We start from the raw sequence: 56532 nt of genomic DNA on the forward strand, positions 1-56532 counted from the left end.
GGAGAACCTGTACGTCGGGGCGCCCACCGGCATCCTGGACCAGTCGGCGTCGATCCGCTGCGAGGCCGGGCGGGCGCTGTTCCTGGACTGCCGGTCGTACGCGATCGAGCAGATCCCGTTCGATCTGGCCGCCGAGGGCCTGGCCATCCTGGTGATCAACAGCAACGCGCCGCACCAGCACGTCGACGGCGAGTACGGCGAGCGCCGCAAGAGCTGCGAGGAGTCCGCCGCCGCCCTGGGCGTGCCGGCCCTGCGCGACGTGGGCGTCACCGACCTGCCGGCGGCCCTGGACCGGCTCGGCGACGAGGTGCTGCGCAAGCGGACCCGGCACATCGTCACCGAGAACCAGCGGGTGCTCGACACCGTGACGCTGCTGCGCGCGGGCCGCGTCCGCGAGATCGGCCCGCTGCTGACCGCCTCGCACGCCTCGATGCGCGACGACTTCGAGATCACCGTGGCGCAGGTGGACGTGGCGGTGCAGGCCGCCCTGGCCGCCGGGGCGTACGGCGCCCGGATGACCGGCGGCGGCTTCGGCGGCTGCGTGCTGGCCCTGATCGACGCCGACCGGGCGGAGCCGACCGCGGAGGCGGTCGCCGCCGTCTACCGCGAGCACGGCTTCACCGCACCGACCAGCTGGGTCGCGGTGGCCGGACCGGGCGCGACGAGGCTGTGACGGCCGAACAGGTCGCCGTCGGGTAGCGTGCCGGGCCGGACCGGGCGCGACGAGGCTGTGACGGCCGAACAGGTCGCCGTCGGGTAGCGTGCCGGGCCCGACCGGGCGCGACGAGGCTGTGACGGCCGAACAGGTCGCCGTCGGGTAGCGTGCCGGGCCCGACCGGGCGCGACGAGGCTGTGACGGCCGAACAGGTCGCCGTCGGGTAGCGTGCCGGGCCCGACCGGGCGCGACGAGGCTGTGACGCTTTGATCGGTTCCGCGGCGGGTATGGCTGCGACATGACGACTGTGCCGAACCCGCCGCAGGAACACGACCAGCCCAACGAATTCGGCTTCGCCGGCGACCCGACCGGTCCGGAGCCCGCCGCGCACCTCACGGAGGGCGAGGGCGAGCGGATCGCGGTGCCGTCCGACGATCTCACCGGCGCCATCACCGGAGCGATCGAGGACGCCACCGACAACGACCGGGACTGACCCGCCGGTCGTTGCGGGCCTGCCTTTCGGCCGATCACCCGCAGGAGCGAGACCAGGTTCCGCCGGGCGGCGCCGAGGCTATGGTGTGCGCATGGGGGTCAGCCCACCGTATCCTCACGATGACACCGGGCAAGGTGTCTCCATCCGCGCGGACATCGCCGCCGACGCTGCCGCCGTCTCGCTGCTCACGGTGCACGGGCCCTGGGATCACCGGCTCCGCCGGGACACCTCGGTCTCGCTGCGCCGCTGCTTCACCGAGCATCCGGACGCGCTCATCGTCGATCTCAGCGGGCTGCGCGACCCGCACAGCGAGAGCGTGCCGACCTGGGTGACCGCCCGGGCGTTCGCCGCCGCCCTGCAACCGCCGGTGCACCTGGCCCTCTGCGTCCCGCCGGATCTGCCGCTGGCCGACCGGATGCAGGGCCTCGGCGCCGGCGGCCGCTGCCTGCCGGTCTACGCGAAGGTGGGGCAGGCCCGGGTGGCCGTGGCCGGCCGGATCCCGGGCGGCGACCGCCTGGCCACCACGCTGCGGCCGGACCCGGACGCGCCGGGCGCGGCCCGCCACCTGGTCAGCGACGCCTGTCTGGCGTGGGGACTGGCCCATCTGGCGCACCCCGGCCGGCTGGTGATCTCCGAGCTGGTGACGAACGCGGTGCGGCACGCCGGGACACCGATCCGCGTGGTGGTCACCCGGCGCGGTCCCGGCCTGCACCTGTCGGTCGGTGACGGCTCGCCGCGGATGCCGCGGGTGCTGCCCCAGGCTCGGCGCCGGGGTGAGCCGCTGGACGAGCACGGGCGCGGGCTGCACACCGTGCGGGAGACCGCCGAGCTGTGGGGCGCCGTGCCGACCGCGGAGGGCAAGGTGGTGTGGGCGACGGTCCGGGAGGCCCGGACCGTCGCGTCGCCTGAGGCGGGTTAGGACGCTTCCAGGATCATCCCGGCGGCCACCGTACGGTTGGTCGCCTCGTCGATCAGGATGAAGCCCCCGGTGGTGCGGTTGCGCCGGTACTCGTCGGCGAGCAGCGGCACCGTGGTGCGCAGCCGGACCCGGCCGATCTCGTTGAGCGCGAGCCCGTCCGCGGCCTCGTCGCGGTGCAGCGTGTTCACGTCGAGGCGGTACTGCAGGCCGCGCACCACGGTCCGGGCGGTCCGGGTGGTGTGCTTGATCGTGTACTTGCCGCCGACGCGCAGCGGGGCGCTCTCGTCCATCCAGCAGATCATCGCCTCGATGTCCTGGGCGACGGCCGGGGCGTTGTGCGGCCGGCAGATCATGTCGCCGCGCGAGATGTCGATCTCGTCGGTCAGCCGGACCGTCACCGACATCGGCGGGAACGCCTCGTCGACCGGCCCGTCCGCGGTGTCGATCGAGGCGATCGTGCTGGTCAGCCCGGACGGCAGAACCATCACCTCGTCGCCGGGCTTGAGCACGCCGGAGGCGACCTGGCCGGCGTAGCCGCGGTAGTCGGTGACCGTGGTGGACTGCGGGCGGATCACGTACTGCACCGGGAAGCGCACGTCGACCAGGTTGCGGTCGCTGGCGATGTGCACGTGCTCCAGGTGGTGCAGCAGGGAGGGACCCTCGTACCACGGGCTGGCGTCCGAGCGGGACGCGATGTTGTCGCCGTTGAGCGCCGAGATCGGGATGATCGTCAGGTCCGGGGCGTCCAGCTTCGCGGCGAACGAGGTGAACTCGTCGGCGATCTTGTCGTAGACCGCCTTGTCCCAGTCCACCAGGTCCATCTTGTTGATGCACAGCACCAGGTGCGGCACCCGCAGCAGCGAGGTGAGGAACGCGTGCCGGCGGGACTGCTCGACCAGGCCCTTGCGGGCGTCGACCAGGATCAGCGCCAGGTCGGCGGTGGAGGCGCCGGTGACCATGTTCCGGGTGTACTGGATGTGGCCCGGGGTGTCGGCGATGATGAACTTGCGCCGGGGGGTGGCGAAGTAGCGGTACGCCACGTCGATGGTGATGCCCTGCTCCCGCTCGGCCCGCAGGCCGTCGGTGAGCAGCGCCAGGTTGGTGTACTCGTCGCCCCGGGAGGCGCTGGCCGCCTCGACCGCCTCGAGCTGGTCGGCGAAGATCGTCTTGGTGTCGTACAGCAGCCGCCCGATGAGCGTCGACTTGCCGTCGTCGACGCTGCCCGCGGTGGCGAACCGCAGCAGGTCCATGCCGCGCGCGGAAGCGGCCTCCGGCTCCAGAGCTGCCTGGCTCATCAGAAGTAACCCTCTCGCTTGCGGTCTTCCATCGCGGCCTCGCTGACCTTGTCGTCGCCGCGGGTCGCGCCCCGCTCGGTGATCCGGGTCGCGGCGACCTCGTCGATCACCTTGTCCACCGTGTCGGCGTCGGAGAGCACCGCGGCGGTCTGCGACGCGTCGCCGACGGTGCGGTACCGCACCCGGCGGACCTGGGACGTCTCGCCGTCACGTAGCCGGATGAACTCGTTGACCGCGTAGAACATCCCGTCCCGTTCGACCACCTCGCGGTCGTGGGCGTAGTAGATGCTCGGCAGCGGGATCTGCTCCTTGGCGATGTAGTGCCAGACGTCCAGCTCGGTCCAGTTGGACAGCGGGAACACCCGGATCGACTCGCCCGGGTGGTGCCGGCCGTTGTACAGCGCCCAGAGCTCGGGCCGCTGGTTCTTCGGGTCCCACTGGCCGAACTCGTCGCGGAAGCTGAACATCCGCTCCTTGGCGCGGGCCTTCTCCTCGTCGCGCCGGGCCCCGCCGAAGAGCGCGTCGAAGCGGTACTTCTCGACCGCGTTGAGCAGCACCGGGGTCTGGATCCGGTTGCGGGTGCCGTCGGGCAGCTCGCGCACCAGACCGGTGTCGATCGCCTCCTGCACGCTGGCGATCACCAGGTTGAGGCCGAGCGCGGCCACCCGGCGGTCCCGGTACTCCAGCACCTCGGCGAAGTTGTGCCCGGTGTCGACGTGCATGACCGGGAACGGGATGCGTCCCGGCGCGAACGCCTTCTCCGCGAGGCGGAGCATGACGATCGAGTCCTTGCCGCCGGAGAAGAGCAGCACGGGGCGCTCGAACTCGGCCATGACCTCTCGCATGACGAAGATGCTCTCCGCTTCGAGTGCATCCAGATGCGAGACGCGATAGTCCTTCGTCTGGCTCATGGGTTCAGTCCCCAGACCTTTCGGGTGTCGGCGGCCGAGCTGAGCTCATCCTGCGATTTTCCACGGCCGTAGCCGGGTAGTCATTGTGTCCGAAGTTGCTTGCCGATCGCAGCAAGCAACCGAGGAGCGAGATCTTTACGACAAACAACCAGGTCAGGCAACTTCGGGTCGGCCCGGTTGTAGACCAGCGGGGAGCCGTCGACACGCGACGCGTGCAGTCCCGTGGCCAACGCCACAGCGACCGGGGCGGCCGAGTCCCACTCGTACTGCCCACCGGCGTGCACGTAGGCGTCCGCCTCGCCGCTGATCACCGCGGCGATCTTCACCCCGGCCGACCCCATCGGCACCAGCTCGGCGCCCAGGTCCTCGGCGAGCGCGGTGACGAACGCGGGCGGACGGGTCCGGCTGGCGGCGATCCGGATCGCGCCGCCGGTGGCCGACTCCAGCGGCATCGGCGGGTACGCCGGCGGATTGTCGGTGGCGATGGTGCGGTGCTGGGCCGGCATCGCGACCGCCCCCGCGCTCAGGCAGGCGGGGCTGGACGAGTCGGCGGTCCAGAGCGCCACGTGCACCGCCCAGTCGCTGCGCCCCTCCTCGGAGAACTCCCGGGTGCCGTCCAGCGGGTCGACGATCCACACCCGGGACGCGCCGAGCCGGTCCGGGCGTACCGTGTCCGGCTCGCCCTCACGCCAGGCCACCCGGGCGTGCTCGTCCTCCTCGGAGAGCACCGCGTCGGCCGGGCGCCAGCGGGCCAGCTCGGCACGCAGCAGGTCGTGCGCGGCCTTGTCACCGGCCGCCTTGAGCGCCTTGCCGTCGGCGTGCCCCATCTGCGCGCGCACCCGCAGCAGCTCCTGCCCGGCCCGATCGGCGAGCCAACGGGCGAAGGCGGCGTCGATGACCGGTGGCGCGCCGCTGTCGGCGCCGTCCCGCTGCCCGGTCACGCGTGCGGACACCTTCGTCTGCTCGCCCATCGTCTCGCTCCTCCATCCCACCGCGCACCGGCCGCTCGCGGAGCGAGCCGGAGGCTCCTCAATACGCTCCCGACGAGCGCACCACTGCAGTCATGGTCCTCAGCAGGATCACCAGATCCAAACTCAGAGACCAATTCTCGACATATCGCAAGTCGAGCCGCACCGCCTCTTCCCAGGAAAGATCCGATCTCCCGGACACCTGCCACAAGCCGGTCATTCCCGGCTTGACGGCCAGCCGGCGCCGCACATCGTCGGCGTAGGCGGCCACCTCCGTCGGCAGCGGCGGACGCGGCCCGACCAGCGACATCTGCCCGGCGACGACGTTGAGCAGCTGCGGGAGCTCGTCGAGCGAGAACCGGCGCAACCACCGCCCGACCGGGGTGACCCGGGGATCGTCACGGATCTTGAAGAGCACACCGTCGTGCTCGTTGAGATGCCTCAGCTCGCTGAGCCGAGCCTCGGCATCCACGTACATGCTGCGGAATTTGAAGATCCGGAACATCTGCCCGTCCCGCCCCACCCGCACCTGGCGAAAGAGTACCGGGCCACGGGACGTGACGCGCACGCAGAGCGCCACACCCAGCAGCACCGGAGCGAACAGGATCAGCAGCACGAGCGCGCCCACCCGATCGACGAGCTCCTTCACCAGGCGCGACCCGCCGTACAGCCGGGGATGCTCGACGTGCAGCATGGGCAGCCCGTCGAACGGCCGGATCGTGGTCCGCGCCCCGGCGACGTCCACCAGCGCGCTGGCCACCACCAGATCCACCTCGTCACGCTCCAGCCGCCAGGCCAGCCGGCGCACCGCCTCGCCGTCCAGCTCCGGGCAGCTGAGCACCACCACGGTGTCCGCGTCGGCCTGCTCCACCGCGGCCGCCACGTCGTCGAACGTGCCGTAGACCGGCAGGCCCACCTCGGCGCCGTCGGCGTTCGGCGGCAGGCAGGCGCCGACCACCTCCAGGCCGTGATACCGCTCGCGGCGCAGCTGCCGGGTGATCCCGATGACCGACAGCTCGTGCCCGACCACGATCACCCGGCGCAGCGCCTCGCCCCGGGCGCGGGCCAGATGCAGCCGCTTGCGCAGCGCGTACCGCAACACCAGCACCGCGACGACCGCGGACGGCAGGGCGGCCAACACGTAGGACCGGGCCAGGTCCAGGTCCAGCGCGTACGACGTCAGGGCCACCCCGGCGATCAACCCCACGCCGCCCCGGATCACCCGCTGGTACTCGTCGGCGCCGACGAACAGGTAGCGCCGCTCGTACGCCCGCGCCACCGCCAGCACCGCCAGCAGGACGACCGGCAGCAGCGCGGAGAGCATGATGTAGGCACGGTTGTACGTGGTGACCTGGTCGCCGAACCGGAGCCCGAACCCGGCCGCCCCGGCCGCGATCCCGGCCGCGAGATCGGCCAGCACCAGGGTGCGTACGTACCGGCCCTCCCACCGCTGACGCCGCGACATCGCCGCATGCCGGCCCCGCGCCCGGACGAACGGCCGGCTCACCGGCCGGGCCGCCACGGACCGGTTCAGCCGCCGCGACCAGTGCCGCTCGACGGCGCGGTTGCGCGCCGGATCGGCCACACCGCGCACCACGCACGGCGGCCCGTTCTCGGCCCGCCGCACCTCGGACCCGGCCGGCGCGGGGCTCGACGGCGCCACCGGCCCCGGGATCCGGGCGTTGCGGCCGGCGTGCCGTGTCGGCGGGCGCTGCGGGCCGTGGTTGGCGGACGGATGGTGGGCCGGGATCGTGCCGGGCGGCGGCTCGGCCGCGGCATTGGCTCGGACAGCCGGCGGGCCGATGTCGGGTTCGGTCAACGCGCCCGTCCGACCCTCGGACACGTCCTGCGACATCCCCCGAACCCCCCGTCACGTCGGCGGCGCACCGGAAGCGTGCGCCTGTGGTAACCAACGGTCGGACGGCTGACCCGTCACGGTATGACTAGGCGGACAAAACTACCCAAAAGGTCACGCCATTCGGTCCGGACCATCAACTTCCGTGGTACTTGTTCTGCGCCCACTCGACACCTTCGAGCACGATCGCCTCCACCACGTCGGCCGCCCGGTCCACGAGGAAGTCCAGCTCCTTGCGCTCCGCCGCGGAGAAATCGGAGAGCACGAAGTCAGCCGGATCCTGCCGCCCCGGAGGCCGCCCGATGCCGAAGCGCACTCGCGCGTAGTCCTTGCTCCCCAGCGACTTCGACATCGAGCGCAGCCCGTTGTGGCCACCCTCGCCGCCGCCGCGTTTCGCCCGAACCTGGCCGAACGGCACATCGAGCTCATCATGCACCGCGATCACATGGGCCACCGGCACTTTGAAAAACTGCGCCAACGACACCACCGGCGCGCCGGACAGGTTCATGTACGTCAGCGGCTTCACCAGCACCAGCTTCGGGCCGCTGTACTGTCCGGTCCGCAGCAGCCGGCCCTCCCCGGCCTCCGCCTGCGCCCGCTTCGCCCGGCCCAGCTTCGCCCCCACCCGGGACGCCAGCAGATCGGCCACCATGAAGCCCACGTTGTGCCGGTTGCCGGCGTACTCCCGGCCCGGATTGCCCAGGCCCACCACCAGCCACGGCGCCTCGTCGCTCACCCTCTCCGCCTCCCCGGATACACATCAGGGAAAGTGCCGACCGACACTTTCCCTGATGACTTGCTTACCGCGTTGCCTCGACGCGCTCCAGCGTCAGAACTACTCCGCCGCGCCCTCGGCGGAGTTGCCCTCAGCGGCGCCTTCCTCGGCCGCCGTGGTGTTCTGCTGCGCGGCGTTGACGACCGCCAGCACCACGTCCGCCTCGACCGCCAGCTCCACGCCCTGCGGGAGCTTCACGTCGCCGGCGGTGACGTGCGAACCGGCCTCCAGGCCGTCGATCGACACCTCGAGCTCCGACGGCAGGTGCAGCGCGTCGGCCACCACGGAGACCGTGTTGGACTCGTGCACGATCAGGGTGTTCTTCGCGGCCTCACCGGTGAAGGTCACCGGGATGTCCACCTGAACCTTCTCGCCCCGCTTCACGATCAGCAGGTCGACGTGCTCGTAGGTGTCCTTGATCGGGTCACGCTGGATCGCCTTCGGCAGCGCCAGGGTGGCGGCCGGGTTACCGGCGATGTCGATGGTGAAAATCTGGTTCAGACCGCCATGCCGGATGGCGGCCGCGAACTCACGGGCCGGCAGGGCGATGTGCTGCGGCGCCTCGCCGTGGCCGTACAGCACGGCAGGCACCAAACCGGCCCGGCGCGTGCGACGGGCACCACCCTTGCCGAACTCGGTACGGGGCTCGGCGCTGATCTTTACCTCGGACACGGGGAAACTCCTGAAACTCTTCGATGCGGGCTGCGTCTAAGTCTGCGGCTGCGGTATTCCGGCAGTGCTTCGGTGGTGATCGCCGACGGCGCGGAAGCCGTCGCCGGCGCTGCCGGGCAAGGGGGCGCGCTGGGCACAGGCCCGGAGCACCGCGTCGATCACGGCGCCTCGAGCGGACTGCGAACCTCAGCAGACCGCGGGGCACCCTCGCCGTGGCAACCGCACTAGCTTACCTTCTGCGATCGGGTGGAAATCAGCGGGTCCGGCGTCCGCGTGGCAACCACGCGAAAATGCACCCAAAAGAACGTCACAGCCGCACCGGCCACCACACGCGAGAGCGCCCGCCACCGGCCACAGCCGGCGGCGGACGCCCTCACCCCTCGTGAATCAGCTGAGTCCACCGAACAGGGTGGTCACCGACCCGTCGTCGAACACCTCACGGATCGCCCGCGCCAGCAGCGGCGCGATGGAAAGCACAGTGATCTTGTCCAGCCGCTTCTCCGGCGCCAGCGGCAACGTGTTCGTCACCACCAGCTCGGAGATCCGGCTGTTCTTCAACCGCTCGGTCGCCGGATCCGACAGCAGCGCGTGCGTCGACGCCACGATCACGTCCGCCGCGCCCTCGTCGAACAGGATGTCCGCGGCCTTCGTGATCGTCCCACCGGTGTCGATCATGTCGTCCACGATCAGGCAGACCCGGCCCTCGACCTCGCCCACCACCCGGTTCGCCACCACCTGGTTCGGCTTCAGCGGATCCCGGGTCTTGTGGATGAACGCCAGCGGGCACCCGCCCAGCCGGTCCGTCCAGCGCTCCGCCACCCGCACCCGGCCGGAGTCCGGCGCCACCACGGTCATCGGCCGGCCCGCGAACTTGCGCTCGACATATTCGGCCAGGATGTCCATCGCGAACAGGTGATCGACCGGGCCGTCGAAGAAGCCCTGGATCTGCGCCGTGTGCAGGTCCACCGTCAGGATCCGGTTCGCCCCCGCGGTCTTCAGCAGATCGGCCACCAGCCGGGCCGAGATCGGCTCCCGGCCCCGGTGCTTCTTGTCCTGCCGCGAGTACGGGTAGAACGGCAGCACCACGGTGATCCGCTTCGCCGAGCCACGCTTCAACGCGTCCACCATGATCAGCGTCTCCATGACCCAGCGGTTCACCCCCTCGGTGACCGACTGCACCACGAACGCGTCGGAACCGCGCACGGACTCCTTGAACCGGACGAAGATCTCACCGTTGGCAAACTCGTACGAGTCCGACGGGGTCGGCGCCACACCGAGCACCTGACCGATCTCCTCAGCCAGTTCCGGGAAGCCCCGGCCGGTGAAAAGCATCAAACTCTTACGGTTCTCCGCGACGATGCTGCCCATCGGCTCGCTGCTCCCGTTGACCTAGGGGGTGGGTTCGGAGTGAAGTATCCCTGGCGGACACGTAACCGCCATGTTTCCGAGGCATGACGTGGGATGCCTCACCCCCGCTGGATCACTCCTGCTCAGGAGTGATAACCCGGGCCTGCTCAGCCGCCTCCGCCGACACCGTGCCCGGCCGCTTCACCGCCACCCAGCCCTCGATGTTGCGCTGCTGCGGCCGGGTCACCCCCAGGCTGCCCGCCGGCACATCCTTGACCACCGCGGAGCCCGCCGCCACGTACGCGCCCGGCCCGATCTCCACCGGCGCGATGAGCACCGAATCCGAGCCGACGAACGCCGCGTCACCGACCACGGTCCGGCTCTTGCGTACCCCGTCGTAGTTGGCGAAGATCGTGCCGGCGCCGATGTTCGCCTTCGCCCCGATCCGGGCATCACCCACGTAGGACAGGTGCGGCACCTTCGCGCCCTCGCCGAGCTCCGCGTTCTTCGTCTCGACGAACCCGCCGACCTTCGCCTTGCGGGCCAGCCGCGTCCCCGGGCGCAGGTAGGAGAACGGACCCACGGACGCCTCCGGGCCGATCACCGCGCCCACCGCGTGGGTACGCAGAACCGTCGCGCCCTCGGCCACCACCGTGTCCACCAGGGTGGAATCCGGGCCCACCACCGCGCCCCGGGCCACCGACGACGTACCGGAGATCTGACAGTTCTGATCCACCACCGCATCCGGCTCCAGCGTCGCCGTCACGTCGATCCACGTCGTCGCCGGGTCCAGCAACAGCACGCCCGAGCGCATCCACGCGTCGTTGACCCGGTCACGCATCAGCACCCGCAGGCGCGCCAGCTCCGCCCGGTCGTTGCAGCCCAGCGTCTCGTACGCGAACTCGGCCACCTCGATCGCCACCGGCTGACCCTGACCGGCCAGAATCCCGAAGACGTCGGTCAGGTACTCCTCGCCCTGCGCGTTGTCGGTCGACAGCTTGCCCAGCGCCTCCCGCAGCAGCACCGCGTCGAACGCGTAGATCCCCGAGTTGATCTCCCGGATCGCCAGCTGCTCCGGCGACGCGTCCTTCGCCTCGACGATCCGCTCCAGGTTCCCGGCCCCGTCCCGCACGATCCGGCCCAGCCCGGCCGGCTCCGCCACCTCGGCGCTCAGCACGGTCGCCGCCGCGCCGGTGCGCTCGTGCGTGGCCAGCAGCGCCTCCACCGTCTCCGGGCGCAGCAGCGGCACGTCCCCGCTGAGCACCACCACGGTCCCGGTCAGCTCGGGCGCGGCCTCCAGCGCGATGCGCACCGCGTGCCCGGTCCCGTTCTGCTGCGCCTGCAGCACCGGCGTCGCCTCCGGCGCGGTCTCGGCCAGGAACGCGCCGACCTGGTCGGCCTTGTGCCCGACCACGACCAGGGTGCGATCGGTCTTGATCGCCGCGGAGACGGCCAGCACGTGGCCGAGCAGGGTGCGCCCCAGCAGGGGCTGCAGCACCTTGGGGGTCGCGGACTTCATCCGCTTGCCCTCACCGGCGGCGAGGACGACAACGGTACGGCTGGGGGCCTGACTCACACGCAACTCCATCGTTTGCAGTGGCATCTCGTCGGCGACCGCGCGAGTCTCGGCGGGGCTCACCACATGAACCCACGAAGCCGCGGCTTATACCACATAAGTTGCTCGGCCGCCAGGATTCGAACCCGGAAAACTAGGACCAAAACCTAGGGTGTTGCCAATTACACCACGGCCGATTGTTGCTGAGGACAGACTAGCGAACCTCACCGCCTCGCGAGAAAGCGGACGATGCCTGTCGGGTGACGGCTCGCACCACGCCCTCCATCCGCCAATACAGGTGCCGGGATCGCGGAGCCACCACGGTCAGGCAGCCATGGTAGTCATCGCCCACGTTCCCCCGCCTAGTCAGCGGCACGTGCCTCTTGATGGTCGGCTTCCGGAAACAGTCCCGGGGAACCACCAGACGCTGCGCCCACCAATCGGCGGCCGCCTCCGCGTCGGCCGTCTCGTGGATGCTGACCCGATAGCTGAGTTCGTCGATGCGGTAGCCGCCAAGTTCGAGGAAGCGGAGGTAGGTCTCCAAAAGCCCTGGATCGCTGTTGATGAAGACCAAGAGGTCCTTCCTCGCCCACGGCTTCGACTTCGTGCCCTCACACCAGTACGCGACCGCGCCGATCAGGAGGACCTCACGGTCGGTGAGCGCCCCGATCTCGTCCGCCGTCTGCCTCCACACCGCCTCCTGCTCCTGGTCGCGCTCTTGCCGGAAGCTGTCCCAGCGCCCGGCGACCCGTTTCCTGGCCAGTTCGCGCTTCTCCCGGGCCCGCTCGCTGTCCTGATCCAGGGGAATGTGACCCACCCAGGCGAAGGCGGTGGACTTCGCCACCTCGAGCCGCTGCGCGATGTCCTTCAGCGACCACCCGGCCTTCCGCAGCTCGACCGCCTCCGCGCGCTTGTCGTCCTTGGCGCGTGGCCGGCGCGTCCACTCCGGTGGCTCGATGCCGCGCAGCCAGTCGGTCAGCGTCCCGTTGCCGACCCCGAACATCTTCATCAACTGCGCCCGGGACAGCCCCGGGTCCACCCGCAACCGCCGCGCCTCGGCCCGCCGCCCGTCCTCAGGATCATGCTGGGTCATCACCATGTCGCGACGCTAGGACGAAAAAACGAAGCGCTGTAAGAGCGTCGATGTGCCATTCCCTGCCCCCTGGCAGGATGGCCGGGTGACCGAGGAGACAGAGGCGCCGCGTCCCCGGCGCGCCCGCCCGGAGCCGAAGACCCGGGTCCGGATGTCCGCCGCCCAGCGCCGCGAGCAGCTGATCACGATCGGCCGCCAACTGTTCGCCGAGCGCGGTTTCGACGGTACGAGCGTCGAGGAGGTGGCGGCCCGCGCGAAGGTGTCGAAGCCGGTGGTCTACGAGCACTTCGGCGGCAAGGAGGGGCTGTACGCGGTGGTCGTGGACCGGGAGGTGCGCGCGCTGCTGGACCGGATCACGGCCGCGCTGACCGCCGGGCATCCGCGGGAGCTGCTGGAGCAGGCGGCGCTGGCGCTGCTGGACTACATCGAGGAGGAGCCGCACGGCTTCCGGGTGCTGGCCCGGCAGGCCCCGGTGCTGGCCCCGGCGGGCACGTTCTCCAGCGTGATGAACGACGTGGCGCACCAGGTGGAGCACATCCTGGCTGCGGAGTTCCGCACCCGGGACCTGGAGCCCAAGCTGGCCGAGCTGTACTCGCAGGCGCTGGTGGGGATGGTGGCGCTGGTGGGCCAGTGGTGGCGGGAGGCGCGGAAGCCGAAGAAGGAGGTGGTGGCCGCGCACCTGGTGAACCTGGCGTGGAACGGCCTGTCGAACCTGGAGGCCCGGCCGGGCCTGACGACCCGGCGGCCGCGATGACCGCCGGCCGGGTGTCGCGGGGCCGGCGGTCGTCGGTGCCGGGTCAGGCGGTGCGGCCCTCGCGGACCTGGCGCGGCGCGCCGGCCTCGCCGGGGGCGGCGACCTTGCTGTACAGCCCGATGGTGATCAGCAGCAGCCCGATCAGGTAGGTGACGACGACGGTGGACATGCTGAAGCCGAGGAAGTTGGCGTCGGTCCGGATGGTCGCCATCGAGTAGCTGCCGAGGACCAGCAGCGCCCAGCCGAGGTACTTGTCGATCTCGGCGTCGATGTTGCGGCCGACCGCGGCGCCGAGCAGGACCAGGGCGCCGATCACCAGCGTGACGATCGACCAGAGCATGTTGCTGCCCTGTCCGAGCACGCGGTCGCCGGTGTGCCCGGTGAAGCTGTCGCCGGCCGTCTCGGCGAAGCCGATGATGCCGAAGACCACGAGGTAGGCACCGGCGACGAAACCGGCCAAGCGGTACATCGGCCGGAGGGGGTGGTTGACCGGAAAATGCGCCATGGTTCCGTCTCCAAGGTCAGGTGTTGTCGCTCCGATTCTCGCGTACCCGCGACAAGCGGCGCAGGTACACCCCCCGGATCAGTTTCCGGGCACCTGTTCGGCCAGTTCCAGCCAGGCCTGTTCGACCTGCTCGCGCTCCTGCTGGACGGCTTTGAGCTGGGCCTCCAGCTCGACCAGCTTGTCGTAGTCGCTGCCGTGCTCGGCCAGGCTCTCGTTGATCCGGGCCTCCTTCTCGGCGAGCTTGTCCATCTGCCGTTCCATCCGGGCCAGGTCCTTGCGGGCCTGGCGCAGCTCACCGGCGGAGAGTCCGGGCGCGGCCTGCGACGGCTGCTTGCCGGCTGCGGCCGTGCCCTCGGCGCCCAGGACCGGGCTCTGCACCCGGGCGAGGTATTCGTCGATGCCGCCGGGCAGGTGCACGAGCCGGCCGTCACCGAACATCCCGTACGCCTGGTCGGTCACGCGCTCGACCAGGTAGCGGTCGTGGCTGGCGACGACCATGGTGCCCGGCCAGGAGTCGAGCAGGTCCTCCAGCGCGGCCAGGGTGTCGGTGTCCAGGTCGTTGGTGGGCTCGTCGAGCAGCAGCACGTTGGGCTCGGTGGCGAGCAGCCGCAGCAGTTGCAGGCGGCGCCGCTCGCCTCCGGAGAGGTCGCTGACCGGGGTCCAGATGCGCTTGTCGGTGAAGCCGAACACCTCGGCGAGCTGGCCGGCGGAGAGCTCCCGGTCGCCGAGCTTGACCCGCTTGGCGACCTCCTCCACGGCTTCCAGCAGGCGCAGGTGCCCGGGCAGTTCCCTGAGCTCCTGGGAGAGGAACGCGGCGCGCACGGTGGAGCCGGTGACCAGGCGGCCGCCGTCCGCCTCGGTGACGCCGGCGAGCATCCGCAGCAGGGTGGTCTTGCCGGCCCCGTTGGCACCCAGGATGGCGATCCGGTCGCCGGGGCCGACCTGCCAGGTGAGGTCCTGGAAGATCGGCTTGGGTCCGGCGTTGAGGGTGACGTGCTCCAGGTCGTAGACCTGTTTGCCGAGCCGGGTGGTGGCCAGCCGTTGCAGGCTGACGGTGTCGCGGACCGGGGGCACGTCGGCGATCAGCTCGTTGGCCGCGTCGATCCGGAACTTGGGCTTGGAGGTGCGGGCCGGCGGGCCGCGGCGCAGCCAGGCGATCTCCTTGCGGAGCAGGTTCTGCCGGCGGGCCTCGATGGCGGCGGCGACGCGCTGCCGTTCGGCGCGGGCGAGGATCCAGGCGGCGTAGCCGCCCTCGTACGTGTGCACCTGCTCGTCCACGACCTCCCAGGTCATGGTGCAGACCGCGTCGAGGAACCAGCGGTCGTGGGTGACCACGGCGAGGGCGCCCTTGCGGGTGAGCAGGTGCCGGGCGAGCCAGTCGACGCCGGCCACGTCGAGGTGGTTGGTGGGCTCGTCGAGGATGAGCAGGTCGCTGTCGCGCACGAGCAGGGCGGCGAGCGCGACGCGGCGGCGCTCGCCACCGGACATCGGGCCGACCGGCGTGTCCAGGCCGAGGTAGCCCATGCCGAGGCCGTCGAGGATGGTGCGCACGCCGGCGTCGCCGGCCCACTCGTGCTCGGCGCCCATGCTCTGGGGCAGCCAGGCGGTGCCGAGCACGACGTCGCGCACGGTCGCCTCGGCGGCGAGCGCGAGGGTCTGCGGGAGGCTGGCGACGCGCAGGTCACGGCGGTGCGTCACGCGTCCCGAGTCCGGCTCCTCGGTTTTGGCGAGCATCCGCAGCAGGGTGGACTTGCCGGCCCCGTTGAGGCCGACGATGCCGACGCGGGCGTCGTCGTCCAGGCCGAGCGAGACGTCGGTGAGCAGCTGACCGGCGGCGCCGTAGCCCTTGTTGACCCGGTCCAGGTTGATGATGTTGGCCACGATGCGTCTAGATTACCCGCGCGCCGGGCTGGGGTCCGCGCGCGGGGACCGCGGCCCGGCAGACGCCGGCGGCGGTGAGCCCGTCGGCGATCTGCTGGGCGTGCGTGGCGCCGCGGGCGAGGAAGACGCAGGTGGGCCCGGAACCGGAGACCAGGCCGGCGATCGCGCCGGCCGCATGGCCGGCTTTGAGCACGTCGGCGAGCTGCGGGCGAAGTGCCAGGGCGGCCGGTTGCAGGTCGTTGCCGAGGGCGGCGCCGAGCACTTCCGGGTCGCGCTGGCGCAGGGCGGCCATCAGCCGGTCGGCGCTGTCGAGCGGGGCGGGTGGCCGGGCGCCGGCGCGCAGGCTGTCGAGCTCGCGGTAGACGGCCGGGGTGGACAGGCCACCGTCGGCGGCGGCGACCACCCAGTGCCAGGTGGTCGGGCGGGCCAGGATGGGGCTGACCGTCTCGCCGTGGCCGGTGCCCAGGGCGGTGCCGCCGTAGAGCAGGAACGGCACGTCGGAGCCGAGCTGGGCGCCGACCTCGGCGAGGTCGTCGCGGGACAGGCCGAGGCCCCAGAGCAGGTCGCAGGCGATCAGGGTGGCGGCGGCGTCGGCGCTGCCGCCGGCGAGGCCGCCGGCGAGCGGGATGCTCTTGCGCAGGTGCAGTCGTGCGTACGCCGGCACGCGCGCCCGCGCGGCCAGCGCGCGTGCCGCCCGGATGATCAGGTTGCTCTCGTCCAGTTCCAGCTCGCCGGCGCCCTCGCCCTCCATGGTGAGCGTGAGGGTGTCGCCGTGCCGGGCGGTGATCTCGTCGAACAGGCTGATCGCGTGGTAGACGGTGGTGAGCTCGTGGTAGCCGTCGGGGCGGAGCGGGCCGACCCCGAGGTGCAGGTTGATCTTGGCGGGTACGCGGACGCGGACCGGGCCGCTGTGCGGACGGGGCCGATCGTCGTCCGGCCCCCAGGCCTCGGTCACGGAGCTGTTTCCCGGGTCGGCGGCTGATGGCGCGACTGCTTCACTTCGAGCTCCGTCCCCGGGTCCGTGACCGGCGCCGGTTGCCACGGGCCGGCCGACCGCACGAGGTGGCCGACGGGGTCGGCGGTCATGAGTCCACCTCCTCGGGGTGCGCGCCGGACGCGCTGAGCTTACCGCCGGACCGCGATCCGGTGGCCGCCGCGGCGATCGCGGCGAACTGCCCCACGGTCAGCGACTCCCCGCGGGCCTGGGGGTCGATCCCGGCCGCGACGAGCACCTGCTCGGCCTTGCCGGGGCCACCGGCCCACCCGGCGAGAGCGGCCCGCAGCGTCTTGCGCCGCTGCGCGAAGGCCGCGTCGATGACCGCGAAGACGTCGCGGCGGGCGGCGCCGGACGGCGGTTCGCGGCGGGTGAAGGCGACCAGGCCGGAATCCACGTTGGGCACCGGCCAGAACACCGCGGGCGGGACCTTCCCGGCGGGCCGGGCCTCGGCGTACCAGGCGAGTTTGACCGACGGGACGCCGTACACCTTGGAGCCGGGCCCGGCGGTGAGCCGGTCGGCGACCTCCTTCTGCACCATCACCAGCCCGCCGCGCAGCGTGGGCAGCTCGGCGAGCAGGTGCAGCACCACCGGGACGGCGACGTTGTAGGGCAGGTTGGCGACCAGCACGGTGGGCGCCGGGTCGAACCGGTCGCCGGTGACCCGCAGCGCGTCGGCCGGGTGGACGGTCAGGTGGGCGGCGGTGACGGTGTCCGGCAGGGCGGCGGCCAGGACCGGGTCGATCTCCACCGCGTGCACGTGCCGGACCGCGCCGGCCAGGCCCAGGGTGAGCGAGCCGAGCCCGGGACCGACCTCCAGCGCGACGTCGTCCGGGCGCAGCGCGGCGGCGGCCACGATGCGCCGGATGGTGTTCGGGTCGTGCAGGAAGTTCTGGCCGAGCTTCTTGGTCGGCGCGACGCCGAGGCGCGCGGCGAGTTCCCGGATCTCCGCCGGGCCGAGAAGTCCATCAGCCATGGGAGCAGCCTAGGAGGCCGGCCGTCCGGTCACCCAGCCGGGCACGCCGCGGCGCCGCCACGGCCCCGCACGGCACGGGGACGCCCGCGCGCGGCGCCGGCGCGCCCGCACACGACCCGGGGGCGCCCGCGGGCGGCACGGGCGCGTCCGCGGGGCCCCGGTCCGGCCGGCTCAGCGCCACGGGCCGAAGACCCGCTCGCCGTTCGCCGAGATGGTGGCGCACAGCCGGTCGACGTCCACCCCGCGGGCCGCGGCCAGGGCCCGTACGGTGATCGGGATCAGGTACGACGCGTTGGGCCGCCCCCGGTGCGGGGCCGGGGTCAGGTACGGCGCGTCGGTCTCCACCATCATCAGCTCGGGCGGCGTGACCGCGGCCGCCTCGCGCAGGTTGCCGGCGCTGGCGAAGGTGATCGTCCCGGCGAAGCTCAGGTGGTACCCGCGGCGCACGCACTCGGCGGCGAACTCGGCGTCGCCGGAGAAGCAGTGCATGACCACGGTGTCCGGCGCGCCCTCCGAGTCCAGGATGCGCAGCACGTCGGCGTGGGCGTCCCGGTCGTGGATGACCAGCGCCTTGCCGTGTCGTTTGGCGATCGCGATGTGCGCCCGGAAACTGGCCTCCTGCGCGGCCCGCCCGTCGTCACCGGTACGGAAGGTGTCCATGCCGGTCTCGCCGACGCCGCGCACGCGGGGCCGGGCGGCGAGCGCCTCGATCTCGCGCAGCGCCTCGTCCAGATCGGAGAGCCGGGGCGCCTCGTTCGGGTGCAGGGCGACCGTGGCCAGCACCGGCTCGTGCCGGTCGGCCAGGTCCGCGCCCCACCGCGACGAGGCCACGTCGACGCCGACCTGGACCAGCCGGTCGACGCCGTTCTTGGCGGCCGCGCCGAGCAGCGCCTGGACCGGGTCGCCGGCGTCGGCGCCGCCGGGGACGCCGGCCTCCTGGACGGTCAGGTCGAGGTGGGTGTGGCTGTCGAAGACCGGGACGGCCAGGGGCTCCGGCGCCGGGGGGAACTCGCCGGCCCGGCGGGCCGCCTTGGCGCGGCGTTTCTCCGAAGGGCTCGGCGACGCGGGGGGAGTCGAAGGCATGTGAGACATTGTGCACGGCGCGTTTCCCGGTAACCGCACGTTCACGTGATATCCACCGCGGTCACTTAGGTTGCGCCCCGTGACCGTTACCGGTGAGGACAGTGAGCTGGGCGCCGACCCGCTCGACCCACCCCTGATGGCACCGCTGCGCCGCGACCTGACCTGGCAGCAGGTGCAGTCGATGAGTCAGTCCGCGGCCTACCGCGACGACCCCACGCTGCGCCGGATCCGGCAGACCGCGGCGGTCCGGCGCGGCACCCGGATGGTCAAGATCCTCTCGCCGGCCCAGGTGGCCGGGCATCTCGGCGGCTGGCTGCCGTACGGGTTCTGCTACCGCGCCTGTGACCTCGCCCACCTGTCCGACCCGGCGCGGCTCACCCTGCTGCGCACCGACGGGGCGGCGGGCGAGCGGGTGGCGTTCGCGCTGCGCTGGCGGGCCACCGACGCGATGGACTACGAGTTGCCGGGCGGCCCGGCCCAGCCCGGGTTGGCGGCGCTGCCGGGCCACTCCCGGGTCGGCGCGATGGTGCTGGGCACCGGTTTCACGCCGAGCACCGACGAGCTGATCCCGGAGTACGTCACGGCCGGCTTCGCCGACCTGCCGCTGCCGGCCAACGCGCAGCTGCTCGCGTACGTCCCGGGCGGCGACGAGGTGGTGCTCTACACGTACCAGCCCGAGCAGCACGGGTGGCTGCGGCTGGCCGGGCCCCGCTGGCGTGGCGTGCTCGACGAGCTGCCCGGGGTGAGCCCGGACCGCGAGTACGTGCCGTGCACCACGCCCGGCAGCGCCCGGCTGGTCGGCACGATCGACGGCCAGGAGTACGAGGCGGTCGCCGACCCGCCCGGCGAGTTCCGGGTCCGCGCGCTGACCCGCGCCGCCCGCTATCCGGTGCAGACCCTGAGCCGGCGGGCCGAGCAGGCGCTGTGGCGCGGGGTGCCGTGCTGGGTGCTGCAGCGTGACGAGACGTGGGCGCGGCTGCGGCTGCTGCGCCCGGACGTGGAGGCGCTCGGCGCGACCGGGGCGCGCTGTTACGAGCGCGGGGTGTACGAGGCCTGGGCGCCCGTGGACGAGCTGGTCGATCACCACATCGCGGAGCTGGCGTACCGGCTCTGACCGCACGACAGCGGGGCCGGACGGATCCGGCCCCGCTGTGCTTACGACCTACCGCGGATCAGCTGCGGGTGATCTTGACTTCCAGGGTCTTCCAGGGGCTGAGCTGGCCGCCCCAGTCCTCGGACCGGGCGCTGGCCCAGAAGTAGCCCTTCTTCAGCCCGGCCGGGACCTTGAACTTGAACTTGCCGTTGGACGACAGGGTCGCGCGCCAGCCGTAGCAGACGTCGTCCCAGGTGGCCTCGGTGACCCGCTGCCACTTCTTGTTCTTGTTCATGCAGTAGTCCTTGCCACCGCTGTAGTTCTCCAGGAACACCCAGACGGCGCGCACGCCGGAGCCCTTGGTGTCCTTGGCGGTGCCGGTCACGTACTTCCACGACTTCAGCCGGTTGGAGCTGGACGGCTTGGTGACCGTGACCTTCGGCTTCCAGCTGTCCTTCTTCACGGTGACGGCCGGACCGGAGAACGCCACGCTGTAGCCGTTGGCGTTCTTGTACTTGATCTTCGCGTACCGCTTGCCGGTGACGATCCGGCCGGTCTTGCAGTCCTTCCAGAAGATCATCGGGACGGCCCGGGCCTTGCCGGTCCACTTGTACTCGACGGTGCAGTTGTCACCGTTGTCGACGACGAACGACTGGGTGCCGGCCGGCACGCTCTTCACCGTGAGCGTGTACCGCTGGCCCGGCCAGACGGTGGACTTGCTGTTCACCAGCTTGGTCCAGGCGTTCGACACCTTGACCGTCCGGCGGATGTAGGCGGCGTTGCCGGCCGGGTCGGTGAGCCGCTCGTTGACGGTGTAGGTGCCGGGCCGGGTGTAGACGTGCTGAGCCACCGTCTGACCGGCCTTCAGGGTGTCCACCCGGCTGCCGTCACCCCAGCTGACGATCCGCGCGATCGCCGCGTCGGGCGTGCCGACGTCGTTGAAGTCCGCGGCGGTCTGGGTGAGCTTGACGAACTGGCCGGTCCAGATGGACGTCGCGGACAGCTTGTAGGTGCCGGTCGGGGCGACCGTGTCACCCGGCGGGAGGCTCGTGGTGGGCGTCTCCGACGGCGTGCTCCCGCTCGGCTCCGGCGCCGTGGACGACGAGCTGTCGCTCGGCTCCGGCGTCACGGACGAGCTGTCGCTGGGCTCCGGCGTCGCCGACGACGTGGTGTCGCTGGGCTCCGGCGTCGGGGTGGCGGTCACCGAGGCGCTCGGGTCCACGGTCTCCTCGGCGAGGACCGAGGCGTGCGCGCTGCCGGCGTAGGCGGGGGCGGTGGCGACGGCGCCGGACGCGGCCAGCGCGCCGCCGACGATGGCCGCGACGAGCGGCCTGGCCAGGCGTGGTGTCAAGGGAGTTCTGCTCCTTCGAGAGGTACGAGAACCACATGAAGGGCAAAGTTGGACGATCCGGCGGCGTCAGAACGCACCCGTTTCGACAAAACGCCAACGTTCCCCCGTGGCATCGATCAATCTAGACGGCGGCGGCACGGTGGGCAATGCCGATTCGGCCGGTCCCCGGTGCGCTTTCGCACAGGAGTCACGACGGCGGGGATCCGGCCGCGACCGGCGCTGCGGCGCGTCAGGCCGCGGCCACCGACCGTTCATCCCGCAACGCCGAACGGGCCCGGCAGATGCCGGGCCCGTTCCGTTGACGCCGCTGGTCACCGGCTTCGAGGCGCCGGGACGATCCGAGGAAGGCGCGGCGGGCGCCGGGCCTTCTCGCGGGAGAAGAGGACGGAGGTCAGGACTCCCCGCCGAGGCGGGCCAGCTCCTCCTCCACGACGGACGGCTCCAGCTTGCGGAACACCGGCTTGGGCGCGCTCAGCGGCGTGCCCGGCACCAGCGGCACCGACTCCCACCGGGCGCCGACCGTGTAGTCACCGGTCAGCACCGGGTACGCCGGGCCGCCGTCGAGGTCCTCCACCTCGACGATCCGCGGCATCGGGGCGTGCACGCCGGTCCCGCCGAGCAGCTCGTGCACCTTCTGCGCGGAGTGCGGCAGGAACGGCGTGAGCAGCGTGTTGGCGTCGCTGACCACCTGCAGCGCGACGTGCAGGACGGTCGCCTGCCGCGGCTTGTCCTCCTCGGCCTTCAGCTTCCACGGGGCCTGCTCGGAGAGGTACTTGTTCGCCTCGGCGACCACCCGCATCGCCTCGCCGATCGCGGCCTTCTGCCGGTGCTTGCCGATCAGCTCGCCCACCGTCGCGAAACCGGCCTTCGCGACGGCCAGCAGCGCCTCGTCCTCCGGCGTGAGCGGGCCGGGCGCCGGGATCGCGCCGAAGTTCTTCGCCGCCATCGAGATCGACCGGTTGACCAGGTTGCCCCAGCCGGCCACCAGCTCGTCGTTGTTGCGCCGGACGAACTCGGCCCAGGTGAAGTCGGTGTCGTTGGACTCCGGGCCGGCCGCCGCGATGAAGTACCGCAGCGCGTCGGCGTCGTAGCGCTCCAGGAAGTCGCGCACGTAGATGACCACCCGGCGGGACGAGGAGAACTTCCTGCCCTCCATCGTCAGGTACTCGCTGGAGACCACCTCGGTGGGCAGGTTCAGCGAGCCCAGCCGGCCGGCCTCCCCGCCGTGGTCGCCCGCACCGGAGTAGCCCAGCAGCAGCGCCGGCCAGATCACCGAGTGGAAGACGATGTTGTCCTTGCCCATGAAGTAGTAGCCGAGCGCGTCCTTGCCCTGCGCGCCGGCCGACCACCACCGGCGCCACGCCTCCGGGTCGCCGCTGCGGCGGGCCCACTCGATCGAGGCGGACAGGTAGCCGATCACCGCGTCGAACCAGACGTAGATGCGCTTGTCGGCGCGGTCGCGCCAGCCGTCCAGCGGGATCGGCACGCCCCACTCCAGGTCCCGGGTGATCGCCCGGGGCTGCAGGTCGTCGAGCAGGTTGCGGGAGAACTTCAGGACGTTGGGCCGCCAGTTCTCCCGGCGGTCCAGCCAGCCCCCGATCGCCTCGGCGAACGCCGGCAGGTCGAGGAAGAAGTGCTCGGTCTCGACGAACTGCGGGGTCTCCCCGTTGATCCGCGAACGCGGGTTGATCAGCTGCTCCGGGTCGAGCTGGTTGCCGCAGTTGTCGCACTGGTCGCCGCGCGCGCCGTCGTAGCCGCAGATCGGGCAGGTGCCCTCGATGTAGCGGTCGGGCAGGGTGCGGCCGGTGGACGGGGAGATCGCGCCGAGCGTGGTGCGGGCCACGATGTAACCGTTGCGGTGCAGGCCCTCGAACAGCTCCTGGACCACCGCGTAGTGGTTGCGGGTGGTGGTCCGGGTGAACAGGTCGTAGGAGAGACCGAGGCCGTGCAGGTCCTCCACGATCACCCGGTTGTACCGGTCGGCGAGCTCACGCGGGGTCACCCCGTCGGCGTCCGCCTGGACCTGGATCGGCGTGCCGTGCTCGTCGGTGCCGGAGACCATGAGCACGTCGTGGCCGGCCATCCGCATGTACCGGCTGAAGACGTCGGACGGCACCCCGAAGCCGGAAACATGACCGATGTGGCGCGGGCCGTTGGCGTAGGGCCAGGCGACCGCGGCGAGAACGTGACTCATGGCGTCTAAGCGTAGTGACCGCCTCCGGTGCCCTGCGAACGGATTGCCGCGCACCGCGCTGACCGGTCGATTTGTCCCGACACGCCCGATCATTGCCGGACCCGCCGGGGACTCGCGTAGTTCACTGGACGGGTGACCGGAAACATACCGCAGCCAGGGGAAACGCCGGCGGAGTCCGGGCCGGCCCGGACCGCGCCGGACGCGCTGCGCGCCGCCGGGCACACGGCGGGCCCGGCCGATCCGCCCGGGCACGGCGAGCGGCTGGCCACCGCCGGCGAGCTGATGATCATCGAGCCGGGGCACCCGGAGGAGCCGATCCCGCCGGGGCACCAGCAAGCGCCGGGGCCGCCGGAACACGCGCGACAGCCGGGAGACCCGGGACGGCCGGAACAGGCGCGACAGCCGGGAGAGCCGGGACCGCCGGGACAGGCGCGACAGCCGGGAGATACGGGACCGCTGGGACAGGCGCGACAGCCGGGAGACCCGGGACCGCCGGGACAGCCGGGCACGCCCGGCGAGACAGGCCCGGATTCGGGGTACGCCGGGAAGCCGGACGCCCCACCGGTCGTACCGGAGGTGGCGGTCCGGCCGGAACCCGGCGACCACACCCGGCCGACCATCGTCCTGGACCACCGGCGCCCGCCCGGCGGACCGCTGCCGCCGCTGCCGCCGGGCGGCGTCTCGCCGGCCGCCGAGGCGCGCCTTGAGCGGATGGAGAACTCGCCGTTCTGGGCGGCCGACGAGGCCCGGATCGCGGCCGAGGAGCGCGCCGGCCGGCGGCCCGGGCGCCGGCGGCGGCCGGCGGCGGCCCATCCGGTCACCGCGATGGCCGCGCTGATCGGGCTGAGCCTGCTCGCGGCGTTCTTCGCCTGGGTCAGCGCGGAACCGTTCTGGCTGGCGGCGGGGCACGGCGACACCGGGTACGCCACCACCACCCGATGCCAGGGCAGCGGCCTCACCCAGCGCTGCACCGGCCGGTTCACCGCCGCAGACGGGCGGTTCACCGCCGGCCCGGTGACCCTGCTCGGGGTCTCCGGAGGCGCCCGCCGGCCCGGCGCGGTCTCCGGCGCCCGGATGGTCGGTCCGCACAGCTCGCAGGCCTACGCCGCGCCGCCGGCCACGCTCCTGCACCTGCGCTGGGTGCTGGGCTTCCTGCTCGTGCTGATCTGCGGGTACGGCATCGCCGGCGCGACCGGGGCCCGGCGGCTGGAGTCACCCCGGGCCCGGCGCTGCGCGCTGCTCGGCAGCCTGGCCGGGCCGCTGCTGCTGCTGGCCGGCTTCCTGGCCGCCGCCTACTGAGCGCTGTGCACGAGGGTGTAGACGTCGCGCCGCTTCAGGCCGTACTCGTCGGCGACCGCCTGGATCGCGTCCCGCCGGGACGTGCCGGCGGTCTCCCGCCGCGCCACCGCCGCGCGCAGCTCGTCGTCGTCCGGGCGGGCCGCCGGGCCGGCCGGCGCGCCGCCCACCACCACGGTGATCTCCCCGCGCGGCTCGTCGGCGGTGGCCCACTCGGCCAGCTCGGCGAGACCGCCGCGGCGGATCTGTTCGTAGGTCTTGGTCAGCTCCCGGCAGACCGCGGCCGGCCGGTCCGCGCCGAAGATGGCGGCCAGGTCGGCCAGCGCCCCGGCGATCCGGTGCGGGGCCTCGAAGAACACCAGGGTGCGCGGCTCCGTGGCCAGCTCGCGCAACCGGGAGCGGCGGTGCGACCCGGTGCGCGGCAGGAAGCCCTCGAACACGAAGCGGTCGCTGGGCAGGCCGGACAGGGCCAGGGCGGTGGTCACCGCGCTCGGGCCGGGCGCCGCGGTCACCGGGTGGCCGGCGTCCAGCGCGGCCCGGACCAGGCGGTACCCGGGGTCGGAGACGCTCGGCATGCCGCCGTCGGTCACCACCGCGACGACCGCGCCGCCGGCCAGGGCCTCGACCAGCTCCGGGGTACGCCGCTCGTCGTTGCCCTCGAAGTAGGAGACCACCCGCCCGCGCACCGTCACGCCCAGATCCCGGGCCAGCCGGGACAGCCGCCGGGTGTCCTCGGCCGCGATCACGTCCGCGGTGGCGAGCACCTCCCGCAGCCGCGCCGAGGCGTCGCCGATGTTGCCCAGCGGAGCGCCCACCAGGACGACACGCCCGCCACCTGCTTCTTCACCAGACACCGGAAAAGTCCACCACACGCCCGGGCTCCACTTCAAAGCCAGGCAGCCTACGATCGCGGGGTGACGACGGCGACAGCTGAGACAGACCTCACCACCGCGGACTCCCCCGCCGAGGCGGAGTCGTCCCGTGGCGTGCGCGACGTGCCCGACCTCGTCCGGCGACGCCTGTCGACGCTGGACAACCGGCTCGATCCCTACTCCTGGCTGGTCACCGCGGTGATCGTGACCGCCGCCGCGATCCTGCGGCTGGCCGGGGTGAGCAAGCCCAAGGGCTACATCTTCGACGAGGTGTACTACCCGACCGACGCCTGGGACATGTTGCAGCACGGCGTCGAGTGGGACGAGAAGACCAACGGTCCGGCGTACGTGGTGCACCCGCCGCTGGGCAAGTGGCTGATCGCCCTGGGCGAGAAGATGTTCGGCAACACCGAGCTGGGGTGGCGCTTCCCCGCCGCGATCGCCGGCACCCTGATGATCCTGATCCTGATCCGGGTCGCCTACCGGATGTTCCACTCGATCGTGCTGGCCGGGATGGCCGGCCTGCTGATGACCCTGGACGGCTTCCAGCTGGTGCTCTCGCGCACCTCGCTGCTCGACATCTTCCTGGGTCTGTTCATCCTGTTGACCTTCGCCTGCATGGTGCTGGACCGCGATCACTACCGGCGGCGCTGGAAGCGGGCGCTGGCCGGAGGTTTCGACTCGACGGCCACCCACCGGATCCCGCGGATCGTGCCGTGGTGGCTGCTGGCCGCCGGTGTCTGTTTCGGACTCGCCTGCGGGGTGAAGTGGAGCGCGCTGTTCTTCGCGCCGTTCTTCGCCGGCCTGGTGGTCGCCTGGCGCTGGCAGGCGCGCCGCTCGGCCCGGGTGCGCGGGCCGTTCGTGGCCGGCATCCTCGGCGACTTCGGCTACCTGCTGCTCAGCTTCGTCCTGACCATCGTCTTCTACCTGGCCACCTGGGCCGGCTGGTTCGTCACCGACACCGGCTACTTCCGGCACTACCGGGAGGCCAACGGGATGAGCGAGCCGCCGGTCCTGGGCGCGCTGCTGAACCTGATGCACTACCACTCCGAGGCGTACAACTTCCACAGCGGGCTGACCGACCGGCACACCTACCAGTCGTGGCCGTGGCAGTGGATGCTGCTGGGCCGGCCGGTGGCGTTCTACTGGAACGGCAACGGCAGCTGCGGGGCGCCCAGCTGCGCCGCCGAGATCCTGCTGCTGGGCACGCCGATCCTGTGGTGGTCGTTCCTGCCGGCCCTGGTGGCGCTGGTCTGGTTCGGCATCGCGCGGCGGGACTGGCGGGCGTACGCGATCTTCTCCGGCGCGACCGCGAGCCTGCTGCCGTGGTTCTACTTCGCCGTCGCCGACGGCCGCACGATGTTCTCCTTCTACCTGCTGCCCGGCCTGCCGTTCCTGATCCTGGCGGTGGTCTACGTGCTCGGGGCGATCATGACGCCGCCGGGCGGGATGGCCGCCGGCGCGGCTCGCACCGACCGGCAGCTGATCGGCACGGTGGTGGCCGCGACGTACGTCGTCCTGGTGGCGCTCTGCTTCGCCTACTTCTTCCCGATCTTCGTGGGCACGACGATGCCGTACGACGACTGGTCGGTACGGATGTGGCTGGGCAGCCGCTGGATCTGAGCCCCGGAGATGACCGAAGCCCGGCGATTTCGCCGGGCTTCGTGGTTTTCGCAGAGCCTCCGCGGGTTTCGACGGACCCGGGGCGCCTTGGCGGGCTTGGCGCCTTTTTGCTGATCACGACCCGGCGCGGCCGGTGAATCCGGCGAGAAAAAGGGCGCGCCCCGATCGCCTGCCACGGGGGAAGCGGGCGATAGGGGCGCGCAAGATGCAGCTTAACGAGCCCGGATGAGCCGCACAACGGGTGGCGGCCACCGATTGCCGCGCCGATCCGAGCATCCCAGCGATATGGACATAACGGGCCTTTGCCTCCTATCGCCAATATCGGTTCATGAATGCGATTCGGCTCCGCGGTCGGGAATGCGACAGCAAATGACTGCGCAATCTGGCGTAACGTATTTCGCCCATCGGCCGCACCGCAGCTCAGCGGAAGTAGCCGCCGTCGCCGGGACAGCGCACCTCGTCGAGCCATTCCGCAGCGCCCGCCATTTCGTCCGTTTTAAGGTGATCGGTCGGCCATCACCCGCATAGGTGACAAGTGCCAAGATCGCCATAAATGTTCTTAAGCTCGCCGCGTGACAACGCAGGAGCCCTACCACCCGCAAACCGCCGACCAGCCACTTCCGGATACCGAAGTGATCGCCGTTGCGACACCGGTCCCGGTGTTCGTCGACTCCACCGGGCGACGGAGCCGGTTGCTGCGACGGATCGCGCTGGCGTTCGGCATCCTCGTCGTCTCCTACGGCGGGCTGGTCAGCGTCAGCCTGGCCGGCGGCCCGGTGAGGTCCAGCGCCGTGCTGCCGCTGCCCGGCGTGGACGACAAGGACGCGAGGACCGAGCCGGTGCCGCCCCGGCCGAGCCCGGCGCCGGAGGCGAGCCCGTCGAGCGCCCCGAGCCGCCGGCCGGTGATCGAGTCGGTCACCCGGGCGAACCGGGAACCGGTGCGGCACCGGTCCGCCACGGCCACCCCGACACCGTCCGCCACCAGCGAGCCGGCCAAGACCCGCGGCAGCAGCCGGCCGACCCCCGCGGCGAGCACGGCCAAGCCGTCGGTGAGCGCCACCAGGCCCACCGAGTCGACCACCACCCAGCCGACCACCGCGCCGACGAAGACCTCCGAGCCGCCGCCCGCGCCGGTCCCACCGGCCGGCGGCGCCGGCGGCGGCGACCCGATCGACGGGCCGGCCCAGCCGGCCACCCGCACGCCCACCGCCGCGAACGGCCCGGCCACCCGCACGCCCACCGCCGCGAACGGCCCGGCCACCCGCACGCCCACCGCCGCGAACGGCCCCGCCACCCGCACGCCCGCCGGGGGCGACCCGGCCGGCGCCGGCCCGAGCGCCCCCGGACCGTCCGCCTCGGCCTCGCGGCCCGGGGAGCCGGCGTGAGCAGCCGGCCGGCGCGCCGGAACCGCGGGCGCAGCCGGCGGCGCATCCTGCCGCGCCCGCGGGTGATGCTCGGATCGCTGCTGCTCGGGTTCTTCGTCTCGGTGCTGGTGGTGCAGGCGTACATCAACGCCGAGTTCACCGCCGACCACAAGGAGACCGACGTCGGTGACCAGGCAGGCGTGCCGCTGTCGATCCGCGGCGGGGGGCCGATCGTCAACACCACCGGCGGCCAGGAGACCACCAGCCGGCTGCCGGCCCGCACCATCGCGCTGACCTTCGACGACGGGCCGGACCCGATCTGGACCCCGAAGGTGCTCCGGGTGCTGCGCGAGAACGACGCGCACGGCACGTTCTTCGTGGTCGGCTCCCAGGTCGCCCGGCACCCGGAATTGACCAGGGAGATCGTCGCCGACGGCAACGAACTGGGGCTGCACACCTTCACCCATCCGAACATGCAGCTGCTCGCGCCGTGGCGGCGGCGGCTGGAGCTGTCGCAGAACCAGGTGGCCATCGCCAAGGCCACCGGGGTGCACACCAACCTGGCGCGCTTCCCCTACTCGTCGAAGACCGAGGCGATCGACGAGACCAACTGGAAGATCGTCAAGGAGGCCGGCCGGGCCGGCTACCTCGTCGTGGTCAACGACCTGGACAGCGAGGACTGGCAGCGGCCCGGCGTGGACCAGATCATCCGCAACTCGGTACCCGCCGGCGAGAGCTCGGCGATCATCCTGTTCCACGACGCCGGCGGCGACCGCGCGCAGACCGTCGAGGCGCTGGCGACGTTCATCCCGATGATGAAGGCCCGCGGCTACCGGTTCACCACGGTCACCGAGGGGCTGAACCGGGGCATCGAGGAACAGGCCGCCGACGTCCGGGCCGGCCGCGCGCCGGAGAGCGCCGCGGTCATCCCCGCCCTCCCGCTGAACCCGCCGGCCGCGGACGGCGACGCCTGGCGCGGGGCGGCGCTGATCTGGACCGTACGCCTGGCCGACGGGCTGGTCGCGCTGGTCGCCACGCTGTTCGTGGTGGTCGGGGTGCTGACCATCGGGCGTACCGTGCTGTTGCTCGTGCTCGCCGGGCGGCACGCCCGGCAGCGCCGCCGGCCGGACTGGAGCTGGGGCCCGCCGGTCACCGACCCGGTGTCGGTGATCGTGCCGGCCTACAACGAGAAGGAGGGCATCGAGGCGGCCGTCCGGTCACTGGCCGGCGGCGACCACCCGGAGATCGAGGTGGTGGTGGTCGACGACGGCTCCACCGACGGCACCGCCGACATCGTGGAGGGTCTGCGCCTGCCGAACGTCCGGGTGGCCCGGGTGCCCAACGGCGGCAAGTCCAACGCGCTCAACACCGGCATCGCGCTGGCCCGGCACGACCTGATCGTCACCGTGGACGGCGACACCATCTTCGAGCGGGACTCGATCCGCCGGCTGGTGCAGCCGTTCGCCGACCCGGCGGTCGGGGCGGTGGCCGGCAACGTCAAGGTCGGCAACCGCGCCAGCCTGGTCGCCACCTGGCAGCACATCGAGTACGTGATCGGCTTCAACCTGGACCGCCGGCTGTACGAGACGCTGGACTGCATGCCCACCGTGCCCGGCGCGATCGGCGCGTTCCGCCGCGAGGCCCTGGCCGGAGTCGGCGGGATCAGCGACGAGACGCTGGCCGAGGACACCGACGTCACCATGGCGCTGTGCCGGCAGGGCTGGCGGGTGGTCTACGAGGAGCACGCCAAGGCGTGGACCGAGGCCCCGACCACCCTGGAGCAGCTCTACCGCCAGCGGTACCGGTGGAGTTACGGGACCATGCAGGCGATGTGGAAGCACCGCGGGGCGCTGTTCGACAAGGGCCCGTCCGGCCGGTTCGGACGGCTCGGCCTGCCGTTCCTCGCGCTGTTCGGGGTGGCCCTGCCGATGCTGGCGCCGGTGGTCGACATCATGCTCGTGTACGGCCTGGTCTTCTGGGAGCTCACCGAGACCGTGATCGCCTGGCTGGGGATGCTGGCCCTGCAGATGGTCACCGCCGCGGTGGCGTTCCGCTTCGACCGGGAGCCGATCCGGCCGCTCTGGCGCCTGCCGCTGCAGCAGTTCGCCTACCGGCAGCTGATGTACCTGGTGCTGATCCAGAGCGCGACCACCGCGATGACCGGCGGCCGGCTGCGCTGGCACAAGCTGAACCGGGCCGGGCTCACCCCGCGTCCCACGGTCCCGCCCGCGCCGCCGGTCGGCGCCACCGTGGCCCCGGCCGTGGACGGCTGGCCGCCCACGCTGACCGAGCTGCCGGCGCCCCGCCAGCAGCAGACGGTCGGCCGGGCCTTCGCGCCGCCCACCACCCCGGCCGTGCCGTCCCAGGCCTACCGGGACGAGCTGGACCTGCCGCACGCCGGATCACCCCCGGTCCCGCGGTAGGCCCGGCCCGCGCCCCACCGATCTGCAGCCGGTGGGGCGCGGGTCCGCTCAGGCCACCGCCAGGTCGCGGATCAGCTCGTCCGGCGTCATGTCCGCGTACGGGAAGGCCACGTGCAGCGAGGTGCCGTCACCCGGACGGTCGGAGAGCGCCACCGTCGCGTGGTGGGCGTCCAGGATCCGCTTCGCCACGGCCAGGCCACGGTCCGGGCCGGGCACGTCCGCCGGATTCGCGATCGCCCCGTAGTACAGGTGCGGGAACAGGTCGGGACGCATCCCGTCGGGCAGGTCCATGTCGTCCAGGTGCACGGTCGGGCCGGACTCCATGTCGGTGCCGACGCGTACCCGCCCGCCCTCCGGGGTGTACTTCACCGCGGCGAACAGCAGGTGAGTCAGCACCTGTTCGAGCCGCACCGGGTCGGCGATGATCGGCAGCGCGGGCCCGCCGGCCTGGTTCAGGATCCAGATGTGCTTGCTGGCCGCGATCGGGCGGACCGCCTCGACCGCCCGCTGGGTCACCCGGGTCAGGTCCACCTGGCGCATGTGCAGGCTGTCGCCGCCCAGGCCGGCGTCGGCCATCGTGGTCAGGTGGTCGATCAGCTCCCGGAAGCCACGCACGTGCGCGGCGGTGGCCCGGCCGACCAGATCGGCCAGCTCGGCGTCGTGGTAACCGGTGTGGCCCAGCTTCTCCAGGTACGTCGACATCAGCCGCAGCGACGAGCGCAGTTCCCCGCCCACGAGACCGGCCAGGTCGTCCTTGCGGCGCTCCAGTTCCTGCAGCCGGGCGGTGGTGTTGGCCAGCGCGTATCCGTACCGGCGCAGCTCCAGCTGGGCGGTGACCTGCCGGGCGAGCGCGCGCAGCGACTGCTGCTGGTCCATCGCCAATCGGCGCGGCTCGCGGTCCATCACGCACAGCGTGCCCAGCGCGAAGCCGTCGGTGGTCAGCAGCGGCGCGCCCGCGTAGAACCGGATGCCGTCCGGGGCGGCGACCGCCGGGTTGTCGGCGAACCGTGGGTCCTGCCGCGCGTCCGGCACCATCAGCAGTTCGCGGCCGAGGATCGCGTGGGCGCAGAAGGACAGGTCCCGGGCCGTCTCGGCGACCTCCGAGCCGGTGGCGGCCTTGGCCCACTGCCGGTCCGCGTCGACCAGGCTGACCATGGCCAGGGGCGTCTCGCAGACGCCGGCGGCCAGCGCGACGATGTCGTCGAAGTCCTTCTCCGGTGGGCTGTCGAGGATGTCGAGCGAGTACAGCGCGGCCAGCCGCTCGATCTCGTTGTCGGGCAGGGGTGCTTTCATGGCGGTCACCTCCGAGACTCGCTCCAGAGGTATCACGTGAAAGTAGCGACCTTCACATATCTCCCAAATCCCGCGTGGGCCGGGTGTGACATCCGCGGTGTGCCGCTGATCACCTCGGCTGATCGCCGTATGCTTCGCGGCCATGAACACCGACGAGTTCGCGTGCGGCATCTGCGGCTCGACACACAGCGGACCACCGTTGAGCTTCGCCGCCCCGGCCCCGGACTTCTGGCTGCCGGGGATGGCCGAGACCGAGGGTTGCCTGCTCGACTCCGACCTGTGCGTGATCAACGGGGAGCGGTTCTTCATCCGCGGCCTGATCGAACTCCCGGTCTGGGACAGCGGCGAGGTGTTCACCTACAGCATGTGGGTGTCGCTGAGCCGGCAGAACTTCACCCGGGCCGTCGACGTCTGGGAGCAGCCCGGCCGGGAGAACGAACCGCCGTACTTCGGCTGGCTCTCCAACGAGATCGCCGGCTACGAGCCCACCACGCTCAACCTGAAAACCAACGTGCACACCCGCCCGGTCGGCCAGCCGCCCTACATCGAGCTGGAGCCCACCGGCCACCCCCTGGCGGTCGAGCAGCGGGCCGGCATCTTCCGCTCCCGGGTCGAGGAGATCGCCAGTTTCCACCTGCACCGCCTGCAGGCGCCCTGACCTGCCCGACGATCGTGTCGCGGCGGCGCCCGTGCGGTCTCGCGGCCACCCGGGCTCACGAAAAAGGCCGTCGACCTGATACGTCACAGGTCGACGGCCTTTCGATGTGGTGGAGCTGAGGGGATTTGAACCCCTGACCCCCTCGATGCGAACGAGGTGCGCTACCAGTCTGCGCCACAGCCCCTTACCGGTTTCTCGGTGACCCCGTCACCGTGGAACCTCCGAAAGGCTAACAGGTCCCCCGGCACCCTCGCGAACCACCCCTCCCCGGCGGCGGATCGAGACCCGCGAACGGGGCCCGCGACGCCGGTCAGGCCGTGTGGTGGCGGCCGCCCGCCTCGTACGCGCGCCCTCGCAGGCCACCGCGACGCCGGTAGGACACCGAGCCGCCGTTCGCGGCGACCGGCAGGTCGGACGGTTCCCGGTCGAGGCCCATCGCCGCGCGCCGGACCGCCTCCCGCTGGGCGGCCAGGCGACGCTGCGCCTCGCGCCGTGCCGCGGCGCGGCGGGCCTGCTCGCGGCGCACCTCGGCCTGCCTGGCGGCCAGCCAGGCCGCCTCGCGGGCCTGGACCCGGCGCCGCCGGCGGTCCACGATCGCGCGGTTGCGCAGGTGCACCAGGTAGACGCCGAGCAGCGCGCCGGTGACCGCGAAGCTGATCCAGAAGCCCGGGCCGACGGCGAGCACCCCGATCAGTTCGATGAGGTTGAGCAGCACCAGCGCGGCGAACACCCGGCGCCGGCGAACCACCGCGGGAGTTCCGCGCCGTTGCGGGTTGCGCCGGGGCGGGCGGCGGCCGGTGACCAGGCGCAGCCGGCGCTGCGGCGGGGCCTCGGGTTCACCCGATGGGGCGGGAAGCGTAACCGTGACCCGCCGAGCGGGGTTGATCGGTCGGCGTCCGGGCACAGTACGTCGACGGCGCTGGCGCTGAAGCACCCGCGCCGTCGACGACGCCCGCTCCGCGGCGAGGCGCTCGGTGGCGTCGTACCGGCGGACGAGCGCCGGGGCGAGCGCGAGCAGCCCGGCCGCGGCGAGGACGGCGAGGAGCACCGAGGTCGGCACCCTCACCCCTTTCGTTCCGCCACGACAGTTCACACGGAAAATGACACGACGAATGCGAGGTTACGGGCGGTAGCCGTGATATTTCGCGCGCCGCGCCGACGGCACTCGCGCTCTCAAGATCATTTACTCGCGCGGACCCGTTTCCAGCGGGACAGCAGACCGCCCTCGGCGGCCACCTCCTCACTGGTCATGGCGTAGCCCAGATGGTCGCGCCAGCCACCGTCGATGTGCATGTAGCGCTGGTGGTACGCCTCCTCGCGGAACCCCAGCTTCTCCACCACCCGGCGGCTCGGCCCGTTCTCCGGCCGGATGTTGACCTCGATGCGGTGCAGGCCACCCGGCCCGAACGCGTGGTCGACGGCGAGCGCCAGCGCGGTCGGGATCACCCCGCGGCCGGCCACCCGGTAGTCCACCCAGTAACCCGCGTACGCCGAGGCGAACGCCCGGCGCACGATGTTGCCCAGGTTCACGTGCCCGACCAGGCGTTCCCGGCCGCCCTCCAGCAGGCACACGGCGAACGGCATGCTGTCGCCGCGGCGGGCGGCACGTTTCATGTCGCGGTAGACGTACGCGTAGGCGCGGGTCGAGTTCATCTCCGCCCACGGCCCGGGCGGGGCCGACTCCCACGGCGACAGCCAGGCCTGATTGGCGATCCGCACCTCGGACCAGGCCCGCGCGTCACGGCGCTTGTACGGCCGCAGCAACACCGGCCCGTCCGTCAGCACAGCCGGCCAGCCGGGGGTCGCCCCGAGCATTCATCGCCTCCGGTCGAGCAGCAACACGTCCACGGTCGAGCCGGCCGCCGCCGTGGTGACCCGCTCCCCGAGCACCAGCAGTCCGTTGGCCTCGGCCAAACCGGAGAGAGTGTACGGCCCACCGGCGAGCGGCTGCACAGTGTAACCACCACCGCGCCGCTCAGCGACGTGCGCCGGGCGGAACTCGCGCAGCCCACCGGGTGACGACACGGTCTCCAGCAGGTGCGCCTTGACGCTCGGCCGGAACACCGGCTCGGCCCCGGCCAGCAGCTGGATCGCCGGCCGGGCCAGCACCTCGAAGCCGATCAGCGCGGCGCCCGGCTCACCCGGCAGGCACACCACCGGGACCTCCTCGCCACCGACCGTGCCGAAGCCGAGCGCGGTGCCCGGGCAGAGCGCGACATCGGTGAACTCCACGGTCCCGCGCCCGACGCCGGGGCGCGACAGCACCCGGCGCAACATGTCGCCGGGCCCGGTGCCGGTGCCACCGGTGGTGATGATCAGGTCGGCGCGCAGGGTCTGGTCCTCCAGCAGGCCGCGCAGCCCCTCCGGGTCGTCGTCGCAGATGCCGATCCGGTACGCCAGCGCCCCCGCCTCCACCGCGGCCGCGGTCAGCGCGTGCGAGTTGGCGTCCACCACCTGCCCGGGCTGGCTGGGCCGGCCCACGTCGACCAGCTCGTCCCCGGTGGCCACGACCACCACCCGCGGACTGGGCCGGACCAGCACGTGCCCGATCCCGGCGGCGGCGAAGGTGGCCACCATCGGGGGCGTCACGTACGACCCGGCCGGGGCTAGCACCTGGCCGACCGCCAGCTCCTCACCGGCCCGGCGCACCCCGGAACCGCGTTTCGGGGCGTGCAGGATCTCCACCGCGGCCATGCCCTGGTCGGTCCAGTGCACCGGGACGACCACGTCGGCGCCGATCGGCAGCGGCGCGCCGGCGGCGACCGAGAAACAGGTGCCCGGGGTCAGCCGGACCGGCCGCCAGCTGGCCGCGCCGAGGTCGCCCACCACGTTCAGCCGGACGCTTCGGGTGACGCTGTCGAACTGGCCGAAGGCCGGGTGCGCGCCGGGACGCCCGGCGCCGGCCAGGTCCTCCCACCGGGCCGCGTACCCGTCGATCGCGGCCTGGTCGAACGCCGGGAAGGGGTGCGGCGCGAACACGTCGGCCGCCAGCACGTTCCCGTGCGCCTGGGTCAGATCGAGGTCGAGCGGAGGCAGCGCCCGCAACCTGCGCAGCACGCTGCCCAGGTAGTCGGCGAGAGGCATCAGCTCGTTGGCGGCCGCCTCGGCATCGGCCGTAGCGGTCATCCCTTCTGACCACCGACGAAGTCGGTGAGCCAGGCCCGGAACTCCTCGCCCAGATCCGGCCGCCGCACCGCCAGCTCGACGACCGCCTGCAGGTAGCCCAGCGGCATCCCGGTGTCGTAGCGGTGGCCTCGGTAGACGATGCCGTGCACCGGGGTGCCGTCGGCGAGCAGCGCCGCCATCGCGTCGGTGAGCTGGATCTCCCCGCCGCTGCCCGGCTTGGTGTCGGCGATCGCGTCGAAGATCTTGCCCGGCAGCACGTAGCGGCCGAGCACGGCCAGGTTGCTCGGCGCCTCGCTGGGCGCGGGCTTCTCGACCAGCCCGGTCACCTCGACGATGTCCGCGCCGAGGTCCGACTCGCGCACCGAGGCGATCCCGTACCGCGCGGTCTCCTCCGGCTTGACCTCCATGAACGCGAGCACGATGCCGCCGGTTTGCGCCTGCAGGTCGAGCATCGCCGGCAGCAGCGGATTGTCCTCTTCGACGAACTCGTCGCCGAGCAGCACCGCGAACGGGTTGTCGCCGACGTGCGAGGCGGCGGTGCCGACCGCGTGGCCGAGCCCGAGCGGCTCGCCCTGCCGGCAGGTGTAGATGTCGGCGAGTTCACTGGTCCGGCGTACCGCGGCGAGCCGCTCGGTGTCGCCCTTCTCCTCCAGCCGCTGCTCCACATCGGGGCGGCGGTCGAAGTGGTCCACCATGGACGTCTTGCCGCGACCGGTCACCAGCAGCACGTCGGTGATCCCGGCCGCGGCGGCCTCCTCGACGATGTACTGCAGCACCGGGCGGTCCACCACCGGCAGGAGCTCCTTGGGTACGGCCTTGGTGGCCGGCAGGAAACGCGTGGCCAGACCAGCCGCCGGGATCACCGCTTTCACCGCGCGCCTGCTCGACCCTTGCGCGTTCGTTGTCATCAGTCACCGCACCTTCGCTGAATCGTGCCCGGCTGAGTAGCTCGAAAGCATGCCGCGAGACTATCGGCCGGAACCGTGCCTCGGTGGTTGTGGCCCGCGACCGGCCGGAGCGGGATCGAAATTCCCCTCTGGCGCTCGGGCCGAAACGCGCTCCGCGAGGCGGTAGGTGTCGCGCCCGGCGTTCTTCGCCGCGTAGAGCGCCTCGTCCGCGGCATCGAGGACCTCCTGCGCGCTGTCGCCGTGCTCCGGGAAGACCGCGATGCCGATCGAGACGCTGATCGCGATCCGGTCGGCCAGTCCGGCACGCCGCGGCTCGACGTGCACCGGCCGGTCGCGGACCAGCGCGCCGAGGCGATCCGCCACGATCACCCCGCCGTACGCGTCGGTCTCCGGCAGCAGCACCACGAACTCCTCCCCGCCCTGGCGGAACGCCACGTCCACCTCGCGCAGCCCGACCCGGATCCGCCGGGCGAACTCGCCCAGCACCTGATCGCCCGCCGGGTGCCCGTACGTGTCGTTCACCTCCTTGAAGTGATCGAGGTCGAGCACCAGGACGGTGAGCATCCGGCCGAACCGGCTGGCCCGCTCCACCTCCCGGCGCAGCACCTCGCGCAGATAACGGTAGTTCCACAGTCCGGTGAGCGGATCGGTCAGCGACAATCGCTGCGCCTCCTCGTGCACCCGCACGTTGTGCACCGCGACCCCGGCCTGCCCCGCGAAGGTACGGAGAGTTCGCAGGTCGGCGTCGTCGAAGCAGGGACTGCCGAGCCGGTCGTAGAGCGCCAGCACGCCGAGCGTGCCCGGTCCGGCCTCCGCGTCGGCGAGCAACACGTCACCCGACGGTGGCGCGCAGATCGGCACCGCGAGGTACGACTCGCAGGCCGGTTCGCCGGGCGCCGTGCCGGTGGAGCCGCGCAGCGGGGTGCCGGAGGCGGCGACCGCGCCGAGCACCCCGCGCCCCGGAATCAGCCGGCGCTGCGCCAGTTCCGCGGCCGGCAGATCCCACTCGCCGGTCAGCCCGGCGCCGCACCGGGCGGCCAGCGTCCCGTCCGCCGGGTCGGCCAGCAGCACCAGACCGGCCCGCGCCCCGGTCGCGGTCATCGCGGTACGCAGGATCACCGGCAGGATCCGGTCCAGGTCATGGGTGCTGGACAGGGTGTCGCCGAGGATCGCCAGGTGCCGGCGCAGCTGGTCGCGGCTGGCGGTCAGCGCCTGCACGTACGACTGCAGCTCCCGGGTCATCCGGTTGAAGGTGCCGGCCAGGCGGCCCAGCTCGTCCGGGCGCGGGATCGGCACCCGGGTGTCCAGGTCGCCGTTCGCCACCCGGTCCGCGGCCCAGGCCAGGTCACCGAGCGGGCGGGTGGTGGAACGCGCCAGCCAGCGCGCGGCGAGCACCGCGGCGATCGCGGTGACCAGGACGATCAGCGGCAGAACGGCGTACCGGAAAGCGGGTTGGGCCGGACGCGCGCTGAGCGTGAGCGGCAACGGCTGGCCCGGCCCCGGATCGAGATGGCGGTTGGCGCCGGCCACCGGCGGCGCGACCGTACGCAACGCGACCGTGACCCCGCCGGCCGCCTCGCCGAGGCGATGCAGCAGGACCGCGTCGACCCGATGGGCGGCCCGCACGGTGACATCCGCAGCCCGCGCGGAGGCGGCCAGCGCGGTGATCTGGAGGCCACCCGGGGCGGCGCAGTCCTGCCAGCCGGGCACCCCGGCCGGCGCCGCGCCGTCCGGCGCAGCCACGCCGCTGCGCCGCGGCGCGTGAGCCGGGGGCGCGGCCGCCTGCGGCACGCTGTCCGGTGGCGCCGCCCGCCGTCCCGCAACCTCCGGCGCAGCGTCCGGCGCCACCGCCTGTCGTCCGGCAGCGCCCGGCGCACCGTCCTGCGCCGCCGCCTGGCGCCCCACCGTCCCCGGTCCGCGCCCTTCTGGCGCCACGGCCCGTCGTCCGGCAGCGCCCGACGCACCATCCTGCGCCACCTCCCGACCGGCAGCACCCGACGCACCGTCACGGGCCACCTGGCGTCCGGCAGCGCCCGGCGCACCGTCACGGGCCACCTGGCGTCCGGCAGCGCCCGGCGCACCGTCCTGGGCCGCCGCCTCGCGTCCGGCAGCGCCCGGCGCACCATCCTGGGCCGCCGCCTGGCGTCTCACCGCTCCCGGTGCGCGGCCTTGTGGTGCCACGGCCTGCGAGGCGCTGCTCTGCGGCGTCGTGTCGTCCGCCGCCGCGCCGTTCCGGGGCCGCGCAGCCCCCGGCATCCCGGCATCCGGCGCAGCCGGGCCCGAGGCAGCGGGCCCCGGCGCTGCGGGCCCCGGCGCCGCGGGGTGCGGCGTGGCGGATGACGGCGCCGCGGGATTCGCCGCGGAGTGCGGCGCCGCGGGGTGCGGCGTGGCGGCCGTTCCCGGGCGGCTCACCGGGCCCGGCGGCTCCGGCCCCGTGATGCGGATGTCGGCGGCGAGGCCACGCGCGATCAGCTGTTCGGCGACCGCGGGCCGGGCGTCGGCGGGAACCACCGCGACCGCGTCCGCGGCCGCCTGCAACTGCGCGCAGATCGCCCCGACCGCGGCCCGGACGGTCGTCGTGGCATGGTCGAGGCGCTCGTTGATCCGATCCCGGGTGACCGTGGCGACGGTCAACGCGACGAAGATGGACCCGAGCAGGACCGGACCCAGCACGACCACCAGGAAGGCGCTGGTGAGCCGGCCACGTAATGTCACACATCCTCCCGGGAGTGGCCCTCTTTGGAGCGATGCTGACATAGTGTGCACCGTTTGCCGCTTTTCAAAAGGGGGTGTTGCATGTCGGATTTGACCGGTGAAGCAGAAAAATCACCCCCTGACAAGATCACGCTGCGCGCACGTCTACTTACCGCACGTCGATCACTGACGTCCGCCGACCGCGCGGCCGCCGCCGCGCGGCTGCGGGATCACACCCTTGCCTACGTACGCCGATCCGCACCGCGAACCATCGCCGCCTACGTCCCGGCCGGTCCGGAACCGGGCGGCCCGGACCTGCCCGACGCCCTGCGAGCCGCACTCCCCTCCGGCGGCCGCCTCCTGCTCCCGGTGCTGCTGCCGGACAACGACCTGGACTGGGCGGAGTACACCGGCTCGCTGGCCCCCGCCTCCCGTGGCCTGCACGAACCCCCCGGCCCCCGCCTCGGCCCCCCGGCGATCCGCGAAGCCGACCTGATCCTCGTCCCGGCTCTGGCCGTGGGCCGGGACGGCACACGCATGGGCCGCGGCGGCGGCTCCTACGACCGCGCGCTGTCCCGCCTGCCCACGCCAGGCCCCACGGTCATCGCCCTGCTGCACGACGACGAGGACCTCGATGCCGTCCCCGCCGGGCCCCATGACCGCCGGGTGCACGGCGTCCTCACACCATCCGGCGGCTTCTCCCCCCGCCCGATCTGACCACCCCCGATCCGCCTCGCCTCTTCCCCGGCCACCTCTCCCTCGCCGCGTCCGGCCATCCCGCGGTCTCTGCCCCGGCCCTCGCCTGCGCCGGACCGGCCGGCCTCTCGCACCGTCGCCGCCCGCTCCGCCCGACTCGTCGTCTTGTTCCGCGTGGTTCGTCACATCCGGCGGCACGCCGGCGCCTCAGACCCGGGCCGGAGTGGACGAATTGACCTCCGATGCCGCAACATTGGCACTCGGAGTTGGCGAGTGCCAGCAGCCGACAGATCCGGAGGAGCCGTGCCTACCTACCAGTACGCCTGCACCGAGTGCGGTGAGCAGCTTGAAGCCGTGCAGTCTTTCTCCGACCCGGCACTGACCGAGTGCCCGAACTGCCAGGGCAAGCTTCGCAAGGTGTTCAACTCGGTCGGCATCGTCTTCAAGGGCTCCGGCTTCTACCGCAACGACTCCCGTTCCGGCAGTGTGAGCGCCGAGAAGTCGAACGGCTCCGCCGACTCGGCCACGAAGAAGTCCGAGACCACCCCGGCTGCTTCCACCGCGAGCACGTCCTCCTCCACCAGCAGCACCTCCTCATCGAGCAGCAGCTCCACCGGCAGCTCGTCCTCCGGCGCGAAGGCCGCCGCCGCTTCCTGACCTTGCGACAGAGGGCGTGCCCGTCCCGGGCACGCCCTCTGTCATGCCGTCCCGGGATGGTCCGCGCCGGCAGCGCCCAGCTGGCCGCCGTCGCACTTCGGACCCAACCGCCCACTCCGGGCCCGCTGCGCCGTCCGCGGGCCAATCGTGACAGCTGCGGCACCCGATCCTTCGGTTGTCCACATTTCCGCTCTGTCCACAGGCCGCGCCACCCCCGGCTCGGATCCCGCCTAACCTCGCCGCCTGAGCACAGCGAACGGCGACGGGAGGGCGAATCTCATGGGCGGATCCGGTGACCACAACGAACGCTTGGACCCGGTGCGCTGGCGGCCCGGCCGTGGTCGCCTGCTGCGGCTCGGGGCGGTGGCGATCCTGCTGGCCACCGCTGCCGGCCTGATCTGGTCGCGCCCGGCGGCCGAGCCATGCCCCGCTCCGGCAGCCCTCGGAGACCCGATCCAGACCATCGCCGCCTCCGGGCTGCCCGCAACGCCCGGGGCGTCCGGCAGACCACCCATCCCGGATGGCACCGTCGGCGTCCCGGTGCGGCTGGCCGACCCGACCGCGCTGGCCCTGATCCATCCCGGCAACCGCGTGGACCTGTTACGGCTCGACGACGAGGGCGCCGGCGCCCCGGTGGCGAGGGCCGCGCTGGTGCTGGATGTGACCGGCGCCGACGATCCGACTGTCGGCGGGCTGCTGCTGGCGCTCGACCCGGGACAGGCGGCACGGGCCGTCAGCGCTCCGGAGCGCGGTTTCGCGGTCCTGATCCGCCCGGGGTGACCACGGGCTCGCCGCCGGCCGCCGGCTCAGGCGCCGGGACGCGGCCGGGGCACGACCGGCTCACGGCCGGCGGGCAAGCTGAGCGTCCCCGGAGCAGCCGGCGGACGCCCGAACCACAGGAGCCCGACCCGGCCTGACCCGGGGCAGTCCGTCAGCTCAGGAAACGAACGACCAGCTCAGGAAACGAACGACTCAGCCCCAGTGCGGTGGGCGATCGTCGAACAGGCGGTCGTCATTGGAGTAGTCACGCTCGCCCCAGCCGCGCTCGGTGTCGTCCCGAGTCTGGTCCGGCAACACCGGCGCCTCCTCGGACTCGAAGTCCACCTCACGCTCGGCGTCGTGGTCCCGCTCAGGGCCGTCCAGGATGTCCACGACTAGAAGGGTAAGCCGACATCGCTTCGGCCGTCGTCCCCCTCCGGCTGTACCGTCGGTGAACGTGAGCTCCCCCACCGATGGCCCGGACGACGACGCGTACTGGCAGCGGCCGGAGCCGGGCGCCGCATCGCTCGGCCGGCCGCCCGAGGACCAGCCCACCGCCCCCGAGCCGCCGCCGTACCCGGGTCCGCCGCGCACCGACCCGCCCGCCCCGCACTGGCGGCCGCCGACGATCGCCACGCCACCGCCGCCGCGTCACATGCCGGCTCAGGACATGGACGCCATCGACGAGGCGGAAGGCTCGGCGCGCACCGTGACCTACGGGGTGGGCCTGGTCGCCGGCGCGATCGCGATCGTCCTGATCTGCCTGCTCTGCGGGCGCGCCCTGCTCTGACGGGCGCCGGGGCACGGAGGAGCTGGCACTGGGCCGCTTCGTGCCGGCCCGGGTCCGGCGCGCAGGACCCGGGGCACACGATGCGGACACCCGCCCGTGCACGAACACATGCTGACCGGATACGGCCGGGAAACGCGAACACCCCTCGCGTCACGGCCCGAGAACGGGAAACGCCGTCGGGACCGGAGAGGCCGACGACGTCGGCGACATTCCGGCGATACAGCCGGAACCGCAGAAGCCCGGCGACGTCCGCGACGTTCCGGCGATACAGCCGGAACCGCAGAAGCCCGGCGACGTCCGCGACATTCCGGCGATGCCTCAGTAGGTACCCCAGACCGCGGTCGCACCCGAGTCGCCGGTCTTGAAGATGTAGTAACCGCTTCCGGCCGCCAGCGCCACCGTGACCACCGCGAACGCCACCTGCGCGATCGTCGGCAGCGACTTCCCGCGGGAGGTCAGCGCCACCAGGACCAGGCTGACCACGCCCAGGGCGAGGGAGAACCAGAGCGTCGTCGTGCCGTAGTCCATGTGGCTGTCCAGGATCTGTTTGCCCTTGCCCTGCAGGCCGTGCGAGAGGAGCCGGTGGTACAGCTCGGAGCCGGACTGCTTGGCGACGAACGTGGAGGCCGGCGCCACCACGGCGAGCAGCGCGACCGCCCATCCGAGGCGGGGACGCCACGGCGCGACTAGGGCGTACACCACCGCGCCGAGTCCGAGCAACGGGACGAAGACCACTGCGGCATGCAGCACGAGAATATGTACGGGCAAGCCGTTGACCTGGTCGAACACTTTTCCTCCTCGGTCCGGGGTGACCGCAAGCTTAGAAGTTATGTGACGCCGCAAACATCCCCCTGTCAGCATTTACCGTGTGGAGCCGGTTCCGGTTCAGTCACGGCCGTGCCGGAAAGGGGCCGGTCGTGTTGTCATGGATGAATGTCGACCGGTGAAGAACTGCTGCGTGCGCACGGCCTGCGGGTCACCCGCCCACGGCTGGCCGTACTCGACGTCCTGACCGGCGGTGGCCACCTCGAGGTGGAGGAGATCGCCCGGCAGGTACGCACCCGGCTCGCCTCGGTCTCCACCCAGGCGGTGTACGACGTGCTCGGCGCGCTGTCCCGAGCCGGCCTGGCCCGGCGCATCGAACCGGCCGGCAGCCCGGCCCGCTACGAGGCCCGGGTCGGCGACAACCATCACCACATCGTCTGCCGTGGGTGCGGCGTGATCGCCGACGTCGACTGCGCGGTCGGCCGGCGGCCCTGCCTGTCGCCGAGCGAGGGGCACGGCTTCGCGCTGGACGAGGCGGAGGTCACGTTCTGGGGCCTGTGCCCGGATTGCCAGTCCCTGCGGGTGGCGGACACCGTCTGACCGCGGCCACCTCCTGCCATCCACGGACACCACTCCTCACCGCACAACGGCCCACGGCACCGCTCCTCACCACCCGGCGATTCTCGGACAGCGGCGGATCGTCACCCGGCCGTGGCAGGCTGGAGTGATGGCGGGCGACGTAGGCTTCTTCGGACCGGATTCGGTCACCTGGAAACTGCACCAGGAGCCCATCCTGGGGCTCGGCGGGCTCCGCTCGCTCTATCTGCAGGCACTGCACCCGCGGGCGGTCGCCGGTGTCTCGCAGAATTCGACGTTCCGCACCGACATGTGGGGCCGGCTGGCCCGCACCTCGGATTACGTGGTCACCGTCATCTACGGCAGCACGGCCGAGGCGGAGCAGGCCAGCGCCCGGTTGCGACGGCTGCACGCGCGGCTCAGCGCGGTCGATCCGCGTACCGGGGAATCCTTCCGGGTCGACGACCCGGACCTGCTGCGCTGGGTCCACGTGGCCGAGGTCGAATCCTTCCTGACCACCGCGCTGCGCGCCGGGGTGCGCCTGAGCGCCGCCGAGATCGACACCTATTACACCGAGCAGCTGCGCGCCGCCGCCCTGGTCGGCCTGGACCCGGCGACCGTGCCGGCCACCGCGGCCGAGGTGGATGACTACTACACCGCCATGCGCCCGGAGCTGGGCCTGACCCGGGACGGGGCGGAGGCCGCGTTCTTCCTGACCGTTCCGCCGGTTCCGGAGACCTGGGGCAGCCGACCACTGCGACTGGGCCTGACCCTCGGCCCGCCGCGCTGGGCGTACCTCGGCCTCGCCAGCACCGCGATCGGGCTGCTCCCGCCGTGGGCCCGGAAGATGTACGGCACTCCGGGCTGGCCCACCACCGACCTGGCCGCCGGCCTTTCCGCCCGCGGCCTGCGCGCCCTGCTCGGCAGCGTCCTGGCCGTGCTCCCCGCCCGGTACCGGGTGTCCCCGGCACGCCAAGCGGCCCTGGCCCGCGCCGGACTGGCCTGACCCGGGCGCGCTCCGGCCACCCGAACCGGTCAGGACCCGACACCGACCAGGTGCGACCGATCCGGATCCCAGCCGACCGCCCCGGACCGCGACGGGTCACCCGGCTCGGCGCGATCCATCCGCACCCGAAGCCCACCGCTCCCGACCGCGACGGGTCACCCGGCCAGGTGTTCCACCGCCGTCCACGGCTCCTTGCCCGCCGCGGCGGCCCCCGCCGGGCACACCTTCCGGAAGTCGCACCACCCGCACAGCGAACCCGGATTGGCCGGGAACGACTCGTCCGGATCACCTCCGGCGGCCACCGCCTTCTCCGCGGCCATGATGTCCGCCGCGGTCTCCTCGGCCCGCCGCACCTGCCGAGCCAGCGACTCCTCGGTGTGCTCGTGCGCGGCGACCGTCCCGGTCGGCAGATGGTGCAGCTCGACCCGGTAGCACGGCCGCCGGAACACCCGCTGCGCGGCGTACGCGTACAGCGCCAGCGCCTGCGATCCGCGGGCATCGTCGGCGTCCAGTCCGGCCCGCCCGGTCTTGTAGTCGACGATCACCGCTTCCGGGCCGTTCGGTCCGGTGCGGGCGTCGATCCGGTCGGCCCGGCCGTTCAGCGCCAGCACCGACGTCTTGGCGGCGACCACCCGCTCCACGCCGAGCGGCTCGTCCTGCGGGTCCAGCGTCGCGACGTACGCCTCGAGCCAGCCCAGCGCCCGCCGGTACGCCGCCCGCTCGAGCTCCACGTCGCGGTAACCCTCCCGGACCCAGGTGCTCTTCAGCAGCGTGGGCAGCGCCTCCGGCGTGCGCCGCTCGGGTGGCAGGGCATACCAGTTCTTCAGGGCGGTGTGCACGCTCGCGCCCAGCGAGTTGTGCGCCCAGGGCGGCCCCTTGGGCGGGGTGGGGCGGTCGACGTACGAATACCGGTACCGCCGGGGGCAGTCGAGGTAGGCTCCCAGCTTGCTCGGGGTACAGACGAAGAGGCGCTCGGGCATCCCGGCGAAGCCCAGCTGCTCCGGGACGGCGGCGCGGTTCCTGGTGGGGGACACCCGACAATCCTGCCAGCATCCCCCGACAGAAACGTCAGAGCCGCGGCGCGTAAACCTGCACGAAGGCGAAGATGGCATCCGCGATCAGCTGCACCGCGATGGCGGCGAGCAGCAGACCGGCGATCCGGGTGAGCACCTCGATGCCGGCCGGGCGCAGCATCCGCACGATCACGCCGGAGAAGCGCAGCACCAGCCAGACGGTGGCCATCACGGCCAGGATGGCGGCGGCCAGGATGAGGTATTCGTCCAGGCTGCGGGCCCGCTGCACGAACAGCATGGTGGCCACGATCGCGCCCGGCCCGGCCAGCAGCGGGGTGCCGAGCGGGACCAGCGCCACGTTGCTGGTGCCGCCCTGCTCCTGCGGCTCGTCGGTCTTGCCGGTGAGCAGTTGCAGCGCGACCAGCACGAGCAGCAGGCCACCGGCCGCCTGCAGGGCCGGCAGCTGCACGTGCAGGTAGTCCAGCAGGGTCTGCCCGGCGACCGCGAACCCGATGATCACGCCGAGGGCGAGCAGCACCGCCTGGGTGCCGGCCCGGTTGCGGGCCTTCGCCGGCATGGCGCCGGTCAGGGCGAGGAACACCGGGACCATCCCGGGCGGATCGACGATCACCAGCAGAGTCACGAAGAACTCGCCGAACAGCTTGAGATTCACCCGATCAAGGTAGGGTGCGGCACAGTTCCGCGCAGGCTGGTGCGGTGATCGTCACCCGAGGACGGGTACCCCGCTGGCCGCGGCGACGATTTTCTCGTACATCTCCGGGGCGGTGGCGTGGGCGCCGAGCTCAACCGTCTTGTGCGTACCGTGAAAATCCGAGGACCCGGTGACCACCAGGCCGAGCCGGTCCGCCAGCGCCCTGATCTCGGCCCGCTCCGCGGGCGAGTGATCCTCGTGGTCGGCCTCCAGGCCGAAGAGGCCGGCGTCGGCCAGCTCGGCGATCAGCTCGTCCGGCACCACCCGCCCGCGTTTGGTGGCCCGGGGGTGCGCGAAGATCGGCACCCCGCCCGCGGCACGCACCGCGGCGACGGCATCGAAAACATCAAGATCGGACTTGGGTACGAAATACCGCGTCCCCAGCCACGTCGAAGCGAACGCCTCGGTGGTGGTGCGCACCAGCCCGGCCCGGATCAGCGCCTGCGCGATGTGCGGCCGGCCGACCGAGCCACCGGCCGCGTAACCGTGCACCTCTTCCCAGGTGATCGGCACCCCGTCGGCCCGCAGCTTCTCCACGATCTTCTCGCCCCGCTGCTCGCGGTCGATGCGCAGCCGTGACATCGCGTCGGCCAGCGCGGGCTCGGCCGGGTCGAACAGGTAGGCCAGCAGGTGCAGGGAGATCGCCGGCCGCACACCGTGCCACCGGCAGGACAGCTCGGCCCCGCGGACCAGGCTCAACCCCGCGGGCCGGGCCGCCTCGGCCTGCGCCCAGCCGCCGGTGGTGTCGTGGTCGGTGATCGCCATGACGTCCAGTCCGGCCGCGGCGCCCGCCCGCACCAGCTCGGCCGGGGTCAGCGTGCCGTCGCTGGCGGTGGAGTGGCAGTGCAGGTCGATCCGGCTGCTCAGGCGTCGTCTCCCTCGTCGTCCTTGCCCAGCCGGGCCTCGACCGCCTGCGGCTCGTACATCTCCTCGACCACCCGCAGGTACAGCTCGTTCGGGTTGGGCAGGTGCTTGACCTCGCGCAGCGCCTGGTCCTGGCCGGCCGACTCGAGCACGAACGTGCCGTAGCTGAGCATCCGGCCGAGCGCGGACTGCTCGTACTTCATGTCGGTGACCCGCAGCAGGGGCATCATCGCCACCTTGCGGGTGACGATGCCGTTGACCACCATGACCCGCTTGTTGGTCAGGATGAAACGGTCGAAATACCAGTCGAAGACCTTCCAGGCGACCCAGCTGATCACCCCGAGCCAGATCAGCACGGCGACGGTGACCATGCCGTCGATGTTCTGCCGGGTCAGGAAGCCGGCGAGATAGCCGAGCAGGAGGGTGGCGCCGGCGCCGACGCTGAGCGGCAGGGAGAGGTGGATCCAGTGCCGCTTCCACTCGCCGCGGTAGCGCTCGGTGGGGAACAGGTAGCGGGCGACCAGTGTGGTGGGCTCGTCCTCCAGCGGGAGGAAACGGCGCGGGCCGCCGGAACGGTCGAGCCCTTCCAGCTCCTCCTCGGTGAAGACCGGGGCCTCGTACTGGTCGGGCTCGTCGTACTCGTCGGCACGTCGCGCGCCGTGGGTGAACCGGGGATCGTCCGGATAGGTCTGCGCGCGTGTCCGGCCAGGACCGGTGTCCTCGAAGGCGTCGTCCCGATACCTGAAGGCGTCATCGTCGTCGTCCCGAGGGCGCTGGGCACCCTCGCCTCGCGGGTCGCGCGGGTCACCAGGATCCATGTACAGATGTTATGCGACGAGGTCGGTGAAGAACGTGCCGAAGCCTCGTGCGATGTCCGCGATCGTGCCTCCGAGTGACTCGAAGACGGCGGCGGCCGATCTCGGGTTGAAGGCGATGAAGAAGATCAAGAACGCAATACCAAGCCAGGTGAGGACCTTCTTGATCATGGCGGGCCTTCTCCTCTGAGGCGGGTGACATACAGCGCCGCGGCAGTACTGACGGTATCAGCTTCGTTGCTTCGTGTGAACAAAGTGCCCGGAAAGCCGATTGGCGTAGTCGCAGGTCACCCTCGGCGAGGGTCACACGCGACCGTGAAGGTACGGCGAGGGCGCTCCGAACACCAGCTCGGGCGGCACCCCTTCGGAGAAGTCGTGCAGGACGACGTGCTCCGCGAGGAGATAGCCCGCGCTTGCGGGCCACGCTACCGCATAGAGCCAGATTCCTTTGGCCTCACTCACGTACGCACTTCGATCTTCGGGTGACTTGACACACCACAGGGGAGTAGGGTGTCCGCCCACTTTGATCTTCGCGTCCGGGCCGCTCCGCGCGCCGCCGTCGGACAGCGCCTCGGAGAGCAGGTAACCGGGGTCGATGCCGGGAATGCCGGCGAACCGGGTGCCCAGGCCGACGCCCGGTTGCTCGGCGATGAACACCAGATCGGCCGGCCCGCCGCCGAGCGGCTCCGGCCCGCTGCAGGCGAGCGCGGTGGCCCGCACCCCGGACCGGTCGTCGCCGGCCCACCCCACCCCGGTGACCATCCATCCGGCGGGCAACGGCCAGGGCCCCCAGAGCGGCATCGGCTCGGCGCCCGACGCCGACTCCCGCAGCACCGCCCCGACGATCTCCGCGCTGATGTGCTCGGCGACATGGAACGGCGGAACGTCGCCACAGTTGTCGCAGCGCCAGTTGCTGTGCATCAGGTCCGGCTTGCGAACCTGAGCAGCGCATCGGGGGCAACTCACCGTGACACCCACACCCCATACCGTGCGGCTCCGGGAAGCCGCCGTCAAGCGGATCGGCGGAACAGGGAGAGGTCAGGCCGGAGGCGGCCCGGCATGCGCACGGATCCAGGCGTGCATGGCGATGCCGCTGGCCACTCCGGCGTTGATGGAGCGGGTGGAGCCGTACTGGGCGATCGAGAAGAGTTGCGCGCAGGCGGCCCGCGCCGCGTCCGACAGACCGGGGCCCTCCTGGCCGAAGAGCAGCACGCACCGCCGGGGCAGGGTGACCGTCTCCATCGGCCGGGAACCGGGCAGGTTGTCGATGCCGATCACCGGGATGCCCGCGCCGGCCGCCCACGCCACGAACCCCTCGATGGTCGGGTGGTGCCGGACGTGCTGGTAGCGGTCGGTGACCATGGCGCCCCGCCGGTTCCACTTGCGCAGCCCCACGATGTGCACCTCGGCGGCGAGGAACGCGTTGGCGTTGCGGACCACCGTGCCGATGTTCAGGTCGTGCTGCCAGTTCTCGATGGCGACATGGAAGTCGTGGCGGCGGCGGTCGAGATCGGCGATCACCGCCTCGCGGCTCCAGTACCGGTAGCGGTCCACCACGTTGCGCCGGTCGCCATGCGCCAGCAGCTCGGGGTCGTAGTGTTCGCCGGCGGGCCGCTCGCCCACCCAGGGACCCACGCCGACCTCGGTGGATTCGTCCTCGCCCACGGTCATGGGGGGTTAGGCTACCCATCCGGGCGGCGACGCCGTCCACCACGCGGCACGCGCCGCGACCGGCTCCGGCTCGGCCCGCGAGAAATTTCCGAGGGGAGACGCAATGAACGGCGGGGCCCTCCCCGGCACCCGCCGCCCACGCTCTGTTGGGAAAGAGTTTGCCTCACCGTCCGTATCCATGTGAAGGAGTCTCGGATGTGACGCAGCTCACTTTGAAGTTTATTTACTGTACCGCCGGACGCCTGGGCTCGCTCCCAGGGAGGCGCGGCGGGCAGGGCAAACACCCCACATGGCGTGATCACGGATAGATCACTCGGGCTAGCGGTGTCGGCAAACTGACATGGTTCGCCTACTATCAGTTACTATGGTGGCTCCAAGGTCGCCGGATCCCGTCCCGTCCGAAGGTGCCGCAGGACACGTGTCGCGGCCCCCCGACCGGGAATGGTGAACAGGTACCAGGAGTTTCACCCGACGAAAGCGATTCCCGCAGACGGAGGCATCATGGCGACGGTTGCGCTGACCACAGCGAACTTCGACGAAGTCACCAGCAAGGACGGCATCGTTCTGGTCGACTTCTGGGCCAGCTGGTGCGGGCCCTGCGTGCGCTTCGCACCGACCTACGAGCGGTCCTCGGAGAGGCACCCGGAGATCACCTTCGGCAAGGTGGACACCGAGGCCGAGCCGGCACTGGCCGCCAAGTTCGACATCCGCTCCATCCCGACGATCATGGCCATCCGCGACGGCATCGTGGTGTTCGCCCAGCCGGGCGCCCTCCCCGAGTCGGCCCTGGAGAGCCTGATCGAGAAGGTCGAGCAGCTCGACATGGACGAGGTGCGCGAGCAGGTGGCGGCCCACAAGAAGGCGCACGACACCAAGGCCGGGGAGCCCGCCCGCGCCGGCAGCGGCGCAGCGAGCTGACCAGCTGAGACAAGGGCCCGCGGACCGATCACGGTCCGCGGGCCCTTCGCTTTCCCCAGGGCCCACCCGGCACGCGTCCACAGTTCCCCGAAGCGGTGGACACGACTTCGTACATGTGTTCGAATTACGGCCATGCGATGGTCTCATCTGTCGGCCCCCACCGGCGCCGGCCCGCTCCCGGGCAGCGCGGCGCCGGCGGCCGCGCCCCTGCCGCTGGCGCTGCCCGGTGCGACCGTCCGCACCTTCGACACCCCCGGGTTCGCCGGCATGACGTTCTACGAGATCCGCGCCAAGTCGCTGATCAACCGGGTGCCCGGCACCTCCCGCGTGCCCTTCGAGTGGACCGCCAACCCCTATCGCGGCTGCTCGCACGCCTGCACGTATTGCCTGTCCGGCGACACCCCGATCCTGCTCGCCGACGGTTCCACCCGGCCGCTCGCCGAGATCCGCCCCGGCGACCCGGTGATGGGCACGACGGGCGCCGGCCCGCACCGGCGGTACGTGCCGACCACCGTGCTCGACCACTGGTCCACCAGCAAGCCGGCCTTCCGGGTCACCCTCGCCGACGGCACCCGGCTGGTCGCCAGCGGCGACCACCGGTTCCTCACCGACCGCGGCTGGCGGCACGTCCGTCCCGCCGGGCCGCACCAGCCGGCCCTCGCGGTCGGCGACCTGATGTCCGGGGTGGGCCGGTTCGCCGAGCCACCCAAGGAGTCACCCGACTACCGGGCCGGCTTCCTGTGCGGCCTGCTGCGCGGCGACGCCGCCGGCCGGGTCGCCCCCCGCGACGGCGACGCCTGGATGCGCGCCGACGGCTACCTGCACGACGTCTGCCTGCCCGACGCGCTGCGCTGGCCCGAGCTGCCGTCCGGGGATTGGTACCGCGGCTTTCTCGCCGGCGCGTTCGGCGCGGTCGGCCGGGCCGAACGGCTCGCGGTCACCTTCGAGAGCACCGACCGCGGCTACCTGCGCTGGGTCACCGAGGCGCTCACCCATCTCGGGCTGACCAGCCGCACCCCGGTCCGCTGCCGCGCCGGTCGCTCCGGCCGGGTGGAGACCGGGCGGGACCTCTGGGCCGCTCTGCGTTTCCGGCACCTCACCGGCGCGCCGGACGCGCCGCTCGACGCGTCCGGAGCCGGGGTGCGCGCCGACCGCCGGCTCGCCGTGACCGACATCGAGGATCTCGGCCTCACCCTGCCGCTGTTCGACATCTCCACCGGCACCGGCGACTTCATCGCCGACGGCGTGGTCAGCCACAACTGCTTCGCCCGCGGCACCCACGAGTACCTCGACCTGGACGCCGGCCACGACTTCGACACCCGGATCGTGGTGAAGGTGAACGCCGGCGAGCTGATCCGCCGCGAGCTCGCCGACCCACGCTGGTCCGGCGCGCCGATCGCGATGGGCACCAACGTCGACGTCTACCAGCGCGCCGAGGGCCGCTACCGTCTGATGCCGCAGATCCTGGCCGCGCTGCGCGACCACGCCAACCCGTTCTCCATCCTCACCAAGGGCACGCTCATCCTGCGCGACCTGGACCTGCTGCGGCAGGCCGCCGAGGTGACCCAGGTCAGCCTGGCCTTCTCGGTGGGCTTCCTCGACGAGCGGGTCTGGCGCTCGGCCGAACCCGGCACGCCGAGCCCGCGCCGCCGCCTCGACGCCGTCCGGCGCCTGACCGATGCCGGCTTCCCGGTCGGCGTCCTGCTGGCCCCGATCCTTCCCGGGCTCACCGACACCGCGGAGTCCCTCGACGAGACGGTCGCCGCCATCGCCGCGGCCGGCGCCACCGGCGTCACGCCGATCCCGTTGCACCTGCGACCCGGCGCCCGCCGGTGGTATGCGTCCTGGCTCGCCCGGGAACACCCGCACCTGGTCCCCCGCCACCGCGAACTGTTCGCCCGCGGCGCCTACTCGCCCCGCACGTATCAGGACGAGCTCACCGCCCGGGTCCGGATGGCCGCCCGCCGCCACGGCCTGCACCGCCCGAGCGCCGCCCGGTTCCGCACCGCTCCGGCCCCGGAACCGGCCACGCCCGCCACTTCCCGCGCCGACCAGCTGACGCTGCTGTAGACGGCCACCCGCCGGTCCGGCCCGGCATCGGTCACGCCGTGCCCGGCCACCCGCGAGTCCGCCGCGATGATCGGCCCTGGGCGAGCCGGAGGCTGGTGGATAGAGTCGGTGGATGCGTAGTGCTCAGCAGATCCTGGCGGATGCGAACGTGATCGCGGTGGTCGGCGCTTCCCGGGATTCGTTCAAGCCGGCGCACACCGTGCCGCTGCAGATCCTGCGGCACGGGTGGCGGGTCATCCCGGTGAATCCGTTCGTCGACGAGGTGTTCGGGGTGAAGACCGTGCCCACCCTCGCCGACCTGGACGAGCCCGTCGACCTGGTGAACATCTTCCGGCCGGCTCGGGACGCGGTCGAGGTGGTGCGGCAGGCCGTGGCGATCGGCGCGCCCGCGGTGTGGTTGCAGACCGGCATCGTCTCGGCTCAGGCGCGGCGGATCGCCGAGGAGGCCGGCATCGAGTATGTCGAGGACCGGTGCCTCGCCGTGGAGCGAGCGCTCGGCAGCCTCACCAAGCGGGCCTGATCCGCAGGCGGCCGGCCCGCCCTGGGCGCGGGACCGGCCGGGGACGGGCACCGCTCGAAGGAGCCCGCGCCGCGCGGCGGGACCGGCCGGGGACGGGCACCGCTCGAAAGGAGCCGCCGCCGCTCGAAAGGAGCCCGCGCCGCTCGAAAGGAGCCGCCGCCGCGCGGGCCGCCGAGGTCACCCCGGTTCAGCGGAACTGCGCCTCCCGCACGCTGTTCCCGCCGTCCACCACCAGCATCTGGCCGGTGATGTACGAGGCGGCGGGTGAGCACAGGAACGCCACCGCCGCCGCGACCTCGTCCGGCGTGCCGGGGCGGCCGATCGGCGTACCCAGGCCCTGTTTGATCTCGGTCACCGTGGAGGCCGCCGTGTAGATCGTCCCGGGCGCCACGCAGTTCACGTTCACCCCGTCGGCGACCAGCTCCATCGCCAGCGCCCGGGTCAGGCCGACCACTCCCGCCTTGGCCGCCGCGTACGCCGCCTCGGTGGGCAGCGCGTTCACCGGCCCGGCGGTGGCCGCGAGATTGACGATCCGGCCCCAGCCGCGCTCCGACATCCCGCCGATGAACGCGCGGCTGCACAGGAACGCCGTGCTCAGGTTGCGGTCGATCTCGGCCTTCCACTCGTCGAACGAGAGCTGGGCGACCGGCCGGAGCACCTCGGGGCTGGCCCGGCTCGCCAGGCCCGCGTTGTTGACCAGCACCTCGACGTCACCGAGCTGGTCGGTGATGGCGTCGGCGAGCGCGCCCACCTCCGCCTCGTCGGTGAGATCGGCGACGAAACCGGTGACGCCCAGCTCCGAGGCGCGCTCGTGGATCCGCCGGGTGGTGGACACGATCGCCACCCGGGCGCCCAGGTCACGCAGGCGCCGGGCGGTGGCGTACCCGATCCCGTCGGGACTGCCCGCGCCGGTGACCAGCGCGACCTTCCCGTCCAACCGCAAGGTCACCGCAGCCTCCGCGCTCACTTCCTCGAACTCCGCCTCGACCACCTCGGGAGTGATCTCGACCGGGCGGTCCGGTTCGCTGCCGGGCCCGCCGGACCGGGGTGGCCGGCTGTCCGCCGGTCGGGTGGCGTCACGCCGCGGAGGGCTGCCGCCGGTGGAACGGACGTCGAAGACCATGCGGCGATCCTGCCCGCTCCCGGAGGCCGGGGCAAACATCCGTCTCACCGTGGTGTCCCCGGTCGCCCGGCCGCGCAGGCGGCCTCACCTGCGGTCCCGGAGCCGGCGTGCCGATTTTCCGACACGCCGGGAGCTCAGTCACCCGGTTCCGGCACGGCCGGTCCGCCGCCGGCCAGCGGAGTGATCGGACCGTGCTCGATGAAGATCAGCGGGGCCTCCGGCCCGTAGTGCACGGGGAGCTCGCTGCGGGCGCGCTCCACGTCCCGGGTGCCGATCTCCACCCCGGCGCCGTCGTGACGGCTCCCCACGGTGACGATGTGCACGCCACGCGCGGCCCAGAACGCCAGATCGGTCACCACCCGGTCGTGCCAGGCGCCCAGCTCGGCGGCGGCGTGCGCGGCATCCCGGACGTGGATGCAGGTGTTCTCGGCGGCCTGGCGGATGAAGTCGTCGAACTCCGCCGAGGTGGCCGGCACCCGGTAGACGATCGCTCGTACCCGGAGCTGGTCGACCTCGATGCCGGCGAAACTCTCCGGGAAGCGCATCCGCCCGCCCCGCTCGATGCGCTCCATCGCCGCACGCAGCGGCGCCGGCGTGACCGGCATCCGGATCCCGCCCATCATGGTGTACTCCGGCGCGCGGCTGAACTGGCAGCCGGCCGTGCGCCAGCCACCCGGCGGGGCGCCCGCCCGCGGCTGGTCACCGCCCGCGGACCCGCCACACCCGCCGATCATGAGCAGCCCGGCGAGGAGCAGCCGGCCCAGCCGTACCCGATGCATCGCATCTCCCCTCAATACCGTGCCCGCCACGACCCCGCCACCCGGCGCGGCGGTGCGCCGGGTGCGCCGGCCCGCGACCGCGCGACGGCGCCCGCGCGAATGCCGGCCTCGCCGGGCCGGCTCCCTGGTGCAACGAGGCGGGCGGGTCCGCCGGTCACGGTCGGCCAGGAGCGGAAGCGCAGGACGGCGGTACCACCAAGGACGGTCCAGGTATCCGCGCCGCTCACCCGCCGTTTCCGCAGAATCACCCCCTTCGAGGTACGACCTGCCACCCCCGTCCGTGGTCACGCGCCCCGCCCGAGACCCCGCCCGGCCCGGACCGCGCACGCGCCCGGCGGCTCCCGCGGGCGGCGCTCAGCCGGGCAGGGGCTCGCCGGCCGGCTCCGGGGCGGCCATGCGCCGGGCGGTTCGGGCGGCGCCGAGGATGACCACCGCCACGCCGGCCAGCAGCAGGCCCAGGCCGGGCAGGGCGCCCGGGCGCGGCGCCTGGCCCAGCCAGAGCCAGGCCAGCAGCGCGGCCCCGGGGACCTCGAGCAGGATCAGGACGCTGACCGTGGTGGCCGAGGTGTGCTGCAGGGCGTAGTTGAACATCGAGTGGCCGAGCAGCTGAGCTCCCGCCACCAGGGCCAGGATGGCCGCCCAGGCGCGACCGGAATAGCCGGTCAGCGGCACCCCGCCGGCCAGGCAGACGGTCAGCAGGACGACGGCGCAGACGCCGTAGCAGATCCAGGTGTAGGTGGTGGTGCTCAGCGACACCCGGGCCCGCTCGCCGAGCGCGGTGTAGACCGCCGCGAAGAACGCGCCCAGCACGGCGAGCAGGTCGGCGACCACCGCCTGGCCGGAGACGCCGACGTCGGCGCCGGTCGCCCAGGCCGCCCCGGCGACCGCCAGCACGATGCCGATCCAGCCGGCCACCGACGGGCGCCGGCCCTGCCACGCCGCGATCAGGCCCTGCCACACCGGCTGGGTGGCGACCAGCGCGGTCGAGGTGGCCACCGTCCCGAGTTGCACGCTCGGCATCCAGGTGGCGAAGTGGGCGGCCAGCGCCAGCCCGGCGAGCACACAGAACATCCCGGCCCGGCGGCGGGAGCCGCGGATCGCGTCGCGCACCTCGCCGCGGCGCGGGCCGAGAGCGATCGGGGTGAGGGCCACCGACGCCAAGCCGTTGCGCC

General features: G+C 72.4%; 54 protein-coding genes and 2 tRNA genes (2 of these 56 only partly in view). 19 read left to right on the plus strand and 37 right to left on the minus strand.

The features are described 5' to 3' along the window. The 3 genes from galK to ACTEI_RS33570 all read left to right on the plus strand — a co-directional run. Positions 1–673, plus strand: partial view of a galactokinase gene (gene galK / locus ACTEI_RS33560; RefSeq protein WP_122981305.1) — the 3' portion only. It extends 476 nt beyond the left edge of the window; only the last 673 of its 1149 coding nucleotides appear in the window; its start codon lies off the left edge, out of view; its stop codon occupies positions 671–673. Between the two features lie 280 nt (positions 674–953). Beyond that, a complete protein-coding gene (locus ACTEI_RS33565; protein WP_122981306.1) occupies positions 954–1148 on the plus strand; it encodes a hypothetical protein in 195 nt (64 codons plus the stop codon). A gap of 91 nt (positions 1149–1239) precedes the next feature. Then, the gene (locus tag ACTEI_RS33570; RefSeq protein ID WP_122981307.1) at positions 1240–2067 is read left to right on the plus strand and encodes an ATP-binding protein; all 828 of its coding nucleotides are present in this window, start codon (positions 1240–1242) and stop codon (positions 2065–2067) included. Here ACTEI_RS33570 and ACTEI_RS33575 read toward each other — a convergent pair. The 10 genes from ACTEI_RS33575 to ACTEI_RS33620 form a co-directional block, all read right to left on the minus strand. Further along, positions 2064–3362 (minus strand): sulfate adenylyltransferase subunit 1, encoded by a 1299-nt coding sequence (locus ACTEI_RS33575; RefSeq protein ID WP_122981308.1) that lies wholly within the window; start codon positions 3360–3362, stop codon positions 2064–2066. The two genes, ACTEI_RS33570 and ACTEI_RS33575, sit on opposite strands and share 4 nt — an antisense overlap. Then, a complete protein-coding gene (gene cysD, locus ACTEI_RS33580) occupies positions 3362–4273 on the minus strand; it encodes a sulfate adenylyltransferase subunit CysD (RefSeq protein ID WP_122981309.1) in 912 nt (303 codons plus the stop codon). Before cysD ends, ACTEI_RS33575 begins: the two co-directional genes overlap by 1 nt. Positions 4274–4353: 80 nt before the next feature. Continuing rightward, a complete protein-coding gene (locus tag ACTEI_RS33585; protein ID WP_122981310.1) occupies positions 4354–5244 on the minus strand; it encodes a 3'(2'),5'-bisphosphate nucleotidase CysQ in 891 nt (296 codons plus the stop codon). 58 nt (positions 5245–5302) lie between these two features. Next, complete coding sequence (locus ACTEI_RS33590; protein WP_122981311.1) at positions 5303–7096, minus strand: exopolysaccharide biosynthesis polyprenyl glycosylphosphotransferase; 1794 nt, start codon at positions 7094–7096, stop codon at positions 5303–5305. A gap of 136 nt (positions 7097–7232) precedes the next feature. Further along, on the minus strand, positions 7233–7832 hold the full coding sequence (gene pth, locus ACTEI_RS33595; RefSeq protein ID WP_122981312.1) for an aminoacyl-tRNA hydrolase: 600 nt from the start codon (positions 7830–7832) through the stop codon (positions 7233–7235). 99 nt (positions 7833–7931) lie between these two features. After that, a complete protein-coding gene (locus ACTEI_RS33600; RefSeq protein ID WP_122981313.1) occupies positions 7932–8543 on the minus strand; it encodes a 50S ribosomal protein L25/general stress protein Ctc in 612 nt (203 codons plus the stop codon). Positions 8544–8930: 387 nt separating this feature from the next. Next, positions 8931–9911, minus strand: a complete 981-nt coding sequence (locus ACTEI_RS33605; RefSeq protein WP_122981314.1) for a ribose-phosphate diphosphokinase — start codon at positions 9909–9911, stop codon at positions 8931–8933. Between the two features lie 112 nt (positions 9912–10023). Further along, complete coding sequence (glmU, locus tag ACTEI_RS33610; RefSeq protein WP_122981315.1) at positions 10024–11466, minus strand: bifunctional UDP-N-acetylglucosamine diphosphorylase/glucosamine-1-phosphate N-acetyltransferase GlmU; 1443 nt, start codon at positions 11464–11466, stop codon at positions 10024–10026. A 104-nt stretch (positions 11467–11570) separates the two neighbouring features. Further along, positions 11571–11642, minus strand: a tRNA-Gln gene (locus ACTEI_RS33615). Between the two features lie 17 nt (positions 11643–11659). Further along, complete coding sequence (locus ACTEI_RS33620) at positions 11660–12544, minus strand: helix-turn-helix domain-containing protein (RefSeq protein WP_122981316.1); 885 nt, start codon at positions 12542–12544, stop codon at positions 11660–11662. A gap of 145 nt (positions 12545–12689) precedes the next feature. Between ACTEI_RS33620 and ACTEI_RS33625 the strand changes: the two genes are divergently transcribed. Then, positions 12690–13292, plus strand: coding sequence for a TetR/AcrR family transcriptional regulator (locus ACTEI_RS33625; RefSeq protein ID WP_122982581.1), 603 nt, complete (start codon positions 12690–12692; stop codon positions 13290–13292). 43 nt (positions 13293–13335) lie between these two features. Here the strand turns inward: ACTEI_RS33625 and ACTEI_RS33630 are convergent, their stop codons facing one another. The 5 genes from ACTEI_RS33630 to ACTEI_RS33650 all read right to left on the minus strand — a co-directional run bounded on the left by ACTEI_RS33630 (position 13336) and on the right by ACTEI_RS33650 (position 18740). Further along, positions 13336–13797, minus strand: a complete 462-nt coding sequence (locus ACTEI_RS33630) for a DUF6962 family protein (protein ID WP_122981317.1) — start codon at positions 13795–13797, stop codon at positions 13336–13338. A gap of 78 nt (positions 13798–13875) precedes the next feature. Continuing rightward, positions 13876–15678 carry an ABC-F family ATP-binding cassette domain-containing protein gene (locus tag ACTEI_RS33635; RefSeq protein WP_122981318.1) on the minus strand — a complete coding sequence of 601 codons (1803 nt, stop codon included), beginning with the start codon at positions 15676–15678 and terminating at the stop codon, positions 13876–13878. A gap of 7 nt (positions 15679–15685) precedes the next feature. After that, a complete protein-coding gene (locus tag ACTEI_RS33640) occupies positions 15686–16633 on the minus strand; it encodes a 4-(cytidine 5'-diphospho)-2-C-methyl-D-erythritol kinase (protein WP_122981319.1) in 948 nt (315 codons plus the stop codon). A 127-nt stretch (positions 16634–16760) separates the two neighbouring features. Continuing rightward, on the minus strand, positions 16761–17648 hold the full coding sequence (gene rsmA, locus ACTEI_RS33645; RefSeq protein WP_122981320.1) for a 16S rRNA (adenine(1518)-N(6)/adenine(1519)-N(6))-dimethyltransferase RsmA: 888 nt from the start codon (positions 17646–17648) through the stop codon (positions 16761–16763). A gap of 171 nt (positions 17649–17819) precedes the next feature. After that, positions 17820–18740, minus strand: a complete 921-nt coding sequence (locus ACTEI_RS33650; protein WP_122981321.1) for a TatD family hydrolase — start codon at positions 18738–18740, stop codon at positions 17820–17822. Between the two features lie 70 nt (positions 18741–18810). On the opposite strand from ACTEI_RS33650, the gene ACTEI_RS33655 reads away from it, so the two are divergent. Continuing rightward, the gene (locus ACTEI_RS33655; protein ID WP_122981322.1) at positions 18811–19845 is read left to right on the plus strand and encodes a hypothetical protein; all 1035 of its coding nucleotides are present in this window, start codon (positions 18811–18813) and stop codon (positions 19843–19845) included. 58 nt (positions 19846–19903) lie between these two features. On the opposite strand, the gene ACTEI_RS33660 is transcribed toward ACTEI_RS33655, so the two are convergent. After that, entirely contained in the window at positions 19904–21175 is a 1272-nt protein-coding gene (locus ACTEI_RS33660; protein ID WP_122981323.1) for a PKD domain-containing protein, read from the minus strand. Positions 21176–21566: 391 nt separating this feature from the next. Beyond that, a complete protein-coding gene (gene metG, locus ACTEI_RS33665; protein ID WP_122981324.1) occupies positions 21567–23369 on the minus strand; it encodes a methionine--tRNA ligase in 1803 nt (600 codons plus the stop codon). Between the two features lie 576 nt (positions 23370–23945). Between metG and ACTEI_RS33670 the strand changes: the two genes are divergently transcribed. Next, the gene (locus ACTEI_RS33670; protein ID WP_239082148.1) at positions 23946–24668 is read left to right on the plus strand and encodes a hypothetical protein; all 723 of its coding nucleotides are present in this window, start codon (positions 23946–23948) and stop codon (positions 24666–24668) included. On the opposite strand, the gene rsmI is transcribed toward ACTEI_RS33670, so the two are convergent. Beyond that, positions 24662–25519, minus strand: coding sequence for a 16S rRNA (cytidine(1402)-2'-O)-methyltransferase (gene rsmI / locus ACTEI_RS33675; RefSeq protein ID WP_122981325.1), 858 nt, complete (start codon positions 25517–25519; stop codon positions 24662–24664). The genes ACTEI_RS33670 and rsmI overlap by 7 nt on opposite strands. Before the next feature lie 60 nt (positions 25520–25579). On the opposite strand from rsmI, the gene ACTEI_RS33680 reads away from it, so the two are divergent. The 3 genes from ACTEI_RS33680 to ACTEI_RS33690 all read left to right on the plus strand — a co-directional run bounded on the left by ACTEI_RS33680 (position 25580) and on the right by ACTEI_RS33690 (position 30947). Next, positions 25580–27160: a dolichyl-phosphate-mannose--protein mannosyltransferase gene (locus tag ACTEI_RS33680; protein WP_122981326.1), complete on the plus strand. Its 1581-nt coding sequence runs from the start codon at positions 25580–25582 to the stop codon at positions 27158–27160. A gap of 572 nt (positions 27161–27732) precedes the next feature. Next, the gene (locus ACTEI_RS37570; RefSeq protein ID WP_145830762.1) at positions 27733–28545 is read left to right on the plus strand and encodes a hypothetical protein; all 813 of its coding nucleotides are present in this window, start codon (positions 27733–27735) and stop codon (positions 28543–28545) included. Positions 28546–28610: 65 nt separating this feature from the next. Next, a complete protein-coding gene (locus ACTEI_RS33690; protein ID WP_187645884.1) occupies positions 28611–30947 on the plus strand; it encodes a bifunctional polysaccharide deacetylase/glycosyltransferase family 2 protein in 2337 nt (778 codons plus the stop codon). A gap of 48 nt (positions 30948–30995) precedes the next feature. On the opposite strand, the gene ACTEI_RS33695 is transcribed toward ACTEI_RS33690, so the two are convergent. Then, on the minus strand, positions 30996–32240 hold the full coding sequence (locus ACTEI_RS33695; RefSeq protein ID WP_122982583.1) for a GAF domain-containing sensor histidine kinase: 1245 nt from the start codon (positions 32238–32240) through the stop codon (positions 30996–30998). Positions 32241–32382: 142 nt separating this feature from the next. Here ACTEI_RS33695 and ACTEI_RS33700 point away from each other — a divergent pair, with 142 nt between their 5' ends. Then, a complete protein-coding gene (locus tag ACTEI_RS33700; RefSeq protein WP_122981329.1) occupies positions 32383–32898 on the plus strand; it encodes a DUF2199 domain-containing protein in 516 nt (171 codons plus the stop codon). Between the two features lie 107 nt (positions 32899–33005). Here the strand turns inward: ACTEI_RS33700 and ACTEI_RS33705 are convergent. From ACTEI_RS33705 to ACTEI_RS33730, 6 genes are all read right to left on the minus strand, one after another. Then, positions 33006–33082: transfer RNA gene (locus ACTEI_RS33705), tRNA-Ala, on the minus strand. A gap of 126 nt (positions 33083–33208) precedes the next feature. Beyond that, complete coding sequence (gene sepX / locus ACTEI_RS33710; protein WP_187645864.1) at positions 33209–33964, minus strand: divisome protein SepX/GlpR; 756 nt, start codon at positions 33962–33964, stop codon at positions 33209–33211. Between the two features lie 113 nt (positions 33965–34077). Further along, a complete protein-coding gene (locus ACTEI_RS33715) occupies positions 34078–34713 on the minus strand; it encodes a GNAT family N-acetyltransferase (protein WP_122981331.1) in 636 nt (211 codons plus the stop codon). Further along, positions 34714–36024, minus strand: a complete 1311-nt coding sequence (locus tag ACTEI_RS33720) for a molybdopterin molybdotransferase MoeA (protein WP_122981332.1) — start codon at positions 36022–36024, stop codon at positions 34714–34716. Then, the gene (locus ACTEI_RS33725) at positions 36021–36932 is read right to left on the minus strand and encodes a UTP--glucose-1-phosphate uridylyltransferase (protein ID WP_122981333.1); all 912 of its coding nucleotides are present in this window, start codon (positions 36930–36932) and stop codon (positions 36021–36023) included. The genes ACTEI_RS33720 and ACTEI_RS33725 overlap by 4 nt, the downstream gene beginning before the upstream one ends. 60 nt (positions 36933–36992) lie before the next feature. After that, positions 36993–38675 (minus strand): GGDEF domain-containing protein, encoded by a 1683-nt coding sequence (locus ACTEI_RS33730; RefSeq protein ID WP_239082151.1) that lies wholly within the window; start codon positions 38673–38675, stop codon positions 36993–36995. 1053 nt (positions 38676–39728) lie between these two features. Here ACTEI_RS33730 and ACTEI_RS33740 point away from each other — a divergent pair. The 3 genes from ACTEI_RS33740 to ACTEI_RS33750 all read left to right on the plus strand — a co-directional run bounded on the left by ACTEI_RS33740 (position 39729) and on the right by ACTEI_RS33750 (position 41759). Continuing rightward, positions 39729–40343, plus strand: coding sequence for a 5-formyltetrahydrofolate cyclo-ligase (locus tag ACTEI_RS33740; RefSeq protein WP_122981334.1), 615 nt, complete (start codon positions 39729–39731; stop codon positions 40341–40343). Between the two features lie 282 nt (positions 40344–40625). Further along, positions 40626–40979: an FmdB family zinc ribbon protein gene (locus ACTEI_RS33745; protein WP_122981335.1), complete on the plus strand. Its 354-nt coding sequence runs from the start codon at positions 40626–40628 to the stop codon at positions 40977–40979. Between the two features lie 279 nt (positions 40980–41258). Further along, positions 41259–41759, plus strand: coding sequence for a hypothetical protein (locus ACTEI_RS33750; RefSeq protein ID WP_122981336.1), 501 nt, complete (start codon positions 41259–41261; stop codon positions 41757–41759). Positions 41760–41951: 192 nt separating this feature from the next. On the opposite strand, the gene ACTEI_RS33755 is transcribed toward ACTEI_RS33750, so the two are convergent. Beyond that, entirely contained in the window at positions 41952–42131 is a 180-nt protein-coding gene (locus tag ACTEI_RS33755; RefSeq protein ID WP_122981337.1) for a hypothetical protein, read from the minus strand. Positions 42132–42195: 64 nt separating this feature from the next. On the opposite strand from ACTEI_RS33755, the gene ACTEI_RS33760 reads away from it, so the two are divergent. Then, the gene (locus ACTEI_RS33760; protein WP_239082152.1) at positions 42196–42528 is read left to right on the plus strand and encodes a translation initiation factor 2; all 333 of its coding nucleotides are present in this window, start codon (positions 42196–42198) and stop codon (positions 42526–42528) included. Between the two features lie 318 nt (positions 42529–42846). Here the strand turns inward: ACTEI_RS33760 and ACTEI_RS33765 are convergent, their stop codons facing one another. Further along, complete coding sequence (locus ACTEI_RS33765; RefSeq protein ID WP_122981339.1) at positions 42847–43317, minus strand: DUF2231 domain-containing protein; 471 nt, start codon at positions 43315–43317, stop codon at positions 42847–42849. Between the two features lie 144 nt (positions 43318–43461). Here ACTEI_RS33765 and ACTEI_RS33770 point away from each other — a divergent pair, with 144 nt between their 5' ends. Next, positions 43462–43893 (plus strand): Fur family transcriptional regulator, encoded by a 432-nt coding sequence (locus ACTEI_RS33770; protein WP_122981340.1) that lies wholly within the window; start codon positions 43462–43464, stop codon positions 43891–43893. A 127-nt stretch (positions 43894–44020) separates the two neighbouring features. Then, entirely contained in the window at positions 44021–44875 is an 855-nt protein-coding gene (locus ACTEI_RS33775; RefSeq protein ID WP_187645865.1) for an oxygenase MpaB family protein, read from the plus strand. Positions 44876–45030: 155 nt separating this feature from the next. Here ACTEI_RS33775 and ACTEI_RS33780 read toward each other — a convergent pair whose 3' ends face one another. The 7 genes from ACTEI_RS33780 to ACTEI_RS33805 form a co-directional block, all read right to left on the minus strand. Then, the gene (locus tag ACTEI_RS33780) at positions 45031–45855 is read right to left on the minus strand and encodes a RecB family exonuclease (protein ID WP_239082153.1); all 825 of its coding nucleotides are present in this window, start codon (positions 45853–45855) and stop codon (positions 45031–45033) included. An 88-nt stretch (positions 45856–45943) separates the two neighbouring features. Next, positions 45944–46561, minus strand: coding sequence for a MarC family protein (locus ACTEI_RS33785; RefSeq protein ID WP_122981343.1), 618 nt, complete (start codon positions 46559–46561; stop codon positions 45944–45946). Positions 46562–46612: 51 nt separating this feature from the next. Continuing rightward, positions 46613–47467, minus strand: coding sequence for a PHP domain-containing protein (locus ACTEI_RS33790; protein WP_122982584.1), 855 nt, complete (start codon positions 47465–47467; stop codon positions 46613–46615). Continuing rightward, positions 47464–48282, minus strand: a complete 819-nt coding sequence (locus tag ACTEI_RS33795; RefSeq protein WP_122981344.1) for a PH domain-containing protein — start codon at positions 48280–48282, stop codon at positions 47464–47466. The genes ACTEI_RS33790 and ACTEI_RS33795 overlap by 4 nt, the downstream gene beginning before the upstream one ends. A gap of 9 nt (positions 48283–48291) precedes the next feature. Then, positions 48292–48450 (minus strand): hypothetical protein, encoded by a 159-nt coding sequence (locus tag ACTEI_RS37575; RefSeq protein ID WP_014447648.1) that lies wholly within the window; start codon positions 48448–48450, stop codon positions 48292–48294. Between the two features lie 132 nt (positions 48451–48582). Next, a complete protein-coding gene (locus tag ACTEI_RS33800) occupies positions 48583–49257 on the minus strand; it encodes a DUF6758 family protein (RefSeq protein WP_307837872.1) in 675 nt (224 codons plus the stop codon). A gap of 60 nt (positions 49258–49317) precedes the next feature. Beyond that, complete coding sequence (locus tag ACTEI_RS33805; protein ID WP_122981346.1) at positions 49318–49950, minus strand: TrmH family RNA methyltransferase; 633 nt, start codon at positions 49948–49950, stop codon at positions 49318–49320. A gap of 501 nt (positions 49951–50451) precedes the next feature. On the opposite strand from ACTEI_RS33805, the gene trxA reads away from it, so the two are divergent. The 3 genes from trxA to ACTEI_RS33820 all read left to right on the plus strand — a co-directional run bounded on the left by trxA (position 50452) and on the right by ACTEI_RS33820 (position 53458). Then, the gene (trxA, locus tag ACTEI_RS33810; protein ID WP_122981347.1) at positions 50452–50868 is read left to right on the plus strand and encodes a thioredoxin; all 417 of its coding nucleotides are present in this window, start codon (positions 50452–50454) and stop codon (positions 50866–50868) included. A 132-nt stretch (positions 50869–51000) separates the two neighbouring features. Next, positions 51001–52938, plus strand: coding sequence for an intein-containing Rv2578c family radical SAM protein (locus tag ACTEI_RS33815; protein ID WP_122981348.1), 1938 nt, complete (start codon positions 51001–51003; stop codon positions 52936–52938). 112 nt (positions 52939–53050) lie between these two features. Next, on the plus strand, positions 53051–53458 hold the full coding sequence (locus ACTEI_RS33820; protein WP_122981349.1) for a CoA-binding protein: 408 nt from the start codon (positions 53051–53053) through the stop codon (positions 53456–53458). A 187-nt stretch (positions 53459–53645) separates the two neighbouring features. Here ACTEI_RS33820 and ACTEI_RS33825 read toward each other — a convergent pair whose 3' ends face one another. The 3 genes from ACTEI_RS33825 to ACTEI_RS33835 form a co-directional block, all read right to left on the minus strand. Next, positions 53646–54581, minus strand: a complete 936-nt coding sequence (locus ACTEI_RS33825; protein WP_122981350.1) for an SDR family NAD(P)-dependent oxidoreductase — start codon at positions 54579–54581, stop codon at positions 53646–53648. A gap of 134 nt (positions 54582–54715) precedes the next feature. Then, entirely contained in the window at positions 54716–55360 is a 645-nt protein-coding gene (locus ACTEI_RS33830) for a hypothetical protein (RefSeq protein ID WP_122981351.1), read from the minus strand. Between the two features lie 354 nt (positions 55361–55714). Then, positions 55715–56532, minus strand: partial view of a DMT family transporter gene (locus ACTEI_RS33835; RefSeq protein WP_122981352.1) — the 3' portion only. It continues 133 nt past the right edge of the window; 818 of the gene's 951 nt are visible here — the last part of the coding sequence; the start codon falls outside the window, past its right edge; the stop codon is at positions 55715–55717.

The organism is Actinoplanes teichomyceticus ATCC 31121, from assembly GCF_003711105.1.
Lineage (GTDB): Bacteria > Actinomycetota > Actinomycetes > Mycobacteriales > Micromonosporaceae > Actinoplanes > Actinoplanes teichomyceticus.

Bases quoted from the DNA above. Each gene is read 5' to 3' on its own strand.
- ACTEI_RS33605 (WP_122981314.1), bottom strand. From the start codon at position 9,911: ATGGGCAGCATCGTCGCGGAGAACCGTAAGAGTTTGATGCTTTTCACC.
- ACTEI_RS33625 (WP_122982581.1), top strand. From the start codon at position 12,690: ATGTCCGCCGCCCAGCGCCGCGAGCAGCTGATCACGATCGGCCGCCAA.
- ACTEI_RS33820 (WP_122981349.1), top strand. From the start codon at position 53,051: ATGCGTAGTGCTCAGCAGATCCTGGCGGATGCGAACGTGATCGCGGTG.
- ACTEI_RS33725 (WP_122981333.1), bottom strand. From the start codon at position 36,932: ATGACAACGAACGCGCAAGGGTCGAGCAGGCGCGCGGTGAAAGCGGTG.
- ACTEI_RS33695 (WP_122982583.1), bottom strand. From the start codon at position 32,240: ATGAAAGCACCCCTGCCCGACAACGAGATCGAGCGGCTGGCCGCGCTG.
- ACTEI_RS33750 (WP_122981336.1), top strand. From the start codon at position 41,259: ATGGGCGGATCCGGTGACCACAACGAACGCTTGGACCCGGTGCGCTGG.
- ACTEI_RS33830 (WP_122981351.1), bottom strand. From the start codon at position 55,360: ATGCATCGGGTACGGCTGGGCCGGCTGCTCCTCGCCGGGCTGCTCATG.
- rsmA (WP_122981320.1), bottom strand. From the start codon at position 17,648: ATGGCTGATGGACTTCTCGGCCCGGCGGAGATCCGGGAACTCGCCGCG.
- ACTEI_RS33775 (WP_187645865.1), top strand. From the start codon at position 44,021: ATGGCGGGCGACGTAGGCTTCTTCGGACCGGATTCGGTCACCTGGAAA.
- ACTEI_RS33650 (WP_122981321.1), bottom strand. From the start codon at position 18,740: ATGTCTCACATGCCTTCGACTCCCCCCGCGTCGCCGAGCCCTTCGGAG.
- ACTEI_RS33590 (WP_122981311.1), bottom strand. From the start codon at position 7,096: ATGTCGCAGGACGTGTCCGAGGGTCGGACGGGCGCGTTGACCGAACCC.
- ACTEI_RS33630 (WP_122981317.1), bottom strand. From the start codon at position 13,797: ATGGCGCATTTTCCGGTCAACCACCCCCTCCGGCCGATGTACCGCTTG.
- ACTEI_RS37575 (WP_014447648.1), bottom strand. From the start codon at position 48,450: ATGATCAAGAAGGTCCTCACCTGGCTTGGTATTGCGTTCTTGATCTTC.
- ACTEI_RS33825 (WP_122981350.1), bottom strand. From the start codon at position 54,581: ATGGTCTTCGACGTCCGTTCCACCGGCGGCAGCCCTCCGCGGCGTGAC.
- ACTEI_RS33780 (WP_239082153.1), bottom strand. From the start codon at position 45,855: ATGCCCGAGCGCCTCTTCGTCTGTACCCCGAGCAAGCTGGGAGCCTAC.
- ACTEI_RS33575 (WP_122981308.1), bottom strand. From the start codon at position 3,362: ATGAGCCAGGCAGCTCTGGAGCCGGAGGCCGCTTCCGCGCGCGGCATG.
- ACTEI_RS33770 (WP_122981340.1), top strand. From the start codon at position 43,462: ATGTCGACCGGTGAAGAACTGCTGCGTGCGCACGGCCTGCGGGTCACC.
- ACTEI_RS33620 (WP_122981316.1), bottom strand. From the start codon at position 12,544: ATGGTGATGACCCAGCATGATCCTGAGGACGGGCGGCGGGCCGAGGCG.
- ACTEI_RS33815 (WP_122981348.1), top strand. From the start codon at position 51,001: ATGCGATGGTCTCATCTGTCGGCCCCCACCGGCGCCGGCCCGCTCCCG.
- cysD (WP_122981309.1), bottom strand. From the start codon at position 4,273: ATGAGCCAGACGAAGGACTATCGCGTCTCGCATCTGGATGCACTCGAA.
- ACTEI_RS33585 (WP_122981310.1), bottom strand. From the start codon at position 5,244: ATGGGCGAGCAGACGAAGGTGTCCGCACGCGTGACCGGGCAGCGGGAC.
- trxA (WP_122981347.1), top strand. From the start codon at position 50,452: ATGGCGACGGTTGCGCTGACCACAGCGAACTTCGACGAAGTCACCAGC.
- ACTEI_RS33795 (WP_122981344.1), bottom strand. From the start codon at position 48,282: ATGGATCCTGGTGACCCGCGCGACCCGCGAGGCGAGGGTGCCCAGCGC.
- metG (WP_122981324.1), bottom strand. From the start codon at position 23,369: ATGAGTCACGTTCTCGCCGCGGTCGCCTGGCCCTACGCCAACGGCCCG.
- ACTEI_RS33700 (WP_122981329.1), top strand. From the start codon at position 32,383: ATGAACACCGACGAGTTCGCGTGCGGCATCTGCGGCTCGACACACAGC.
- ACTEI_RS33805 (WP_122981346.1), bottom strand. From the start codon at position 49,950: ATGACCGTGGGCGAGGACGAATCCACCGAGGTCGGCGTGGGTCCCTGG.
- ACTEI_RS33740 (WP_122981334.1), top strand. From the start codon at position 39,729: ATGTCGGATTTGACCGGTGAAGCAGAAAAATCACCCCCTGACAAGATC.
- ACTEI_RS33565 (WP_122981306.1), top strand. From the start codon at position 954: ATGACGACTGTGCCGAACCCGCCGCAGGAACACGACCAGCCCAACGAA.
- ACTEI_RS33690 (WP_187645884.1), top strand. From the start codon at position 28,611: ATGCTCGGATCGCTGCTGCTCGGGTTCTTCGTCTCGGTGCTGGTGGTG.
- ACTEI_RS33570 (WP_122981307.1), top strand. From the start codon at position 1,240: ATGGGGGTCAGCCCACCGTATCCTCACGATGACACCGGGCAAGGTGTC.
- ACTEI_RS33720 (WP_122981332.1), bottom strand. From the start codon at position 36,024: ATGACCGCTACGGCCGATGCCGAGGCGGCCGCCAACGAGCTGATGCCT.
- ACTEI_RS33715 (WP_122981331.1), bottom strand. From the start codon at position 34,713: ATGCTCGGGGCGACCCCCGGCTGGCCGGCTGTGCTGACGGACGGGCCG.